This window comes from Nostoc sp. CCY 9925 (assembly GCF_963920935.1).
Classification (GTDB): domain Bacteria; phylum Cyanobacteriota; class Cyanobacteriia; order Cyanobacteriales; family Nostocaceae; genus Nostoc.
The window spans coordinates 1-56,926 of sequence record NZ_CAWUDO010000055.1; the positions used below are offsets into that span (position 1 = coordinate 1).

General features: G+C 41.0%; 60 protein-coding genes (1 of these 60 cut by a window edge). 30 read left to right on the forward strand and 30 right to left on the reverse strand.

Annotated features, from left to right (window positions below; genetic code table 11):
* Positions 1–568 precede the first annotated feature (568 nt).
* Positions 569–2,122, forward strand: coding sequence for a YcjF family protein (locus ACM0OY_RS24190; protein WP_414571375.1), 1,554 nt, complete (start codon positions 569–571; stop codon positions 2,120–2,122).
* Positions 2,123–2,332: 210 nt separating this feature from the next.
* Positions 2,333–3,316 (forward strand): polysaccharide deacetylase family protein, encoded by a 984-nt coding sequence (locus ACM0OY_RS24195; protein ID WP_414571376.1) that lies wholly within the window; start codon positions 2,333–2,335, stop codon positions 3,314–3,316.
* A 13-nt stretch (positions 3,317–3,329) separates the two neighbouring features.
* Here the strand turns inward: ACM0OY_RS24195 and ACM0OY_RS24200 are convergent, their stop codons facing one another.
* Together ACM0OY_RS24200 and ACM0OY_RS24205 are read right to left on the reverse strand one after the other, a co-directional pair.
* On the reverse strand, positions 3,330–3,734 hold the full coding sequence (locus ACM0OY_RS24200; RefSeq protein ID WP_414571377.1) for a response regulator: 405 nt from the start codon (positions 3,732–3,734) through the stop codon (positions 3,330–3,332).
* Positions 3,735–3,837: 103 nt separating this feature from the next.
* Entirely contained in the window at positions 3,838–4,242 is a 405-nt protein-coding gene (locus ACM0OY_RS24205) for a PPC domain-containing DNA-binding protein (protein WP_414571378.1), read from the reverse strand.
* A gap of 134 nt (positions 4,243–4,376) precedes the next feature.
* On the opposite strand from ACM0OY_RS24205, the gene ACM0OY_RS24210 reads away from it, so the two are divergent.
* The 3 genes from ACM0OY_RS24210 (at position 4,377) to ACM0OY_RS24220 (ending at position 8,581) form a co-directional block, all read left to right on the forward strand.
* Entirely contained in the window at positions 4,377–6,845 is a 2,469-nt protein-coding gene (locus tag ACM0OY_RS24210; protein ID WP_414571379.1) for a dynamin family protein, read from the forward strand.
* 74 nt (positions 6,846–6,919) lie between these two features.
* A complete protein-coding gene (locus ACM0OY_RS24215; RefSeq protein WP_414571380.1) occupies positions 6,920–7,549 on the forward strand; it encodes a Uma2 family endonuclease in 630 nt (209 codons plus the stop codon).
* Positions 7,550–7,552: 3 nt separating this feature from the next.
* Positions 7,553–8,581, forward strand: a complete 1,029-nt coding sequence (locus ACM0OY_RS24220) for a S66 peptidase family protein (RefSeq protein WP_414571381.1) — start codon at positions 7,553–7,555, stop codon at positions 8,579–8,581.
* A 32-nt stretch (positions 8,582–8,613) separates the two neighbouring features.
* On the opposite strand, the gene ACM0OY_RS24225 is transcribed toward ACM0OY_RS24220, so the two are convergent.
* Positions 8,614–9,582, reverse strand: a complete 969-nt coding sequence (locus ACM0OY_RS24225; protein WP_414571382.1) for a glycosyltransferase family 2 protein — start codon at positions 9,580–9,582, stop codon at positions 8,614–8,616.
* Positions 9,583–9,961: 379 nt separating this feature from the next.
* On the opposite strand from ACM0OY_RS24225, the gene ACM0OY_RS24230 reads away from it, so the two are divergent.
* Together ACM0OY_RS24230 and ACM0OY_RS24235 are read left to right on the forward strand one after the other, a co-directional pair.
* A complete protein-coding gene (locus tag ACM0OY_RS24230; protein ID WP_414571383.1) occupies positions 9,962–12,298 on the forward strand; it encodes a PhoX family protein in 2,337 nt (778 codons plus the stop codon).
* 642 nt (positions 12,299–12,940) lie between these two features.
* Positions 12,941–15,103: a PhoX family protein gene (locus ACM0OY_RS24235; RefSeq protein ID WP_414571384.1), complete on the forward strand. Its 2,163-nt coding sequence runs from the start codon at positions 12,941–12,943 to the stop codon at positions 15,101–15,103.
* Between the two features lie 106 nt (positions 15,104–15,209).
* On the opposite strand, the gene ACM0OY_RS24240 is transcribed toward ACM0OY_RS24235, so the two are convergent.
* Positions 15,210–15,755, reverse strand: a complete 546-nt coding sequence (locus ACM0OY_RS24240; RefSeq protein ID WP_414571385.1) for a PEP-CTERM sorting domain-containing protein — start codon at positions 15,753–15,755, stop codon at positions 15,210–15,212.
* A 438-nt stretch (positions 15,756–16,193) separates the two neighbouring features.
* Between ACM0OY_RS24240 and ACM0OY_RS24245 the strand changes: the two genes are divergently transcribed.
* The gene (locus tag ACM0OY_RS24245) at positions 16,194–17,396 is read left to right on the forward strand and encodes an argininosuccinate synthase (RefSeq protein WP_414571386.1); all 1,203 of its coding nucleotides are present in this window, start codon (positions 16,194–16,196) and stop codon (positions 17,394–17,396) included.
* Positions 17,397–17,478: 82 nt separating this feature from the next.
* Here the strand turns inward: ACM0OY_RS24245 and ACM0OY_RS24250 are convergent, their stop codons facing one another.
* Complete coding sequence (locus ACM0OY_RS24250; RefSeq protein ID WP_414571387.1) at positions 17,479–18,111, reverse strand: DedA family protein; 633 nt, start codon at positions 18,109–18,111, stop codon at positions 17,479–17,481.
* Positions 18,112–18,596: 485 nt separating this feature from the next.
* Between ACM0OY_RS24250 and ACM0OY_RS24255 the strand changes: the two genes are divergently transcribed.
* A complete protein-coding gene (locus ACM0OY_RS24255; protein ID WP_414571388.1) occupies positions 18,597–18,950 on the forward strand; it encodes an STAS domain-containing protein in 354 nt (117 codons plus the stop codon).
* Between the two features lie 436 nt (positions 18,951–19,386).
* On the opposite strand, the gene ACM0OY_RS24260 is transcribed toward ACM0OY_RS24255, so the two are convergent.
* Positions 19,387–19,947, reverse strand: coding sequence for an Npun_F5560 family protein (locus ACM0OY_RS24260; protein ID WP_414571389.1), 561 nt, complete (start codon positions 19,945–19,947; stop codon positions 19,387–19,389).
* Positions 19,948–20,169: 222 nt separating this feature from the next.
* A complete protein-coding gene (gene rpsF / locus ACM0OY_RS24265) occupies positions 20,170–20,514 on the reverse strand; it encodes a 30S ribosomal protein S6 (protein ID WP_414571390.1) in 345 nt (114 codons plus the stop codon).
* 407 nt (positions 20,515–20,921) lie between these two features.
* On the opposite strand from rpsF, the gene ACM0OY_RS24270 reads away from it, so the two are divergent.
* Positions 20,922–21,695: a fumarylacetoacetate hydrolase family protein gene (locus ACM0OY_RS24270; RefSeq protein WP_414571391.1), complete on the forward strand. Its 774-nt coding sequence runs from the start codon at positions 20,922–20,924 to the stop codon at positions 21,693–21,695.
* A 3-nt stretch (positions 21,696–21,698) separates the two neighbouring features.
* Here the strand turns inward: ACM0OY_RS24270 and ACM0OY_RS24275 are convergent, their stop codons facing one another.
* Both ACM0OY_RS24275 and ACM0OY_RS24280 read right to left on the reverse strand, forming a co-directional pair.
* The gene (locus tag ACM0OY_RS24275) at positions 21,699–22,178 is read right to left on the reverse strand and encodes a Tic20 family protein (RefSeq protein ID WP_414571392.1); all 480 of its coding nucleotides are present in this window, start codon (positions 22,176–22,178) and stop codon (positions 21,699–21,701) included.
* Positions 22,179–22,259: 81 nt separating this feature from the next.
* Positions 22,260–22,457, reverse strand: a complete 198-nt coding sequence (locus ACM0OY_RS24280; RefSeq protein ID WP_414571393.1) for a hypothetical protein — start codon at positions 22,455–22,457, stop codon at positions 22,260–22,262.
* A 392-nt stretch (positions 22,458–22,849) separates the two neighbouring features.
* Here ACM0OY_RS24280 and ACM0OY_RS24285 point away from each other — a divergent pair, with 392 nt between their 5' ends.
* Positions 22,850–25,930, forward strand: coding sequence for a hypothetical protein (locus ACM0OY_RS24285; protein WP_414571394.1), 3,081 nt, complete (start codon positions 22,850–22,852; stop codon positions 25,928–25,930).
* Positions 25,931–26,154: 224 nt separating this feature from the next.
* Positions 26,155–26,295, forward strand: coding sequence for a photosystem I reaction center subunit VIII (gene psaI, locus ACM0OY_RS24290; RefSeq protein ID WP_073644362.1), 141 nt, complete (start codon positions 26,155–26,157; stop codon positions 26,293–26,295).
* A 369-nt stretch (positions 26,296–26,664) separates the two neighbouring features.
* Here the strand turns inward: psaI and ACM0OY_RS24295 are convergent, their stop codons facing one another.
* The 6 genes from ACM0OY_RS24295 to ACM0OY_RS24320 form a co-directional block, all read right to left on the reverse strand.
* A complete protein-coding gene (locus tag ACM0OY_RS24295; protein WP_073644363.1) occupies positions 26,665–26,784 on the reverse strand; it encodes a photosystem II reaction center protein J in 120 nt (39 codons plus the stop codon).
* Positions 26,785–26,854: 70 nt separating this feature from the next.
* Positions 26,855–26,974 (reverse strand): photosystem II reaction center protein L, encoded by a 120-nt coding sequence (locus ACM0OY_RS24300; RefSeq protein ID WP_096533973.1) that lies wholly within the window; start codon positions 26,972–26,974, stop codon positions 26,855–26,857.
* Positions 26,975–26,983: 9 nt separating this feature from the next.
* Positions 26,984–27,121, reverse strand: coding sequence for a cytochrome b559 subunit beta (gene psbF / locus ACM0OY_RS24305; RefSeq protein WP_015115279.1), 138 nt, complete (start codon positions 27,119–27,121; stop codon positions 26,984–26,986).
* 9 nt (positions 27,122–27,130) lie between these two features.
* Positions 27,131–27,379 carry a cytochrome b559 subunit alpha gene (psbE, locus tag ACM0OY_RS24310; protein WP_322730890.1) on the reverse strand — a complete coding sequence of 83 codons (249 nt, stop codon included), beginning with the start codon at positions 27,377–27,379 and terminating at the stop codon, positions 27,131–27,133.
* A 149-nt stretch (positions 27,380–27,528) separates the two neighbouring features.
* Positions 27,529–28,548 (reverse strand): photosynthesis system II assembly factor Ycf48, encoded by a 1,020-nt coding sequence (locus ACM0OY_RS24315; protein WP_414571395.1) that lies wholly within the window; start codon positions 28,546–28,548, stop codon positions 27,529–27,531.
* 170 nt (positions 28,549–28,718) lie between these two features.
* Complete coding sequence (locus tag ACM0OY_RS24320; protein WP_414571396.1) at positions 28,719–29,054, reverse strand: rubredoxin; 336 nt, start codon at positions 29,052–29,054, stop codon at positions 28,719–28,721.
* A gap of 382 nt (positions 29,055–29,436) precedes the next feature.
* On the opposite strand from ACM0OY_RS24320, the gene ndhC reads away from it, so the two are divergent.
* Genes ndhC through ACM0OY_RS24335 form a run of 3 tightly spaced genes read left to right on the forward strand, consistent with a single transcriptional unit; the run spans position 29,437 to position 31,050 of the window.
* Positions 29,437–29,799 carry a photosynthetic/respiratory NAD(P)H-quinone oxidoreductase subunit C gene (ndhC, locus tag ACM0OY_RS24325; RefSeq protein WP_414571397.1) on the forward strand — a complete coding sequence of 121 codons (363 nt, stop codon included), beginning with the start codon at positions 29,437–29,439 and terminating at the stop codon, positions 29,797–29,799.
* The gene (gene ndhK / locus ACM0OY_RS24330; protein WP_414571398.1) at positions 29,790–30,527 is read left to right on the forward strand and encodes a photosynthetic/respiratory NAD(P)H-quinone oxidoreductase subunit K; all 738 of its coding nucleotides are present in this window, start codon (positions 29,790–29,792) and stop codon (positions 30,525–30,527) included. Before ndhC ends, ndhK begins: the two co-directional genes overlap by 10 nt.
* Positions 30,520–31,050 (forward strand): NAD(P)H-quinone oxidoreductase subunit J, encoded by a 531-nt coding sequence (locus ACM0OY_RS24335; RefSeq protein ID WP_414571399.1) that lies wholly within the window; start codon positions 30,520–30,522, stop codon positions 31,048–31,050. Before ndhK ends, ACM0OY_RS24335 begins: the two co-directional genes overlap by 8 nt.
* Positions 31,051–31,226: 176 nt before the next feature.
* On the opposite strand, the gene ACM0OY_RS24340 is transcribed toward ACM0OY_RS24335, so the two are convergent.
* From ACM0OY_RS24340 to ACM0OY_RS24355, 4 genes are all read right to left on the reverse strand, one after another.
* A complete protein-coding gene (locus tag ACM0OY_RS24340) occupies positions 31,227–31,919 on the reverse strand; it encodes a Rho termination factor N-terminal domain-containing protein (RefSeq protein ID WP_414571400.1) in 693 nt (230 codons plus the stop codon).
* A complete protein-coding gene (locus ACM0OY_RS24345) occupies positions 31,916–33,247 on the reverse strand; it encodes an AAA family ATPase (RefSeq protein ID WP_414571401.1) in 1,332 nt (443 codons plus the stop codon). The genes ACM0OY_RS24340 and ACM0OY_RS24345 overlap by 4 nt, the downstream gene beginning before the upstream one ends.
* A gap of 104 nt (positions 33,248–33,351) precedes the next feature.
* On the reverse strand, positions 33,352–33,915 hold the full coding sequence (locus tag ACM0OY_RS24350; protein ID WP_414571402.1) for a Uma2 family endonuclease: 564 nt from the start codon (positions 33,913–33,915) through the stop codon (positions 33,352–33,354).
* Positions 33,916–34,046: 131 nt separating this feature from the next.
* On the reverse strand, positions 34,047–34,415 hold the full coding sequence (locus ACM0OY_RS24355; protein ID WP_414571403.1) for a hypothetical protein: 369 nt from the start codon (positions 34,413–34,415) through the stop codon (positions 34,047–34,049).
* A 177-nt stretch (positions 34,416–34,592) separates the two neighbouring features.
* On the opposite strand from ACM0OY_RS24355, the gene ACM0OY_RS24360 reads away from it, so the two are divergent.
* From ACM0OY_RS24360 to ACM0OY_RS24375, 4 genes are all read left to right on the forward strand, one after another.
* Positions 34,593–34,859, forward strand: a complete 267-nt coding sequence (locus ACM0OY_RS24360) for a hypothetical protein (RefSeq protein ID WP_414571404.1) — start codon at positions 34,593–34,595, stop codon at positions 34,857–34,859.
* Entirely contained in the window at positions 34,856–35,734 is an 879-nt protein-coding gene (locus tag ACM0OY_RS24365; protein WP_414571405.1) for a phosphodiester glycosidase family protein, read from the forward strand. The genes ACM0OY_RS24360 and ACM0OY_RS24365 overlap by 4 nt, the downstream gene beginning before the upstream one ends.
* A 156-nt stretch (positions 35,735–35,890) precedes the next feature.
* The gene (locus ACM0OY_RS24370) at positions 35,891–36,313 is read left to right on the forward strand and encodes a hypothetical protein (protein WP_414571406.1); all 423 of its coding nucleotides are present in this window, start codon (positions 35,891–35,893) and stop codon (positions 36,311–36,313) included.
* A 299-nt stretch (positions 36,314–36,612) separates the two neighbouring features.
* Positions 36,613–36,831, forward strand: a complete 219-nt coding sequence (locus ACM0OY_RS24375) for a hypothetical protein (protein ID WP_414571407.1) — start codon at positions 36,613–36,615, stop codon at positions 36,829–36,831.
* Positions 36,832–36,870: 39 nt separating this feature from the next.
* Here the strand turns inward: ACM0OY_RS24375 and ACM0OY_RS24380 are convergent, their stop codons facing one another.
* A complete protein-coding gene (locus tag ACM0OY_RS24380) occupies positions 36,871–37,368 on the reverse strand; it encodes a DUF1499 domain-containing protein (RefSeq protein WP_414571408.1) in 498 nt (165 codons plus the stop codon).
* A 189-nt stretch (positions 37,369–37,557) separates the two neighbouring features.
* Here ACM0OY_RS24380 and ACM0OY_RS24385 point away from each other — a divergent pair, with 189 nt between their 5' ends.
* The 7 genes from ACM0OY_RS24385 (at position 37,558) to ACM0OY_RS24415 (ending at position 44,747) form a co-directional block, all read left to right on the forward strand.
* Positions 37,558–38,340, forward strand: coding sequence for a hypothetical protein (locus ACM0OY_RS24385; RefSeq protein ID WP_414571409.1), 783 nt, complete (start codon positions 37,558–37,560; stop codon positions 38,338–38,340).
* A gap of 456 nt (positions 38,341–38,796) precedes the next feature.
* Positions 38,797–39,189 carry a hypothetical protein gene (locus ACM0OY_RS24390; RefSeq protein WP_414571410.1) on the forward strand — a complete coding sequence of 131 codons (393 nt, stop codon included), beginning with the start codon at positions 38,797–38,799 and terminating at the stop codon, positions 39,187–39,189.
* Between the two features lie 117 nt (positions 39,190–39,306).
* A complete protein-coding gene (locus tag ACM0OY_RS24395; RefSeq protein ID WP_414571411.1) occupies positions 39,307–40,044 on the forward strand; it encodes a peptidoglycan-binding protein in 738 nt (245 codons plus the stop codon).
* Positions 40,045–40,133: 89 nt separating this feature from the next.
* The gene (locus tag ACM0OY_RS24400) at positions 40,134–41,339 is read left to right on the forward strand and encodes an ABC transporter substrate-binding protein (RefSeq protein ID WP_414571412.1); all 1,206 of its coding nucleotides are present in this window, start codon (positions 40,134–40,136) and stop codon (positions 41,337–41,339) included.
* Positions 41,340–41,547: 208 nt separating this feature from the next.
* Positions 41,548–42,225 (forward strand): class I SAM-dependent methyltransferase, encoded by a 678-nt coding sequence (locus ACM0OY_RS24405; protein ID WP_414571413.1) that lies wholly within the window; start codon positions 41,548–41,550, stop codon positions 42,223–42,225.
* Between the two features lie 323 nt (positions 42,226–42,548).
* The gene (locus tag ACM0OY_RS24410; protein WP_414571414.1) at positions 42,549–42,983 is read left to right on the forward strand and encodes an Hsp20/alpha crystallin family protein; all 435 of its coding nucleotides are present in this window, start codon (positions 42,549–42,551) and stop codon (positions 42,981–42,983) included.
* A gap of 504 nt (positions 42,984–43,487) precedes the next feature.
* The gene (locus tag ACM0OY_RS24415) at positions 43,488–44,747 is read left to right on the forward strand and encodes an alkaline phosphatase PhoX (RefSeq protein WP_414571415.1); all 1,260 of its coding nucleotides are present in this window, start codon (positions 43,488–43,490) and stop codon (positions 44,745–44,747) included.
* 183 nt (positions 44,748–44,930) lie between these two features.
* Here the strand turns inward: ACM0OY_RS24415 and ACM0OY_RS24420 are convergent, their stop codons facing one another.
* Both ACM0OY_RS24420 and ACM0OY_RS24425 read right to left on the reverse strand, forming a co-directional pair.
* Positions 44,931–45,290, reverse strand: coding sequence for a hypothetical protein (locus tag ACM0OY_RS24420; RefSeq protein ID WP_414571416.1), 360 nt, complete (start codon positions 45,288–45,290; stop codon positions 44,931–44,933).
* Positions 45,284–45,499 carry a calcium-binding protein gene (locus ACM0OY_RS24425; RefSeq protein ID WP_414571417.1) on the reverse strand — a complete coding sequence of 72 codons (216 nt, stop codon included), beginning with the start codon at positions 45,497–45,499 and terminating at the stop codon, positions 45,284–45,286. Before ACM0OY_RS24425 ends, ACM0OY_RS24420 begins: the two co-directional genes overlap by 7 nt.
* Before the next feature lie 338 nt (positions 45,500–45,837).
* Here ACM0OY_RS24425 and ACM0OY_RS24430 point away from each other — a divergent pair, with 338 nt between their 5' ends.
* The 4 genes from ACM0OY_RS24430 (at position 45,838) to ACM0OY_RS24445 (ending at position 49,256) form a co-directional block, all read left to right on the forward strand.
* A complete protein-coding gene (locus tag ACM0OY_RS24430) occupies positions 45,838–45,969 on the forward strand; it encodes a hypothetical protein (protein ID WP_414571418.1) in 132 nt (43 codons plus the stop codon).
* Positions 45,970–46,199: 230 nt separating this feature from the next.
* Entirely contained in the window at positions 46,200–46,808 is a 609-nt protein-coding gene (locus ACM0OY_RS24435; protein WP_414571419.1) for an rRNA large subunit pseudouridine synthase E, read from the forward strand.
* A 164-nt stretch (positions 46,809–46,972) separates the two neighbouring features.
* Positions 46,973–48,436 carry an MFS transporter gene (locus ACM0OY_RS24440; RefSeq protein ID WP_414571420.1) on the forward strand — a complete coding sequence of 488 codons (1,464 nt, stop codon included), beginning with the start codon at positions 46,973–46,975 and terminating at the stop codon, positions 48,434–48,436.
* Positions 48,437–48,506: 70 nt separating this feature from the next.
* Positions 48,507–49,256 carry an SDR family oxidoreductase gene (locus ACM0OY_RS24445; protein ID WP_414571421.1) on the forward strand — a complete coding sequence of 250 codons (750 nt, stop codon included), beginning with the start codon at positions 48,507–48,509 and terminating at the stop codon, positions 49,254–49,256.
* Positions 49,257–49,317: 61 nt separating this feature from the next.
* Here the strand turns inward: ACM0OY_RS24445 and ACM0OY_RS24450 are convergent, their stop codons facing one another.
* From ACM0OY_RS24450 to ACM0OY_RS24485, 8 genes are all read right to left on the reverse strand, one after another.
* Positions 49,318–50,229 (reverse strand): fatty acid desaturase, encoded by a 912-nt coding sequence (locus ACM0OY_RS24450; RefSeq protein WP_414571422.1) that lies wholly within the window; start codon positions 50,227–50,229, stop codon positions 49,318–49,320.
* A gap of 456 nt (positions 50,230–50,685) precedes the next feature.
* Positions 50,686–51,294 (reverse strand): TetR/AcrR family transcriptional regulator, encoded by a 609-nt coding sequence (locus ACM0OY_RS24455; RefSeq protein WP_414571423.1) that lies wholly within the window; start codon positions 51,292–51,294, stop codon positions 50,686–50,688.
* A gap of 232 nt (positions 51,295–51,526) precedes the next feature.
* A complete protein-coding gene (locus ACM0OY_RS24460; RefSeq protein WP_414571424.1) occupies positions 51,527–52,894 on the reverse strand; it encodes an NAD(P)/FAD-dependent oxidoreductase in 1,368 nt (455 codons plus the stop codon).
* A 138-nt stretch (positions 52,895–53,032) separates the two neighbouring features.
* Positions 53,033–53,272: a hypothetical protein gene (locus ACM0OY_RS24465; protein WP_414571425.1), complete on the reverse strand. Its 240-nt coding sequence runs from the start codon at positions 53,270–53,272 to the stop codon at positions 53,033–53,035.
* Between the two features lie 37 nt (positions 53,273–53,309).
* Positions 53,310–53,978, reverse strand: coding sequence for a cytochrome c oxidase subunit 3 (locus ACM0OY_RS24470; RefSeq protein ID WP_414571426.1), 669 nt, complete (start codon positions 53,976–53,978; stop codon positions 53,310–53,312).
* Between the two features lie 105 nt (positions 53,979–54,083).
* Positions 54,084–55,757, reverse strand: coding sequence for a cytochrome c oxidase subunit I (locus ACM0OY_RS24475; protein ID WP_414571427.1), 1,674 nt, complete (start codon positions 55,755–55,757; stop codon positions 54,084–54,086).
* The gene (locus tag ACM0OY_RS24480; protein ID WP_414571428.1) at positions 55,747–56,667 is read right to left on the reverse strand and encodes a cytochrome c oxidase subunit II; all 921 of its coding nucleotides are present in this window, start codon (positions 56,665–56,667) and stop codon (positions 55,747–55,749) included. The genes ACM0OY_RS24475 and ACM0OY_RS24480 overlap by 11 nt, the downstream gene beginning before the upstream one ends.
* A 25-nt stretch (positions 56,668–56,692) precedes the next feature.
* Positions 56,693–56,926, reverse strand: the 3' portion of a protein-coding gene (locus ACM0OY_RS24485) for a DUF2231 domain-containing protein (protein WP_414571429.1). Its footprint extends 387 nt past the window's final position; the window shows 234 of its 621 coding nt (coding positions 388–621); the start codon falls outside the window, past its right edge — the gene reads right to left on this strand; its stop codon occupies positions 56,693–56,695.

The window sequence follows — 56,926 nt, forward strand, 5'->3', positions numbered from 1 at the left end:
AGAAGGTCAAAATTAAGCCTCAGAAGGTCAAAGTCGAGCCTCAGAAGGTCAAAGTTGAGCCTCAGAAGGTCAAAAGTCTATTTTGCCGAGATTCCGTAGCACTGCATCACTGCATCAATAGACCTCTTGCATAAATAATTTTTTATCTCACGCAAAGGCAAGGCAGCGCGTTGCGGGGGTTCCCCCCGTTGTAGCGACTGCCGCGCAAAGACGCAAAGAAGAAGACAAAAAGAAGGACTTTTGCGAGAGGTATAAGGACCGTAGACCGGAATTCTGGCTAATTTTTAGACGTGTAGAGGAGTGGTCAGCTACAAATACCGCAAATCTGTTTTCTTCTACATCTTGTTACGATAAACCTAAGATTTTAGATGTCACTAGTGAGTTATGGAACGAAAGATTAAGTCTTAAAACCCTTCTGCCTCCTGCCTCCTGCCCTCTGCCTCCTGCCTCACAAAATCGCATTGCTCCCCCTTTAACTTTTGATTTGCTTACTACCCTGGTAAAAAATACTGAAACTATTAAGATCAGAAGCATGTGCCTACTTCATATTCACTAATCTTTGCCAGCCATGCCTCTGTCACGCATCGTAACGCTGATTGTTGGTCTAATTGTCATTTTGGGGCTAGCTTTATGGCTAATTGATTCGCTATCACGGCTTTACTGGCAATTGTCTTATTCGCCGTTGTTAGGCAATTTGCTGCTGTTGCTGCTGATTGTGCTGATTGGAGCGTTGGTTGCAGCTTTTGTTTACTATGTATTAGTGCTTCAGAATGGGGAAAAGCGATCGCGCCGCAATCGTTCCCGTGTGACTCCAGCGCAAATTCCGGCTGGCAAATCTGATGCGGCTTCTACGACTCTCCAAGCTGTCCGCCAACAGGTAGCCCAAATTCAAGATGAAGTCGCACGCCAAGCTTTATTAAGTAAATCGCGGGAGATTGAAGCCAACCTCGCACGGGGTGAAATTCAAGTGGTGGTATTCGGTACTGGGAGTGCTGGCAAAACTTCTCTGGTAAATGCCATCATGGGACGCATGGTCGGTCAGGTGGATGCACCGATGGGTACAACCCAAGTTGGCGAAACTTATTGTCTGCGGTTGAAGGGATTAGAACGCAAGATTTTAATTACGGATACGCCGGGAATTTTAGAAGCCGGTGTGGCGGGGACGGAACGCGAACAAATGGCGCGAGAACTGGCGACGGCAGCAGATTTACTGTTGTTTGTGGTGGATAATGATTTACGACGCTCGGAATATGAGCCACTACGAGGATTAGCAGAAATTGGTAAGCGATCGCTCTTGGTTCTCAACAAAACTGATTTATATACAGATGAAGATAAAGAAGCTATCCTCGCCAGGTTGCATCAGCGGGTGCGGGGATTTATTGCTACTAATGATGTAGTAGCGATCGCTGCTAATCCCCAATCTGCACAACTGGAAACTGGTGAACCCTTCCAGCCAGAACCAGATATTGTTCCTTTGCTGCGGCGCATGGCTGCTGTTTTACGCGCCGAAGGTGAAGATTTGGTAGCAGATAACATTCTTTTACAATCTCTCCGCTTGGGTGACGAGGCGCGAAAACTCATCGATGGCCAGCGCCGCCGCCAAGCTGACAAAATTGTAGAACGGTTTCAATGGATTGGTGCTGGCGTTGTCTCAGTGACGCCTATACCAGTGGTAGATTTATTAGCAACCGCCGCCGTAAATGCTCAAATGGTTGTAGAAATTGGTCGAGTCTATGGCTGTGAATTGAATATGGAACGGGGACGAGAATTAGCCCTTTCTTTAGCAAAAACCATCGCCAGTTTGGGCATTGTCAAAGGAGCAATTCAATTATTATCTACAGCTTTGCAGCTTAATGTTGCCACCTTTATTATTGGTAGGGCGATTCAAGGTGTGACCGCAGCTTATTTAACGCGAATCGCTGGTAAAAGCTTTATTGAATATTTTCGCCACGACCAAGATTGGGGCGATGGCGGAATGACAGAAGTTGTGCAGCGACAGTTTCAAATTAATCGCAGAGATGAATTTATCAAGGCTTTTATTCAGGAAGCGATCGCTAAAGTCGTGAAGCCATTACAAGATAAATCTGAAGTAGTTGAACACGATGAATCAGCCCAGGGTTAATATATTCTGTGAATAATTTACGAGGATTATCACGTCTAATCTTTCGGTCAGCGAGTTATGGAAATCTGATTGTAAAGGCTAGCGATCGCTAAAACTTACTTATATACGTTTAAATACGTTCTATGTATGATATATTAATTACCAGCAAATACAAAACGCTGATTCTAGAGTCAATCTTTATTTTGAAATTGTTAAATACTTGAACTAATAATGAAAACAAAAGGTAAAGTAAATAAGCCAATAGCTAGTCTTTCTTTAGATTTAGATAATATTTGGTCTTACCTGAAAAATCAAGGCGCTCCGGGTTGGGAGAGCTTCCCTTCTTACTTGGATATTGCAGTACCCCGTTTTCTAGAAATTCTCCAGCAATGGGATTTGAGAATCACAGTATTCATTGTCGGTCAAGATGCAGCGCTGGAAAAGAATCACAAAGCAATACAGGCGATCGCCAACGCCGGTCATGAAATCGGCAACCATTCATTCTACCACGATCCCTGGCTCCACCTGTATTCCGAGAATGAAATTGAAGAAGAGGTAGCACTGGCCGAAGAACATATCAAGCGCGTCACTTATCAACATCCCGTAGGCTTTCGGGGGCCTGGATACAGTTTTTCTCCAGCAGTGTTGAAAGTCTTAGCGCGACGCGGCTACGAATATGATGCTTCAACTTTTCCCACAATTTTGGGGCCTGTAGCACGAGCTTATTATTTGATGACTTGTAAACTGAGCAAGGAAGAACGTAAAAAACGGGAAGCTTTGTTTGGTAATTTCAAAGATGCTTTGCAACCTCTAAATCCTTACCAGTGGCACATGGGTAAGGATAGACTGACTGAAATTCCTGTTACCACCATGCCAATTTTCAAAGTGCCAATTCACTTCAGCTACATCATGTATTTAGCTAGATTTTCTAGCGGTTTAGCATTGTTTTACTTGAGAATTGCCTTGTGGCTGTGTAAACTTACACGCACCCAACCTTCTTTGCTACTCCATCCCACAGACTTTTTAAGTCAAGAAGATGTGCCAGAGTTATCATTTTTTCCTGGTATGGACGTTCCCACCTACAAAAAACTGGCATTGGTAAATAAAAGTTTAGAACTTATATCGAGTCAGTTCAATGTTTTAACTGTTGGACAACACGCCAAGTCCGTAGCAGGTGTTAGTAAACTACCTGTGCTAGTACCTCATAAGAGGTAAAAATACGATATTATTACCAATTACAAGAAGCAAACAAATCAGCAACAATCTCAACTAGTTCTTCTGGAAAGACTGGTTTAGATACATGAGTCTGAAAGCCAGCTTCTAAAGCGCGAATCCGGCTTTCACTGTCGCCATAGGCAGTTAAGGCAATAGCTGGGACTTTTCCACCCATATCTGGCTTGAGCGCACGTATTTTTCGGATCAAGGTGTAGCCATCTTCCCCAGGCATACCTATATCAGAAATTAAGATATCAGGTTGCAATTGGGATACAACTTCCAGTGCCGCGGCGGCTGATGGAACTGCTACGATGATGGCTCCATCTGCTTCCAATACTGTAGTCAGAAAAAAGCGAATATCATCATCATCTTCAACTATGAGAATATTTAAGCTATCAAGAGCCAGAGAAGGTTGCATAACAAATGATATTTGAATTTTGTCTAACAACAGTGCTGACGTAAAATATAGAACGCTTAAAGATTTTGTCTGACTGTGACAATTTTAGATTTTAGATTTTAAATTAAAAATTATTATCGCGGATAATTTCCAATTGTTGGTAACCTGTTTGTTCGTCAAAAGTTCTATTAAAGGTAAATTCCTCACTCGCACCAATTACTATTTCAGCAGTTGTGTAGATAATGCATCCAGAGTCGAGATGTCCACCGATAGTTTTGCCTTCTCGATCGGAAATAGCGATATGCAAATGCACATCTGTAGTTGCTATTGTACCATTGAGACCGATGATTTCAAATTTTTCAGTTAATACTGTACTAATGGCTTGATTAGCAAAGCGAATTTTTGCTTCTTCTAGGCTACCAATGGCACTTAATATAAACCCTGCTTTAATGTCTTCTTGTTTGACAAAATTCTTTAAGCTTTGTTTCAAATCGTCGTGGGGTTTTAATCTGATAGCAAAAACTTTCATTAGTCAAAAGTCATTAATTAGTGGTTTAAGTGATATCTAGCAACTAAATAGCATCCAAATTCTCAGGGATTTTACTGAGCCATTAAGACAACAATATAACTAATATATACAGAAGTATTATTAGGATGCTAAATATGTCAGATCTACCACTTCAGTGCAAAAATTTGAAAGAACAAGTTGAGTCTATATTACAACTTTTACAGCAAGAATCAACGCTACGTTCTCAAGATATTACTTCTGTCCAAACATCCCTAAGTAAAGCGATTTCTCCAAAGTTTGAGATTGTATTTGCAGGTGCATTTAGCGCCGGAAAATCAATGCTAATCAATGCACTCTTGGAAAGAGAATTACTGTATAGCGCAGAGGGACACGCTACAGGTACAGAATGCAAAATTGAGTATGCAGAACTAGATAAAGAACGCGTTGTTTTAACATTTTTAAGTGAAGCAGAAATTCGAGAACAAGCAGTTTTTTTATGTCAGCAACTAGGATTTAAAACAGTAGCGAATATCAACCAAGCTGATGTAACTAACTTGCTACATCAAGGTTGCGAAGCTATTATTCAGCAGGAAGGTGGTGAGAGTAAATCAGAACGTGCAAAACAGGCTAAGGCGTTAATCTTGTTGTTAGAAGGATATCTAGCAAACCGCGATCGCATCAACACTGTTAATAATGCTACATATTCAATGGAGCAATTTAACTTTTCTAATCTCAAGGAAGCTGCTGGATATGCGCGTCGTGGTAGTAATAGCGCAGTATTGAAGCGGATAGAATATTACTGCAACCATCCTTTGCTACAAGATGGAAATGTGATTATAGATACACCTGGTATTGATGCGCCAGTGGAGAAAGATGCACAGCTAACTTATGCCAAAATTCAACATCCCGATACTTCGGCGGTAGTATGCGTACTAAAACCTGCTTCCGCGGGTGACATGACAAAAGAAGAAACAGAACTTTTGGAATTAATGCGCCAAAATGCGGGAGTACGCGATCGCGTTTTCTATGTCTTCAACCGCATCGATGAGACTTGGTATAATACTCAGCTACGCCAACGATTAGATGATTTAATTAATGGACAATTTCGAGATACAAGTAGGGTTTATAAAACTAGTGGATTACTAGGATTTTATGGCAGTCAGATTAAACAAACAAGTGCAAAAGATAGATTTGGTTTAGATTCTTTTTTTGGAGAAAGCGTCAAAAGTTTAGATGGTAAAGAAGAAACACCACAGTTTGTGTATGCTTTTAATAACTATTGTGTGAATTCTGGAAAGCTGTCTTCCACGAAATTTCGTGTTTCTGTTAATGGTTTTGAAACGCCGAATCAAAATTATGTACGAATTTTGGCAGATTGGGGAAATGAATTGATAGAACAGCTAATTGAAGATAGTGGGATTGAGGAATTTCGCACTGCAATTACTCGTTATCTGACTGAAGAAAAACGTCCGCAATTATTTAAAAATCTTGCCAATGATCTGGGAGATATTTGTATAAAATTGAAAAAAAATTACCAAAGTTCCCAACGAAATTTAGATAGTCAGCCACAAGAAATTGAGACAATGAAGGCGCAAGAATTACAACGCCTAAATCAGCAACTCCAGCAAATTGGGAAAGACTTTAATCAACATATCACAGAAGAAGTTAACCTAATAATTACTAGTTCTTGTGATGCTTTTGAAACAGATTTTAAGCAATTGCAATCACGAATGATTCGCCGTCTAGATGAGTTACTAGATACTTTTTCTGTAGCTTATGCTTATCGACGTGCAACAATCAGTCACCCTCGCAATGCTACCGCACCTTTACTAGCGATTTTAGTCGAGGCATTTTATTATTTAGCAAATCAATTAGAAGATATTTTAATTGAATCTTCTCAGCAAATAGTTGCAAACTTTTTCCAGCGGTTGCTCGAAAAAATTCGCAAATCAGAATATTATCGCCAATTGTATCGCTTATTAGATAACGATGGTGGCATTGAACAAGAGATTAGAAATCTAGAAAAACGAGTTACTCAAGCAGTAGTCAGTGCAGCTAGCGTAGAGTGCGATCGCTTTGTCCGAGAAAGTCCCAGATTTTACGACGAAGGCACTTTTTCCATATATCAATTTCGCCAGACTTTATTACAAACTTCCCAAACTTACGACGCTGAAAGTATCGTCGAAGCAGAACCCGCAATTAGGCAATTATTGAAGTTAGATTTTGAGCCAAAAGTTTCTCAAACTATTCGCAAATCTTTCCGCCAAACCATCAACCAAATTTTGAAAACTCAGTTATTACCAATGGCTGAGCAACAAGCAGATGACATTTTACAGCAATATCCACAAGCACGTGCTTATTTAGAGAAAACACTCGAACAAGAAGCTGAAGCGAAAATTGCCACTAATCGGCGATTATTGAATGTTCTGGAAGCAAATGTTGAAACATATAATTCAGCAGCTTCAAGTATCAATCTTTGTTTACAGGCAATGCAATTATCCGATCATTATTTGCCTGTAATTGGCGATACTGAATTTATTTATTTTCATCCTGAGGTATTAAATACAGCTACCAATGGGTTTATGATTTCAGATGGGTTAATTGATGGGGTAAAAGAGATTTAACATAAATAAATCAGAAAAACCCAAAAATTGAGGTTAATATAACTACTGGGAACGATCGCAACGGAGGCAGGTAAATGATTCAGTCGTTACCAATTCCTATTACTGTTAGCCAGTTTCTAGACTGGTATCCTGTTAATTCAACACAGCTTCGTTACGAACTACATAATGGATTTATCAAGGTAATGCCACCGCCAACAGGGGATCATGAATTAGTGATTGCATTCTTAATCAAGCAAATTTTGCTGGAGTGCGCTCGATTTTCAATCCCCTATGACATTCCTAAAATGGGATTTGTTCAAGCATCTGAAAGTGAATCAGCTTTTTTACCTGATGTGCTGTTGTTGAATCGTTTCAACCTAGTCAACGAGCCGTTGTGGAGGACTAAATCAACACTCAGTCAATCGGCATCAATCCCATTAGTTATTGAGGTTGTCAGCACAAACTGGCGTGATGATTACTTTACCAAACTTGGCCAATATGAAGCCATTGGTATCCCAGAATATTGGATTGTAGATTACGCCGCGCTAGGTGGCAGAAAATTCATTGGTAATCCTAAACAGCCAACTATCTCCATTTACTCGTTAGTTGAGGGAGAATACCAAGTCCGGCAGTTTCGCACAAGCGATCGCATTATCTCACCCATTTTCCCAGAATTGAATTTAACTGCCGAACAAATTTTTCAAGCCGCCAGTTTTCCGGTGTAGCCGATGACTATCAACCGTCGGCAATTTCTCACGACTTGTGGACTAGCTACCTTAGTCACCCAAATACCAGCACTTACCGCTGAAGGTAAGCTATCCCTAAACACCGTCCTCAAACCCCCATGCCTCCAAGTCGGCGACACCGTAGGATTAATTGCTCCTGCGGGTATAGTTGACGCTAAAGAAATTGAAGCAGCAGAAAAATCACTTGCACAATTAGGGTTGAAAATCAAGCAAGGAAAGCATATTTTAGATCGTTATGGTTATTTAGCAGGTAAAGATGGCGATCGCGCCGATGATGTAAACTCAATGTTTAGCGATCGCTCCATCAAAGGAATAATAGCCATGCGTGGTGGTTGGGGCTGTAATCGCATTTTACCTTTACTAAATTATTCACTAATTCGCTCCTATCCCAAAATCCTCATAGGGTACAGCGATATTACTACTTTATTGTTGGCGATTAATGCTCGTAGTCGGCTGATTACTTTTCATGGCCCTGTAGCCACATCTACCTGGAATCAGTTTACAGTGGATTACTTCAAGCGCATCCTATTTAATGGTGAAGCCGTCACCATGCAAAATTCCAACACTAAGGAAGTGCGAGTGGAGACAATAGCACCAGGAAAAGCGAAGGGTAAACTTATCGGTGGAAACTTATCAGTATTGTCAGCAATGGTAGGTTCGCCTTATCTACCTTCCTGGAACAAAAGTATCTTGTTTATAGAAGAAATTGGCGAGGATGTTTATCGTGTAGATAGAATGTTAACCCAGTTAAAAACTGCTGGCATACTTAATCAAATTGCCGGCTTGATATTTGGCCAATGTACTAATTGTAGTCCTGGAGATGAACCATCATTTACCTTAATCCAAGTATTACAAGACCACATACTTCCTTTAGGAATTCCTGCTTGGTACGGTTCAATGATTGGTCATATTAAAGATAAATTTACCCTGCCAATTGGCACAGAAGTAGAGATAGATGCCGATGCTGGAAGAATACGAATGTTAGAATCGGCAGTCAATATAATATTGTAAGGGCGAACGGCCGTTCGCCCCTACTTTTTTCCTCACGATGTTTGCTGCATTTCAGAATAAGCTTGATAAACACCCTTCACGTTGTACCAGTTGAGAAAAATTCGGGCAATTTCTAAAGCTAATTGCGGTTTACCTAAGTTAATCAACCATTGCAAAAATGGAGCCATTGTCTTTTCGTTGAGTGCGCCATTGAGTGAAAGAATACCCCAAAGTAATCGATGCAGCCAAGTCATTTGAATCATCATTCGCACTTCCCATGTAGGATGTTTTTGATAAAACAAAACTCCCATGCGCCCGCGTTGGATTTCTTTGTCGATTAAACTTTTAATTTGTTCTAACTTAAACGCTGGATGCCAGTGATAGCCTACAGCCTCCGGACATTTAATTAGTGTCAAACCTAATTTTTTCAAGCGCACACCTAATTCTAAATCTTCCCAGCCATAGAGTTGAAAACTGGTGTCAAAAAGTCCTGCTTTTTCTAGCCAATGTTTAGGAATTGCTACATTACCCGTAGCAAAAAAAGCTGCTGAAAAATCTGTGACTTTGTAGGGTTCAGCCGTTGGGTTGTCGAAATTGCAAGTATTGATAACTGCGCCGTAAGTGAAAAAGCGATCGCTCCCCAATTTCTCTTTCCCCTGCACTAGTGCGCTACCATGAGCTTGCAGGAAATTCTTCAGCACTACTAGATCGCTATCAATAAAGATAATTGTGTCTCCCAGCGCCTTCTCTACCCCCAAATTCCTCGCTGCTGCTGGGCCAGCATGATCTTGCTGAAACCATCGCACATGGGGAAACTCTTCTTTGTGCGCTGTTAACCATTCCAATGTGCCATCAGTAGAACCATCATCCACCAAGACAATCTCATAATTAGTAACCGAACTTGGCTGACTTAACTCCTGCGCCTCCAAAGCACGGAGGCACTTTTCTAAAATCGGCTGGCGATTATAAGTCGGTATCACAACGCTGAAAAACACAGTCTCACCCACAACACATTTACCCATCTCCAGGATAGGACAGATGGGGCACTGACTCTGTTCCTTAAATGATCTGCTTACGTAGAATGCAAGGTTGAATAATTCTTAGTTAATTTAGATATAACCTAAACTTAACTTTAACAAACTATGGTTATTAATAAATTAATAATTTTTTCCTGTGTATAGCGGCTTGCAAATATCTAGATTACAGATATACTACACTGTTTCCTTATTCATTCAAATAAGAATCTGCATAAACAAGGAAATTCATATTTAATTTTTTTAATAAAAATAGATTATTAATTATTTCAAACACAGCGAATTTCATAAATTTAAGAGTTTCTGATGTTAATTCAGTAGAATTTGTTTCTACTCAGTTTTTCCTGCCACAGGAAAGGAAAGTTTAATGTCTAAATTCAGTCGCAGACAAATTTTAATATTTTTTGCTGGTGGTGCTGGTGCTGTTGTTTTGGGAGACAAACTCCTAAACGGTATTGCCAATAGTGCAGAAGCAAAAACCGCGCCACTCAGCTTTACACCTGTACGCCTACCACATCCTCTACCAATTTATCAACAGCAGAAAAATTTCTTGCCAACAAAAATTGGTGAAGGAGAAGTAGTTAATGCATCTGCGGATATTAAATTAACTAGCTACAACGTTCTTGATGATGTGGTAGTGCCGCCAGAGTACGAACGTTATGTAATTGTCAGTTGGGGCGATCGCGTTTTTCCTAACAAAGACGATTATTTCGGCTACAACAACGATTTTACTGCTTTTATTCCCGTTGGAAAAACTAATGATGTCGGGTATTTATGGGTGAATCATGAATACATTAGTTTTCCATTTTCTACTTTAGTAGTGGAAGATTCTTCTGATCTCAAAGGACTACCTGACGCATTTGAAAGCGTCATTGGCTGGGCTTTACCCTCTACCAGAAATATTGAAGTTGAAGGGGAATTTTTATATAACCAAGGCGGTTCAATTGTCCGCATCTCTCGCCAGAACGCAAGTAAACGTTTCGTTGTAGTCAAAAATGATAAAAATCGCCGCATTCATGGTCTTTCTGGGTTGGGAATCAATAGGCAACGCAATGATAATTACAAAAATCTCACAGCTTGGGGAAATCGCAACCACCAAAAAGGCGACCAAAATTATTTAATTGGAACTGGCCCAGCTGCAACCCAAGTTTTCAATCTTTCCTCTGATGAATTAGGTAACAAAATTATTGGTACTGCCTTTAATTGTTCTGGTGGTAAAACTCCTTGGGGAACAGTTTTATCTGGAGAAGAGAACTTCCAAAGCACCGTTACAGAAGCAGTTAAAGCTAATGGTACTCAGACCAGTTACACAGATAAAACTATCGGCAAAAATTTTGGATTAGTTGGCGAAAAATATGGTTGGATTGTAGAAATTGACCCCACAAATCCGAAATTTCGCCCCCGCAAACACACTTGGTTAGGTCGTTTCCGCCATGAAAATGTTGCGGTGCGTGTTGAAAAAGGTAAGAAATTAGTTGCATACTTAGGTGATGACAGACGTGGGGGACACACTTGGAAATTTATCAGTGCTAGTACCATCTTGTCACCAACGAGTAAAAGCAACAGTAAGTTGTGGGAAAATGGAACTTTGTACGTTGCCCGCTACAATCCAGACGGTACAGGTAAGTGGATACCGTTACTCTTAACTACTGCTACCAATCCAATTGCACCGACAGTTCTATCTTCTGTGGAATTTGCTGCTTTGCAGAAAGCCCAAAAAGAAGGCCTTTTACCGCTACCGAGACGTAAAGAGATTGCAGGTCAAAGTGAAGATGGTGGTATCTTTAAATGCGATCGCACTAATGAAGCAAAAGCATTACCTGATTATCAAAATAAGAAACTATCTGACTTTTACTCTAGCCAAGGTGCTGTACTTAGTGATGCTTTCTTAGCTGCAAACTTAGTCGGGGGAACTCCCACGGCGCGTCCAGAAGATATAGAAATCCATCCCACCACCAAAGAAGTTTTCATTGCCTATACTGACGGTGCCCCAGGTAGCGATGGTTATCCTGATTCCCGGATTTTTCAAGTTGCCAAGTTAAGTACAGATGCCAACGCAACCCAGCAATCAGGAGGACTGTACAAAATTATTGAAGATAGCGCTGATGGTACGGGTTTAACCTTCAAATGGCGGAGATTTGCCCAAGGTGGTGAAGCAGGGTCGGTGAATGGTGCTGGTTTTGCCAACGTAGATAATTTAGTTTTCGACAATCGGGCAAATGTTTGGGGTGTTACGGATATGTCTACTGGTACTCACAATGGTTTTGATGTGGGTGCTGAAGGTAAACAAACCAAAATCGATCACACAACTAGCGGCAACGTTTCTGATTTTACAGGAATATTCGGTAATAACTGGCTGTTTTTTATCCCTACCAGTGGTGCAAATGCCGGACATGTAATACCCTTTGCCCATGGCCCAGTGCGTTGTGAGATGACAGGGCCAAGTTTTGTCGGGAATACACTGATTATTTCAGTACAACATCCTGGTGAAGATTGTCCAATTAATGATGGCACAATGCTGAGTCGCAACATTGAATTACTGGATTTGAATGGTAGTACATTCAATCAAACTCGGAGTTTACCTCGTGGCAGTAGCTGGCCGAGTAATATTTCCAAAGCTGATGGTGGAAAGGACGAATCTACAGGTGTTCCTCGACCATCTGTAATTGGTATCCACCCGAAAAATTCTCGCACCAGCTTTTAAATATGATGTGCTGCCAGATCCTCGACTTCTTCAAGAAGTCGGGGATCTTAGCCCTCAAAATTAATGGGACAGACCACTAGGTAGAGAGCTTATTCTAATTCTGAATTCTTATCAAGCTAGTAATGAATTACGAAGCGGTTTTTACGACTCAAGCAAGGTGTCAGGTTAAACTAACATCTTGCTTAATTTTTGATAACTCTATTTTAGACGATGAAGGCTGTCTAATGACATTAAAGACCTCAGTTTTAATGTTTTTAGTAGTACCTATTCTACAGTTATTAGTTAATGAATTTTTGTTTTAAATATCACCATCTGTATTGATGACAAAGCTGTTAATTATGAGTGAAAAACTTATTTTTACCAGAAAAATTGTTGATAAAGCCAAATTAATCAATATATAACCTGATGTTAATACTTGGTACTTAAATTAATGACAACTGATTGTTCTAGTCTGCTTAAGCAGCATCACCTAGTTTTAATTTGTTATTAACTGCTATTCAGTGGCTGTTAACAAGATGTCAAATCTCAATAAATATCTCAGTGATGTATGTAAATATGTGGAATTTTTATTTACCAAATTACTCGTGTTATTGAGAAATGAACTGAATAGCAACCTCGTAAGCCTTAAATGGAGAACAAAGAATGAAAGGACGCTTTCACCCTAAAAACAATTTGACCCTCAACCCATCTCGTAATGAGTCAATTCGTGACGTTATTGACCGCGTTAGTCTGAGTCGGCGGCGGTTCATCATGACGGCTGTGGGTACGTCGGTGCTAACTGTTCTAGGCGATGTTTCCATCGGTGGCTTTCTGCAAAGTGTTGATGCAGCCCCGATTCCTAAGGGAACGGGATTTGGTGGCATAGGCTTCAAGAGCGTCCCACCAAATCTCCTCAACCCAGTTACAGGACTTTTAGAAAAGGATCTTGTCACTGTTCCTGAAGGTTACACAGCTAAAGTACTGATTGCTTGGGGAGATCCCATCGCTCCCGGTGGCCCGACTTGGTTAGCAGATGCCTCCCAAGATGCGGCTGCTCAAGAAAAGCAGTTTGGTATGCACAATGACGGTATGTACTACTTCCCTTTACAGCCAGGGAATGTTGTTGGTCGAACAGTAAGTTCACAAATAAGATCCTTAAGAGGCTTTTTAAACCAACCAATTAATACTGGTCTGTTGTGCGTCAACCACGAGTACACCCAGGAATCGATTTTGCATCCAGATGGTTTGGATACAGTCACAATTGCTAAAGTACGCAAGTCTCAGGCTGCTCATGGCGTGTCTGTTGTGGAAATTTCCAAAAACGGCAATGAGTGGAGTTTCAATCCCAATTCATCTTATGGTCGCCGCATTACCGGCAACACCGAAATGAGAGTTTCAGGGCCTGCGGCTGGCAATATTCTCCTGAAGTCCAAAAAGTTTAACATTACCCCAACTGGCTCTATTGACACCGGCACGCTCAACGACGGCTACACCGCTTATGGCACACTCAACAACTGTGCCAACGGCTACACACCTTGGGGAACTTACTTAACTTGTGAGGAAAATTGGAACGGCTATTTTGCCAATCCCACACAAGACGTAGTTGCAATTGAGGGCATCGAAAAGTCGGATATTCTCGCAGGACAAAATCGGTACGGCATTGGAACAGCATCTAGCTATCGCTGGCCTGAGGTCGATCCACGCTTCAATGCCAGCACCAACCCACTCGAACCCCATTTATTCGGTTGGGTGGTCGAGATCGATCCTTACAATCCCCAAAGCAAGCCAGTCAAACGCACTGCCCTTGGTCGGTTCAAGCATGAAAGCGCTCAGGTCGTTGTGGATGACAACAACCGTGTTGCTTTCTATATGGGTGACGACGAGCGCAACGAATATATCTACAAGTTCGTTTGTGCCCAACCCTTCAATCCCACAAATCGGGATGCTAACCGCAATTTGCTTGACAACGGTGTTCTGTACGTTGCTAAATTCAAAGACAACGGTACTGGTGAGTGGCTGCCTTTGGTCTATGGTCAGCGTGGTCTGACACCAGAGAACGGCTTCAAAAACCAAGCTGAAGTTTTGGTGAAGACAAGACAAGCTGGCGATCGCGTCGGCGCAACCATGATGGATCGTCCAGAGTGGGTAGCTGTACGTCCCCGCATTGGTGGATATAAAGAGATTGAAGTCTACTGCACGCTGACCAATAATAATCGTCGTGGCACAACGCCAGTTTCCTCCAACCAGCCAGATGGCTCAACAGCAGCCGGTGGTGCGCGTCCTCCTGTAGATGCTGCCAACCCACGTCCTGACAACCGCTACGGTCATATCATTCGCTGGCGCGAAGATGGACAAAGCGTTACAACAACTACCTTTAAATGGGATATTTTCTTTGAAGCTGGCGACAAAACTAGACCCGAACCAAATCTTCAGGGCAACATTAAAGGTGACGACTTAAGTTCACCAGATGGACTCTGGTTCGACGACTTCGGCCGCCTCTGGGTTCAAACCGACCACGCAGGCGATGGTGTCGGTGATTTGGTAAATATTGGTAGTAACACGATGTCGTGTGCTGACCCCAACACCAAACAAGTTAGACGCTTCTTGACTAGCCCCACGGATTGTGAGGTAACTGGTATTACCAGCACACCCGACGGTAAAGCGATGTTTATCAATATCCAACACCCAGGCGATCGCGGAGATGCCTCGAATCCCACAATCGCCAGCAATTGGCCTAATAGTCAAGGCTATGGCCCAGCAGGTCGCCCACGTTCATCAGTGGTAGTAATTACCCGCAATGACGGTGGCGTTATTGGTGGCCTTTAAAATCTAGGACTTAAAATCTAAAATTGGCGCGGTCAAGATTTGAATAAAAAAATCCCCACTGATCGGTGGGGATTTTTTTATTCAAAATTTTACTGATTGTGTAAGGTTAACCGACAATTTTTGTTGCTCTCTTCTTGCGCTGCATCCACAATCCAACAACACCAGCAACAGCTGTACCACCAGCAGCTAATGGTTCGGGTACTTTAGCGTAGCTGACAGTACCTACTTCTGTTGTATTTACCGAATCGGTAATCAGATAAAATCTATTTCCTCCCACTTCTGGAGTACTCGGATCGCTGCCAATTACAAACTGATCTGCAACAAAATAGCTCAGTCCCAGAACTTCGCCGTTATTGAAGCTAACTATAGGAAAACTGTCGAAATCAGTATCATCTACCTCTGTATAGCTAGTACCTAAGTAGTCGAATGCAACTTTTAGTCCATTCTCAACTCCCAATGTCTCAAGACCTGTATTGCTTAAGGTCGAGTCATCATACTGAAAAGAGCCAAAATATTGACCAGGATTATTGCCAGATGTTGCATTCACGGTGAAACCGTAATTAACCAAGGCAGCTTGTGTCGGTTTAGTAACAGCAGCAACTGAGATGGCAACTGCAAAAGCAGCAATACTAATATCTTTAGCCAATTTCATCAGAAAATACTCCAAAGCTCAAAAGCGAATAATTCTGTAATTTCACTTAAATAAACTTTGAACCAATGTGTATAGGTTAAGAAATAACCAACAAAAGATGATCTTCGTTAAATCTTCATTTTTGTTAACTATTTATAAAACTTATGTAAAATTATTTTAATAAATACAGCAGATTATGTTGATATTTGTAGGTGATTATCAACACTTCTTGACAGCAAACTTTTTGTAAGCAAAACTGATTTCCCATTAAAAGTATTCAGATTTTGAAAAATAGATCAAAAAATATTTGATTGCTCTATTATCAAACTCCAATCAAAATTCTGACTTCTAAATTCTGACTTCAAACTCCTGCTATCGGTTGTTGCATCAATAAAATATATCTGGATTAGTTTCGATATAATAATGACTCATTGTTTGTTTTCCTAACTGGAGAAATTAATGGGTCGCGCCAAAAAGGTTGTCCTGGCATATTCTGGCGGAGTGGATACCTCCGTTTGCATCCCCTACCTCAAACAAGAGTGGGGTGTGGAAGAGGTGATTACCCTAGCAGCAGATTTAGGTCAGGGAGATGAATTAGAGCCAGTCAGAGAAAAAGCTCTGAAATCGGGTGCAAGTGAATCCCTAGTAGCAGATGTTAAAGACAGCTTTGTTAAAGATTACGCCTTTGGAGCAATTCAAGCCAACGCCCTTTATGAAAATCGTTATCCGCTAGGAACAGCCCTTGCTCGTCCGTTGATTGCCAAGGTATTAGTAGAAACAGCCGAAAAATATGGTGCTGATGCGATCGCTCATGGTTGTACTGGCAAAGGTAACGATCAAGTCCGCTTTGATGTCTCTGTTACCGCCCTCAATCCCAACCTGAAGATCCTCGCACCAGCCAGAGAATGGGGAATGAGCCGCGAACAAACCATCGCTTATGGTGAAAAGTTTGGTATTCCCTCACCAGTCAAAAAATCTTCTCCCTACAGCATTGATAAGAATTTGCTCGGCCGTAGCATTGAAGCTGGTTTACTCGAAGATCCCTCATTCGAGCCACCAGAAGAAATCTATGAAATGACCAAAGCGATCGCCAACACCCCGAACGAGCCAGAGTACATCGAAATTGGTTTCTATCGTGGTATTCCCACCACCCTCAACGGTATAGCCAAAAAGCCAGTTGAGCTAATTGAACAACTCAATCAGCTTGTGGGAAATCACGGTGTTGGGCGGATTGATATGATCGAAAACCGTCTAGTGGGCATAAAATCGCGGGAGATTTACGAATCACCCGCGATGTTAGTCCTAATTCAGGCACATAGAGATTTAGAAAGCTTGACTCTCACGGCAGATGTCACCCATTACAAACGTGGGATTGAAGAAACTTATAGTCAAATCGTTTACAACGGTCTCTGGTACAGTCCACTTAAAGCTGCACTAGACGCTTTTATTCAAAAGACACAAGAGCAAGTATCTGGAACTGTGCGGGTGAAGTTATTTAAGGGTAATGCCACCATCGTTGGACGCTCTAGCGATAATTCCCTCTATACTCCTGATCTGGCAACCTACGGAGCGGAAGACCAATTCGATCACAAAGCTGCTGAGGGCTTTATCTACGTTTGGGGGCTACCAACTCGCATTTGGTCGCAGTTAACTAGGGGTTAGGAGTTAGGAGTTAGGAGTTAAAAATGCAAAATACAAGAAGTGAAAGTTAAAACAAATAACTTTTTACTCTACTCCTAACTCCTCACTCTTCACTCCCCACTTCTTTAACTTGACGTGACTCCAGCCACACGGGCACAAAAATTAAAGCAGCTAAGATCAGTAATGCTGCGATCGCAAATTTACTCACCCAAGCAACCAATTGCTCTAGGGAAATAACTTTGCCGGCAAAAAAAGCTAATGTCACTATCAAACTAGCCCAAGCAACTGCTCCTAACAAGTTGTATAAAAAGAATTTTCTAAAGGGCATTTCGGCTACACCTGCTAATGGTGCAGCAAAAACCCGCAATAATGCTAGAAAACGTCCAACAAATACAGCTTTTGCACTATTTTGACTAAATTGTTCTTTAATGCTCAGCAGTCGCACTTCGGAAATCCGAAATATGCTACCAACCTTTACCAAGAAAGGCCAACCGCTAACTCTACCAACCCAATAGCCACAAACTCCGCCAATTACAGCACCCATAATTGCGTCACCGAGAACCAGCCAGAAATTCAGCTCGTCGCTACCAGCTAGAAATCCGCCTACTAGGGTCACGGTTTCGCCAGGAACAGGAATGCCTAAATTTTCTAGCAAAATTCCCAAAAAAATTGCCCAATAGCCGTAGTTGTGGGCGACTTCTTGGATGTTTTCTAGTGAAATGAACTCTAAAGACATCCCGCACCGCCGTCTTTACAAATTTTTACTTTTAATATATTTTTGCTTGTTTTTGACTAGGGTGTCAATCAAACGGGTATATGGATTTATTAACTCATCTTATCTGAGATAATCCATATATTATGATCTATGATGATTATTAAGTTTTGACTATTAATTATAAGCTTTTTAGCATTGAATACCACAAAGCTATACTTCTGTAACAGAAATAAAAATAATTTATAAAAAATTTATAAATGTCTGGTTAAATTATGAAAATTGTGTAAAAGATACGGTTGATACCGAATTTGTTAGGCGCTTATGCCTATATTGGTGAAAGTTATTACAAATTATACGACATGAATACTGAAGAAAACTCTGTCAACTTCACAGCTGGAATTACCTAAATATCTGGGTAAAACAGTAATTTTGATGTTGAAAGAGAAGACGTAATTTATGTCTTTTTTCGGTTTCTTGTCAAGTGTTCCAACTACCCTGTTAAATTCATGACTCTCACACAAGAACTTCAAGTAATTTTATTCAAACCCCAAGCAAGCATCGATTTGCAAGGTGGCATGGCTTTGAGTGAACAAATGGCTGGAGTCGTACCCCAACCTCATCAACTCTGGGTTATAGATCTAGCAGAAGTTAACTTTATGGACAGTTCTGGCTTAGTTCCTCTAGTAAAAGGGTTGAAGGCTGCACGTCAAAGAGGTTGTCGTTTAGTTCTATGCAACGTGCAAACTCCTGTAAGATTAATTTTGGAACTCACACAGTTAGATTCAGTGTTTGAGATCTTTGACACTTACGAAGACATATTTACCACCGTTAAAGATGATAATCTGGCGCTAGTAGGCTGATATATAAATCTACCTTAGGAAGGATGGTGGAGTCAAGCAATTTTGCATTTATTTAAACTTTTTGTGTACCCTCACATCGTCAAAGATAAAAGTCTGGTGCTAGCAGGCTGATTTCCTACTTTACCTACAGAACAATGTTGAGGAAAATTCATAGCTTCCCAGCTATCAATCTAGTACGGGAAATGACCAAAATCGGTCAAAACAGATGCAATTGTTTCTCAGACTCCCCAGCCTCTTGAAAACAAGGCTTTTCAAACTACTTTCAGACGATGTTTGAAAAGTATACCCTCATATCGAGATTCCTCACGAAGGAGCATAAAAAAGGGGAAATAAGCTAATCTAAAATCCTCCTAGTCCTCCTTTTGAAGGAGGAGGATAGGGTAAATCTAAAGTAAAGTTTTTGATACATCAGCTACTACTTTTCAAACATCCTCTTTTAAGCATTTTGGGGAGTTGAAATTTGAGGTTGTTCGGATGCAGGACGAGGAAAATTTGGCAAATCAATGCCGCTGTGACTGGCACTGCGCGTTTTGATTGCTAAACGGTAACTTACACTTTGTAGTTCCGCCTGTAGTTGGCGGTTTTCTCGTTGTAGCATTGCGACTTTTTCTCTGACTGGCGTCATGCGCTGCTCAAACTTACGACGGTAAATTTGAGGCAACTCTTGTACTACTTGCTCCAGCATCCGAGTGCGATCGGTCAATTCTTGGACTGACTGTCGCAATTGGTAAATTTCGGAGTCACGAGTTGTAATTTGCTCCTGGTAGAATGCTACCTGCTGCTCAACAGCTTGGAGTTGTTCTTGCAAAGCTTGAAACTGCGTGGTATCGCGCTCAAGCTCCGGCTGCTGGGGCATAAAATTAGTATTACCCTTTACTAGTCGGAAAAGTTCTTGAGATAGCTGTTGCACTAATTGATCGCGGAGTTGCAACTCTTGGCGTAGTTGCGATACTTCCGTAGAGAGAACTTGAATGTTTGATGTATTAGATTGACTCACAGTAGCTTACCGCTCCCATTCAGAATCTTGTCCACTCTTAGGTATAACTGCGGGAGTACTACCTTTGGCAAGTATTTGTTAATTTAACATTACTAACCAAGTTACTGGTAAATAAAAAAACAAAATTTTATTTAAGGGCATTGGCAAAAATAAGGGGCAAAGGAGAAGTACTGTAAATCTTTCCCCTCTGCCCTCATCAGTTCAGTTCCCCATCCTTATTCCCTACGCAGTCGCAGTTGCAGTTGCAGTTGCAGCCACTTTCGCAGTTTTAGCCTCTTCGAGTTCCTGCTTAATTGTGAGATAGCGAATCACTTCTTCACTCAAGCGCATGGCGCGTTCAACGGGAGCGATCGCAGTTGCAGGTGCAGTGTAGTTTAATTGGATGTAGATACCATCACGGTGTCTTTTGATTTCATAAGCCAGACGACGCTTACCACGATTTTGAATTTGGATATCCTCAGCGCCTTGGTCGCGAAGCAAATTCTGATATTTAGTAATTGCTTGCTCTACTTGTTCGTCTCCCAAGTCAGGACGCAGGATGTACATTGTTTCGTAACTTGTAGTCATATTTTTTAGTCTCCTTATGGACAAAAAATGGCTGCTAGTGCCGATTTATACTTAATTTTATTCAAATACTAGTATTCATCAACATCTGAAGCAACAAGGAACTATAATCTTACCAGTTTTCAATTTGAATCATTAGCCAATCCGCCGAACTTTGGATTTCATTTCTTGGATGTCCCTATTGAAATACTAGGTCAGGAGGCGACCCCAGATTTCTTTAGCAAGTAAGAATCCAGCTTTTGGTGTTCGCCAGCAAATTGATTCAGCTATCAGCTTAGCCTTTTTCAAAGGGCATCTATAGCGATCGCTTGTTTGCTCAAGGCTCAATCGGTTCGCCAAAAAGCTAACTGAGGATTGCTACTACCCGCTTACAGGTTTTAATACAAGACAAAAGGATATCGATCAAGGTTATGGCGCAGCGCTATGTACGAATTCAAAATCAAGAAGGACAGATTTACTATGGGTTACTACAACCATCCTTCAACGTCCAGGTGCTAGATGCTCCGCCCTGGTTACAAGGGCAACCCACTGATTTGACTTTGACGCCAGAAAATTACCAAATTTTGGCTCCCTGCGCTCCATCGAAAATTGTGGCGGTAGGGAAGAATTACGCCGATCATGCTGCGGAAATGGGAACTCCAGTGCCTTCTGAGCCACTAATTTTTCTCAAGCCACCCACGTCGATTATTCCGTCTGAGACCGAAATTAAATATCCTTCCCAGTCGCAACGAGTAGATTACGAAGGAGAGTTAGCATTAGTGATTGGCGATCGCGTTTCTGACTGTACACCAGAAATAGCCCAAACTAAAATTTGGGGCTACACCATCGCTAATGATGTGACAGCACGGGATTTACAAAAACAAGATGGTCAATGGACGCGAGCCAAAGGTTTTGATACTTTCTGTCCTTTGGGGCCTTGGATTGTGCGGGAATTAAATCCAGGAGCGAGATTGCAGACTTTTCTGAATGATGACGCCAACCCAGTCCAATCTGCCTGTATCGATCAGATGGTATTTCCGCCGGATGTTTTAGTTTCTTATATCAGTCAGGTGATGACGCTACTACCGGGGGATGTCGTGCTTACAGGAACACCAGAGGGTGTTAGTCAATTACAACTGGGCGATCGCGTCCGTGTAGAAATTGAAGGTATTGGCCGCCTGGAAAACACCGTAGCGACCCGTTAACAACTAGCGGACTTGCATGTACACCGCATCAGAAATCGCTGGAATTTCTGCATAACGCCCAATTAAAGACTGGATGGTTGAATATCCAACTGCTACCACTACACCTAAAAAGATAGTGTTAGCTACTGTTTCTATTGCAAAGCTAGTACCAGGAACCTGGCCTAAAATTCGCACCAGTATGGAACACAAAAATATAACTATATCCAGAAGAATTGCCTGCATTGTGTTGAAACGAATGAAGTGACTGATTTTTTCGTTTCTTACCACAAGTAGGAACAAGGCAAAGAACACGATTAGTTGTCCAAGTTGTCCTAAACTACCGTAAATTATTAGCACTGGTTGGAGCGGTAAAAGCAGGACTTGTAGTACTGGAAACTGAGTGAACAAAAACCTGCCAAAGACTAAACCATCAATTAGGGGCAGTAAGTAAGGCAAGCAAGCAAAAATCCGATCTGGAACCGTTGTAGACCCGCGCCAAGTCATTATGCATTCTCCTATGGTTATATTTCAACAGTTACTTGACCTTAGGATAACGCAGTTACTTGGTCTTGCTGGTAAATTCAGTTATTCTATATGGGCGATGCGAAAGCCCATTAAACATTCATATTGGTCTGGCTGCTGTTGAGTAAGTTTGCGAATGGCTTGACCACAACGCAGTTGACCCGCACGCCAACGGGGTTGGCCGCTCCCATCAGCGAGTAAACAAGACTGGCAAACTTGCTCAGGGGCAAGGATTTGCTCGTCCATTAAAATGACTAGCATCTAATCCCTCCTGTAAATTTTCATTGTCACCTACATTTCACTCCAGGGAGGACACTGGTTGTAGCGGTCTAAAAGGACAGCGTGTTGTCAGCTATGATGATTGGCGATCGAAGAGCATAGTTACGAGCCACATCCTACCTGTTTGTTAGTAAAAACGTGCGTGTCACAATTAGTGAATCTTAATTTATTGTATGTTCTGTTCTGCTGGAGATTGGGTGATTGACTAAAAAAAGCCCGATACCGAGGTATTGACTTTGCGAAAGTTTAAGTATATGAAACTAAGTTAACTTAATAGCCTTTTTAAGGATGCAATTACAAATTACTGAGGTAAACTTGCAAGCAAGCTAATACACAATATACTGGGCGGCTTGTCGGTCTGGGCATCACTCACAATGGAACACTGGCAATTTCTGATACAGAAGCAAGGCGATCGCTCGTGGCATATCCTGGAATCGCCAAATTTACAAATTTTGGAAGGGCAGTATAGAGTTCTGGCTCGTTCTAGCCTGCGGAATATAGATGTGGAAGTGCGCGTAACTCACTTTTCAATACAGGAAGCTACACCAAAACGCCGAATTTTCAAGCGTTCGCGTCGCACTAATCCAGAAGGCTTAATGGCGGTAATTCCTTTTACTTACTTTGAGCCTGGAGTTTGGGAACTGCGCTGTTCGGGCGATTTGATGTCGGATATGCTCGGTAAATCTTGGCAATACAGCGTCCAACTGCAAATCCTGTCCCAGCCAGGGGAACAGAGGGCCGAGGGAGATGAGGGAGGCAAAGGGGAAATTGCAGTAAGTCTTTTTCCTCTGTCCTTCATCCCCTCTAGTCCCCATCCTCTTCCGGATGCCTCATACGTTGTGGAAAAACTAGATCGGGCGATCGCCATCTCCACAGAACTGCGAATTCCTACAGATAGCAGCGCTGACAAGATTGTTGTGCCAGATGCAACTAAAGAAGAAGATATAGCTAGCAGTATTGACACTGCTGTTGTCTCATATGCAATCAAAGAAGAAGATACAGCTAGCAGTATTGACACGACTAGTGTGCCAGATGTAACCAAAGAAGATACAGCTAGTAGTATTGACACGACTGGTGTGCCAGATGTAACCGAAGAAGATATAGCTAGCAGTATTGACACGACTGGTGTGCCAGATGTAACCGAAGAAGATATAGCTAGCAGTGCTGATAGCGCTGTTGTCTCAGATACAAGCAAAAAAGAGGATACAGCGATCGATCAGCCGATCAGTCCTGTATGGCTCAAAGGTGAGACGGTAGAACAGATTTTACAAAATTTAATAGAATTAGCTTTACCAACTGCTGAACCGCTATCTGAAGATGAAAAGGATATAGATTCTTCAAAAACACAACAGCTATCGCCATTATTGCTGACTTTAAATCGGGATACTTACATTGCTTGTTGGGGACAAGCTCTAACAATTAATGGGCACGTAGAACTTAAGGAAAAGACGAATCTAGAACTGGCTGAAAGATTATCGCCAAAAAGCATTCGTGGTCTAGAACTAAAAATTGAACTGCGATCGCCCTTAGAATCGCAAATCCTGACCCAGGTACGGCGACCTTTACCAGATCAAGATCTGCCTTTCACTATTAATACCTCAATTGATATTCCTGCTGACTGTGAATCCAAGCTAATTTTGGCAGATATCAGTTTGTATGGTAGATTTACTGAAATTAGTGAAGTTACACTGTTAGCCGCCCAGTCCTTCACGATTACAGCAGATGTAACAGAATTACTCACAATCACAGCCGCAGCAAAATCTAGTACATCCTCAAATGAGGTGATAGCACTATCGGCCTCCTCTGCCAGTTTGCCAGAGCCACAGGCAACTATTAAGCTCGATTTAAAACTATTGAATCTGGTCAAACTCCGAACAACAGACCAGCCTTCAGTAGTCAACCCATCCCCAAACACACCGCTACCACCGCAAATTAACCTACAAGATCTGCGAGAGGCCACCCTGCGGACATCTCAGCTGAAAAATTCAGCTAATTCGCCTCAATTACCAAAACTGCCCCCCATTCAAAGTGATGCCAATACCCCCGCAGATGTTGTCGCCGAATCTCCCACACAGAACGAGCTTTTAGAAAAGGATGCTACCATAGCTGCCATCAACTTGGAGCAGTTAGTGATCCGGCAACGTCGAATACCAATACTCGACACGACTCTTCCATACTTGAAACGGCTACAAACTGTGTCAAGTGCTACAGAAGAAGTAAAAGATAATGCCCTAGATATATCGGAAATTCAAGCGGCTGAGGGCATACCGCAGTTGGACACAATTATCACTGAAGATCAAAACACAACTAAAGTACTAGCTCAACCAAATTTAGAAGTCCAAGAAGAATCTGTTACTCAAGTACTAGCTCAGCCAAATTTAGAATTCCAAGAAGAATCTGTTGCTCAAGTACTAGCTCAGCCAAATTCAGAATTCCAAGAAGAATCTGTTGCTCAAGTACTAGCTCAGCCAAATTTAGAATTCCAAGAAGAATCTGTTGCTCAAGTACTAGCTCAGCCAAATTTAGAATTTCAAGAAGAATCTGTTGCTCAAGTACTAGCTCAGCCAAATTCAGAATTCATTAAAGCAAAACTTTACTCATCTCCCTTGCTCAGGAAGTGGATGCAGAGCCAAGGATACTCTTTGCCAGAATCCATAAATGAGCTGCCGTCCCAAGGCTACGATAATTATCTTCCAGCCCAGCAGACGCCGCTTTCTTTTAGTGCAGAAACTCCCAATGACGATATTGATTTGGTTGATGCCAACTTGCTGTTGAGCCTAGATGCGAACACAGAAATACTGGAAGACACAGACACAGTAGAAAAAGCAGACCTAGTTATACAGGAAAATACGGTAGTAGAAAAAATATTAGAAGAGCCGACATTTTCACCACCTTTGTTGTCACAAATACCGCCTCCTCCTCCCCCAATCAACAGAAATACAGCGTCAGCTTGGTTGGCGCAAGAAATTGTTGTAGATGATACATATAGTGAATTAGAAGCCCATGCAACCGAGATTTATGCCTTGGAAGAAGAGGAACAAGCAGCATCAAATTTATCTCGTCTCCTACCTATAACTACGGTAGATATTGAGCCTTTGCCAATTCCACAACTGCATGTACCAGAGGGCGAACTCATAGCTGGCAAGTCTGTGATAGTACGCGTAGTGATGCCTGAAGTACCTCGACAAGTTGCTATCAAGTTATGGGTTGAAGATTGTCAGACTCGTTGGTTATTAGACGGGCCCCATTTACTGACAAATTTAATACCTAACACCTCGGGAGGCTTAGAAGTGATGACGCAATTAAATATTCCCTTTGGATGCTTGGAAATTCGCTTAGAAGCGATCGCTCTCGATCGGACAACTCAACAAGAGAGTCACAAAGTCACAATAGTGCGAACTGTCATCCCTCCAGACTTGCCCAATTTAGAACTAGATGAACTACTGGGTATTTAACTTAGGGATGAGCGCCACCAAGAGGACGCGGTGACACGAGGAGGAGATGCGGATAAATTCTCAAATCCCCTCTGCGCGTCCCCGTGTCTCTGTGTCCCCGCGTCCCCTTGTCTCGACATCTCACAATATCTGCTGTGTTAAAAATCTTTAGAATTTAAAAAATCTGGCGCACTTTGCAGTAAGCTCATCTTGAATTGTAGTGTGATTTAACAGGAACTTTTACTATGGCATTTGAATTTTTGCCTACGATTTTGGCTAGTACTTCCTACTTGCCTGCTATCTTCGTTCCGATCATTGGTTGGGTTTTACCAGGTGTGGTATTCGCATTTCTATTTTTATACATAGAAAGCGAAGATATTGCTTAATTAGTTTATGACTAATTGGTAATTGGTAATAGATTACTTCCCTTTTTACCAATTACCTAAATTATTACAGCAGAATTCAAAACTCAGAATTCAGAATGGGCTACGCCCCGCTACGCTAACAGAAGTAAAACATTCAGGTATGGGGTCAATCTAAAATCGTTCGACTGAGCGTAGCCGTACTCCTACGGAGAAGCAAGCTACGCGTAGCGTTCCGCAGGAAAGTCTAAAATCCAAAATTGATTGATTGACCTTCGTTGAAATCTGCTGTAACAATACCGCCTATCTCAAAGAGACAGGCGGCTTTTTTATGCTGATTTCTCAACAAATGCTAGAAAATTCAGACTTTATAGTATTGGCTTCAAACTAGTTTTAGATTGAAGAACCTAGTCCAGCGTAGGCACCATAAAAGAAAATGCCTAAGACTGTAATTACACCTAATCCTGCGACCGTAGCGACGACCCACAGGGGAATTCTCCCACTTCCAGACACAGCTTCTCTCCTCCCTTAACAACAAATCAACACACGTTCAATAAACAAAGATTAACAAGAGTTGTTCTAGTTAGTTAAAGAAGTAACTAGAAAACAGAATTCCCAGAACAAAAATTAGTAGTAGTCCCAGGTATAGCGAAGTCCGGTTTAATTCAACCGGTTGGTTATTCGGATTGGGCGATCTTTCCATAACTTGCTCCTAGCGTTGAATAAATTGCATTGCGGCGATCGCGCCCAAAAAGAATACAGTTGGCACACCTAAGGTGTGAACTGCCAGCCATCTAACGGTAAAAATTGGATAGGTAACTGGTTGATTGATGTTATTGCCGCTAGTCATGATCTCAAACTACTTTCCAATAAATTGTTCAACTTGTTTTTTCGCTTCAAAACGGTTCTTCACAATTGGTACTTCCTGCCGCACTGGTGTGAAATATTCATTGGGGCGGGGTGTACCAAAAGCATCATAAGCCAGTCCGGTGCTGACAAATAACCAACCAGCAATAAACAATGCGGGAATGGTGATGCTATGAATTACCCAGTAACGAACGCTGGTAATGATGTCCGAAAACGGACGTTCTCCAGTGGTACCTGACATTTAGATCCCTACCTTCATAAAGAATGTATTGAGTTTATTATCCTACAAAGTTTAGAAAGAGTTACAAGTTGCAACGTTCTTCTCAGAAATAGATATTGGGGACTGGGTATTGGGTGTTATGAAAACTCTTCCCCAGTCCCCAGCCCCCATTAAGCTGCTTCTGCGGAAGTTGTTTCAGGGTTTGGTAGGTATTTGAGCAAGACGCCGCGATCGCCAATAACAAATCCCTGTTCTGGTTGGAAGAAAACAATTTTATACAAATTAGCAGCTACTTCTTCTACCTCACGGTCTTTTTGCCAGGTTTTGCCGCCGTCGGTACTTTGTAGTAAGTTACCGCTACCGCCACCTATCCAAATTTCATCGGGTGTGCGGTATGCCAAATCCAGTAAACCCCAACTAGTCGATAACTCTGGAAATTCTGCTTTTTGCCACTCCTCAGGTTTAGTTGGTTCGCTAAACTGGATTTGACCTCCTCTGGCTAGCATCCACAACTGACCACTGTCAGCAAAACCCATATTTTCTACCCGGCGAGAACTATTGCGGTTGTGGGGAACCCAAGCATTTTGCCCTGGTTCCCAAGTTGAGTAGAAATTACCTTTTGCGGAAACGGCAACATATTTGCCATCGGCAGAACGTTCTAAGTTACGCACTACACCAACTGCTGATTCCACTTGGGCTTTCCAGTTTTTGCCGCCGTCTGTGGTCTGATAGATGGCTCCCACATCAGTAGCCAACTCGGCTGTGTTATCTGCTAGTGCTTTAACTGCGATCGGGTTACCCGGTAGCTTTTCGCTCAGAGAAATCCGCGACCAAGAAGCACCTTCATCAGTGGTATGAATTAAAAATCCAGGTTCTCCGGCAATCCAACCTTCTTTACCCAGAAAACTTACTGAGTTAAAGCGATACTTTTGTTCATCTAATTGTAGTGATATTGGTTTCCAACTATCACCTCCGTCATTAGTTTCCAACAGAGTCGCACTGCTACCTACTAAGTAGCCGTGCTGAGGATTATTAGTAAAAGCAATATCCAGCAACTTCGCATCTGTTGGCACAGAAATGATTTTCCAAGGGTTGTAGCTAACAGAGGGAATTTTGCTACAACCTATACACATCAGGACTACGAGTAATAAGGCAAATATTCGTTGCCAACTTTTCAAAATTGAATGCATCAGTATCTCTTAGATTGGTTCTAAATTTGTGTAGGGGTTTTCTAAAAGGTTTACCTTAAGGGCTATAGTCGCTCTACAGACTCGGTAAAACAGAATGAAAGCTTTAGTTAATACTCAGCACTCGTGTACAGACGCGATTAATCGTGTCTCTCAGCACTCTCAAGCGGGTCTTATTGTAAGCCGTAGAGACTGACAAAAAATAAAAAAGCAAGAGCCAGAGCGCCAAAAATTAGGATATTCTTTTGGCCTGGCGTCAGTTGGTTAACACCAAAACCGTAACCGAGATTTGCTTTGAAGCCCGATGCAGTACCCGCAGGACCGATGTTAGCAAAAGCAGTTTTCTTTGCAGTACAAACTGGACAACGCCAATTTATGGGCAGTTCTGCAAAGGGTATTCCTAATGGAATATCATGTTTGTCGTCTCCCTTCTCAGGTTCATAAATATAACCGCAGGCGCGACACTCATAGCGGTCTAACACTGAAGTCTCAACAGCTGGTTCGCTCATGGCTAAGGCCTCGCAGAGGAGAAATCTTAAATATACGTTAAAAATTATGACATAACTGTTAGACTTTTCTATCAATACCAAAAACGAATCAAATACCTGAAGTGCATTTGTTTCGTAGATTTCAGAAAAATCAAACAGATATAATGTAAAAGAAAGTAACGTAAATCAAGGGATTGGGTACTGGGAATTAGGTATTGGGGACTGGGCATGGGGCATTGGGAAGAGGTAGAGGAGTAGAGGGGCAGACGGGAAAACTTGCTGCAACTTCTCCCCTGCTTCCCCACTCCCCAGCGATGCACTGAGCTTGTCTAAGTGTCCCTAGTCCCCAATCCCCAGTGCCTAATCCCAACCTAAAATACTCCATAAGCGGTAGATACTCATTGTGTTTGTCCTCAGCGGTTACGAGTACCTTCTAGGCTTCTTAATAGTCTGTAGCCTAGTTCCTGCCTTAGCGCTCTCAGCATCCAAGCTCCTACGACCCAGCGGTTACAGCCCTGAACGGCGTACCACTTACGAATCTGGCATGGAACCCATCGGGGGAGCCTGGATTCAGTTCAATATCCGCTACTACATGTTTGCTCTGGTCTTCGTGGTTTTTGACGTGGAGACTGTATTCTTGTATCCTTGGGCGGTAGCTTTCCACCGTCTGGGGCTATTGGCATTTATTGAAGCGCTAATCTTTATTGCAATTCTTGTAGTCGCTTTAGTTTACGCATGGCGTAAAGGAGCTTTGGAATGGTCTTGAATTCTAACTTAATAACCCAGGACAAAGAACGAATCATCAACCCGATTGAGCGTCCGACAATCACTCAAGACCTTTCAGAAAACGTGATTTTGACCACGGTTGATGACCTCTACAACTGGGCGCGGCTTTCTAGTTTGTGGCCGCTGTTGTTTGGTACTGCTTGCTGCTTTATTGAGTTTGCAGCTTTAATTGGGTCACGATTTGATTTTGACCGTTTTGGGTTAATTCCTCGTTCTAGCCCCCGCCAAGCTGATTTAATCATTACGGCAGGGACAATTACTATGAAGATGGCACCCCAATTGGTGCGTCTTTATGAACAAATGCCTGAGCCGAAGTATGTAATCGCGATGGGTGCTTGCACGATTACTGGCGGGATGTTCAGTGTTGATTCTCCAACAGCAGTGCGCGGAGTTGATAAACTGATTCCTGTGGATGTGTATTTGCCTGGTTGTCCTCCTCGTCCGGAAGCAATTATCGACGCGATTATTAAGTTGCGGAAGAAAATCGCTAATGATTCGATGCAAGAGCGGGATAAAATTAAGCAAACTCACCGCTATTACAGCACGACTCATAATCTCAAGCCAGTGGAAGAAATCTTAACTGGTAAGTATATGCAGTCAGAAACTCGCTTTACACCACCGAAAGAATTGGCAGAAGCGATCGGTATGCCAGTACCACCTGCATTGCTGACAGCGAAGAAAGAAAAGGAGGAACAACCCCGTGGCTGAAGAAGAATCTAAACCAGTACCAGCAGCTAAAGAAGAGTCTTTGGTAGAAGCTGGTAAAGTTTCCCAGTGGTTGACGGAAAATGGTTTTGGCCATGAGTTTTTGGCACCAGACAAAAATGGGGTGGAGATAATTAAGGTGGAGCCAGATTTCTTGCTCCCCACCGCTACAGCCCTCTATGCTTATGGGTTTAATTATCTCCAGTTTCAAGGTGGTGTTGACCTTGGTCCAGGACAGGAATTAGTGAGTGTGTATCACTTGATTAAAGTGGGTGATAATAGCGATCGCCCTGAAGAAGTCCGGTTAAAGGTGTTCCTACCACGAGAAAATCCCGTGGTGCCTTCAGTGTATTGGATTTGGAAGACCGCTGATTGGCAAGAGCGCGAGTCTTACGATATGCTCGGCATTATCTATGAAGGACACCCAAATCTCAAGCGAATTTTGATGCCGGAAGATTGGGTAGGTTGGCCTTTGCGGAAAGATTACGTCTCGCCTGATTTCTACGAGTTGCAAGACGCTTATTAATTAAGTAGTGCTGAGTTTCAGCAGTGATTAACCCCTTTCCGGTGGCGGAGAGGGGTAATGTTTTTTTAACGCAAAGGGGCGCAAAGGAAAGCGCAGAGGTTCGCAGAGGAGGGAAAGATGCGATGTCGCAAAGGCTCAACGTACGCGGAATCATTGATTAGTGTGTTGTCTTGTTGCTACTTTGAAGGCTTACTCAATGCTTTAACAAGATCGTCTTTTTTCATTTTAGTGATGCCAGTAATTCCTTGTTTCTTCGCCATGACTTTTAGATCAGCCGTTGTCATTGTTTGCAGAATACCAATGTCAGTAATTGTCTCTGGCATTGGTTGAGGAGTTAGATAAAAAACTTGATTTAAAGCATCAAGTTTTTTACCTTTGGTAATGCCACACTTCAGATCAACAATTGGATCTAATGTCTTCCAATATTGACGAGGAGCTTCATCAATTCGGTTTGTAGCTATAGCAGGTTTAAGTGCTTTGAGAACACTATCTGGTTGCTTGACTAAGTACTCTAATGCTGCTTTAATTTCATCCCTAGTAGCTTTAGAGAGATTGATTTTTGGAATTTCTTCTCCTGCCAGTACTTTTGTGACTTCAACTGTCTCATTACTACCATCGGTAATAATGCACCAAACGCGATCTAAGCGAGCGGCTTCTGCAATTGCATAAATGAAAGAGTTAGCAATTACTTGATACTTATCTTTGCCAGTTTCTTTCACAATCACTGGAATCCAATTTCTTCCCCCCTTTTGGTTGAGCAAATGAGCTGAAGCTTTAATTAAGAATTCAGGTGCATCAGTTCCTTCACCAGGATCAATTTCATCCAAATATAAATGCATTAAATTTCCAATATCGCTGAGGCTACTCATTGTAAAAAATACTCCTTTGCTAGATTTTTATAATATTCATGAGCAGATCGATCTCGATAAACCGCAGGAATACGCGAGAAAGCTGAACCAGCTATGTTAGCGTAGCTTGGAACCTCATGAATACGAAGGTCTCTGTTGGCATTGGTATACTTGGGATAGAAGTAGGACAGTAAATCAAATCCCTCTTTCTTAGCAGTTTTAAGAATATTATTAATTTCTTGTTGAGCAACTGCCAACTGAGGTGGTGTCATCTTTTCCCCATTGAAAAAAATTGGCAATGGAATTGGGCTACCATCAGCTTTTTCAGATTGGACTTGAGGAATAAATTTCTTGATTGCTATTGCTGCATTTTCTAAAGAGAAAAGATTGTTATGCTTTGTGGGAATGAGAACGACATCAGCCGCATATACAGCTAACTGGCTAAACACCCGCCAGTTGGGTGGCGCATCTATCAAAATATAGTCGTATTCTTGTCTTGAGAATTCTAGCTTCTGATAAAGAGTGTGAGATTTTAAGTGATTACGCAACAGATTTTCAGGTGCATCTGTTAGTTCTCTATCGGCAGGAATAACATCAAATCTAAGTTCTAAATTAAGCTTCTTTAGAGGAAATTTATATGGGTGTAGAGTACTTTGAAGTTCTATACCCCGTTCCCTAAGAGCCTCAAATACACTACCTTTGCTTAGTGGAAGACCTAAAGAACTCGTTAAATCTTGTTGGTTTGGATCGAAATCGATCGCTAAAACCTTTTTCCCTAAAAAAGTTAAGATAGCTGCCAAATTGACGGTAGTTGTCGTTTTACCTACGCCACCTTTGTTGTTATAAACTGCGATGGTTAAGGCTTTAGCCGGATTTTCAATTTTTTTCCGAATTGAAGCGACTATATTATCAATATTATCTGCATCAAGTGGAAGACACCGTGTTGCAGGATAAATCACTTTTCCATGCTTGCAAAACAGTTGAATATGGCAAGAATTAGTAATAATTCCCCACTGTACGGTTTGACAATTAGGTGCAAGTAGATAACGCTTCAGTTGATTAACCGTTTTTTGATACTGTGCAGCATCTTCAGATAAGTTAATATCCCTCCCTTTCAACTCCACTAGAAGGTATGGATTAGATTTTGTATGTAAAAACATATCATCTTCAATGGTTTTTCTGGCTGCTTTATCAACAGCTCCCTCGCCAGTATTATATTCAGGATGAATTTCTTCAGATTCAAATCCTAATGCTCTCAGCAAGTGAGAGGCGAAAAGATGATCTACAACAGGTTCTGATGCATTTTCGGGCAGGCTTTGTAGGGCTGCTCGAAGACTAATAATTGTCATGCTCATAGTGTGGGGTGACTTCCAGCAATGTCTAAGTCTAGTGTTCCCACTTCAGGACAATTATTTATTGTGTTTGTCTATCATTTATCGAAAAAGTTACAAAATTACTCTAATAACCAACCAAAAACGGATGCCACGCTCAGATTTAGCTCATTAGCAAAAGATGGAACTGGAAGTGTTTGTTCTGGTTCATCAAACGCCTCTGGTTGCTGTTTTGGAAGATAAACAAATATTGTTCGCTCATTTGGGTCAATTAACCAACCCATTTGAGTGCCAAAATTGAGGCAACGCAAAATATTTTTGGTCACTTTTGTTTGACTTTGGTCTGGTGAGAGAATCTCAATTGTCCAGTCAGGAGCTATTAAAAAGGTATTAGCAATTTCGCCTTTTTCGTCACGCGGAATTCTTGCCCAAGTAAACACAGACACATCTGGAACTATTGAGCGTCCATCAAATGTGCAACGTAACTCTGAAAATGCTCGTGCAATCTTTTGAGGTTTAAGAATTACGTTGACGGTAGTACAAAACTCGGTTTGAATTGTGCTGTGCTTACCCTGTGGCATTGGTTTCTGGATAATTTGCCCATCAATATATTCGCTAGCCGGTTCTGTTTCTGGTAGCTTGAGAAACTCCTCTAAAGTTATCGATTTAGATGGGGTCTGTACCATTAGGGTTTTATTGCAAAAAGGAGTTTGATTAGTTTTATCTCAATTTTAATGCACAGCTACCGAATAAAAATAAATGGTGCGATCGCGCTTTGCGACAACGCACCCTAGACAGAAACGGCGAGTCAAGACAATTATTCCACAGCCTTCACTGTTGGGTTGACTGCTGGGCGTCCTTTTTTGCGATCCGATCTGCGCGTTCCACCAGCCATCTCATATTCATCACTATTTTTGCCATAGCGAGATGCGACATTCAGTAGCATCTGCTCAGAATAAGTGTTCAACTCACGTTCTGCTTCTACTAATGCATTCTGTGTCTTGTGTACTATTGTTTGTGCTTGATTATAAGCGGCTAGCTTCTCTCGTAACTCAATGACTTTAGTGTTGTAAGTAGTAATTGAAAACCCATTACCAAAATCCAATTCAGAGTTAATTGTTTGCATTCCTTCAATCCGTCGTTCAGCTTTAGTCAGTGCAATGGAATTTCGTTTTTTTTGCGTCATCTAGTTTTCCTTTTTGAATTAATTTATAAATAACGTTGATGGCACTAAACACTGAGTTATTTATATATCATTAGAATACGCAATGAACAGATGTACCAGCCACAGTAAAGTTACAGAATTTTCAGAGCATTGGATGGGATTGGTTAAGCGGACAGATACGAGTATATTTGCGGAAATTTGTTAAGAAAAGCTGGTTTAAAAGTTGCAAAAGCTAGTTTAGAAGTCGCAAAAGCTAGTTTAGAAGTCGCAAAAGCTGGTTTAAAAGTCGCAAAAGCTGGTTTAAAAGTTGCAAAAGCTGGTTTAGAAGTCGCAAAAGCTGGTTTAAAAGTCGCAAAAGCTGGTTTAAAAGTCACAAAAGCTGCTTTTCAAGCGAGGAAACTTAATCACGTTTATAAGCTAGCATCCATAAAGAATATGCCAGGTATGTTTGGGAGTAAAAAGTGAGGAAAATTTGGCTACTGGGTTTGACATTAGTTACTTTGGCGATGGTGTTGTGGTTTAATATGCGTTCTTTACCAACATCAATACCAACCGTTGCAACTTTACCAGCAAAACCTATCCGCTATGAACAGCGCACCTTGCCCCAAAGCATAGCGAATATTCTATTTATTCCAGCCAATAGCCGATTTTTGGTAACTCCTGCGTTATCACAAAAAGTAGACACTGTAGAAAAATTTGCCCAAAAGTATAAAGCGATCGCCATCTTCAATGCAGGCTTTTTTGACCCAGCCAACCAAAAAACTACATCCTATGTCATCATACAAGGAAAATTAGTCGCTGACCCCAAGCAAAACGAGCGCTTAGTAAACAATCCCAACTTAAAATCTTACTTGGGTCAAATTTTGAATCGCACAGAATTCCGTCGCTATCTATGCGGACAAACTGTTAAATATGATATTACTTTGCACAATCAATCAGCACCAGCAGGTTGTCAATTGGTCGATGCTATGGGTGCTGGGCCGCAACTATTACCAGAACTCACCTTAGCAGAAGAAGGTTTTGTCGATAATACTAATAAACGAGATGCACTCGGTAGCAATCAACGCAATGCTAGAACTGCTGTAGGAATTACACATGATGGCAGTATTGTTTTAGTCATGGTGGCTCAAAACCCCTCAATTGGCGGTAACTCTGGAATTCCCTTACCAGCGCTGGCAGATTTGATGAAAACCCTTGGTGTAGAAAAAGCGATGAATTTAGATGGTGGGAGTTCGTCTTCGCTTTACTACAAGGGTAAAACCTTTTACGGAAAAATTGATTTAGAGGGAAATTCCATTAAGCGACCTGTGAAATCAGTTTTATTGGTTCGGGAAAACTAACAAAACCAGGTTGCGCTAAATCTCAAATAAAGACGTTTTATATTATACAACGTATAATATAAACCTGGCTAAGAGTGGGAACAGAAAGTAGAAAAGACTGTTAAGAGTTTTCTATTCCCTGTTCCCTTTTTCGATGAGTAAGTGAGTCAAGGTTATATGAAACTAATTAAGAAATTTTTAGCATTCTGTTTTCTTTTATTTGGCATTCCATTGTCTGCGGTGATGCTCTGGGATATTATTAACCCCAAAACTACCAATAAAGACAAACAAGATGCTGTAGCAGCTTTAGCTATTTTCACTGTTCCCTCAACAATGATCGGAGGTTGGTTGAGTTGGTCTTTAGTGCAGCAAAACAAAAAAGAAAAAGCGTTACTTCTTGAATCGGAACAAAAACGTCTTCAGTTGGTGTTTTTAGAATTAGTTGAGAGCAATTCTGGAACGATAACGGTATTGCAAATGGCGAAAAATTCTGAGATATCAACCGAGAAGGCTAAAGAATATCTAGATGAGAAAGCTAAGGAACTCAATGCTTCTTTTGAAGTTAGTGAAAATGGAAATATTTTGTATCGTTTCTCGTAAAATTTATAACTTTCCAATCAACAATCGATGATAGCAATCAGATTTGATTTTGAGAAAAATACCGGACACTTAAAGGCAAGAGGCAATTAATCTTTCTTTATTGGCTATTGGGCATTGGTGATTTAATGTATCAAAACAATTGTGCATGATATCAAAATCCTTGTAGAGAAGTTGCATTGCAACGTCTCTACATCTATCTGGATTCATACTTGCGGAAGATGTAATCTTCACCAAGATAATTGTCATTATGGCAATAGGGTAATGTACAAGCGCTCTTTGTAGCACTCTGGAATAGTTGTATGGATACTTACACCAAAAAAACAACTTTTAATACATTTGTTTCTGAGATGACTGATGAAGATTGGTTTAGCTTAGGAAAATCTGATGCTTGGGCTGGACGGTCTAAAATGTCACCAGAACAAGATTCTCAAGCGGCGAGTATGTATGACTTAGGTTACAGCGAAGGCAAAACTCAACGTCCACCAACTCAAACAATAAAACAGAATTCTGAATTCTGAATTCAGAATTCAGAATACTCCAATTAGAAATCGCTAAAATCAAATATTTAAATCGCGCAGAGCTAAACGAATTTGTTCTATACGTCTGCGGTTAACGCCGAGATCGGACTCTCCGACACGAGATGCCGATCGCACATGAATTACTGATTCATTGGGAGGGAAATAAAACTCTACATCATCGATAAATTGAAAGATGCGGCTTTTAGAAAGAGCGTGGATGTAGTTATCTGTTTGTTCGATAACCTTTGTGCGGGGAACAACGGTGAGAACTTTGAGTAAAATTTCTTTTGCTGCATCGCGGTTTATTTGATAAGCGATCGCGTCAATAGCATGTTTAGAATCTCCGTTTTGACTGACAACACAGTTGTTTGAAGCCGGACAAGCACTAAGATGACCGTTATCAACTCCCAAGCTAGAAGCAGCCCAGGTAGCGCTAGCAGGAAGTAAAGTTAGGAGTATTGTAAGAGTGACACTCCACAGGAGTCGGTGGGCGTAGGCGTAACCCAACCCAGGCATCGCTGTTAGCAGACGAAACATGATAAATTTACTCTTGAAGGTTTGACTCAATTATTTTCGGTCATTTTGGGGCAGTTCAGCGATCGGCATTCCTTTTGCTACCAAGAAGAAGACTTTTCAAACAACCTCTTAAGGACTTCCTAGAGAAAAAGCTTAGCTAATAAATTATTTACTGTTCTAACAAATTAACCTTGTTAAGTTACTCAGCAGGTGCAGTTCTCACCTGATGTTGTGACACCCAACAGGAGTATAGAAACTTTGCTCAGGCTTTCTTCAGAATCTCCTCTATTTATTGTATTAATCATTATTAGTTTTTTAGTAGTAACTTTTTCAACTTGGTTATCATCTCAACCATTTACTTTCAGACCTTTTGGGCTGAGTGATATTATACAACTACTGACACTGCTATTATTTATTTCTTTGTTGGTCGAACGTTCTTTAGAAGTTTTTATAACTACCTGGCGAAGCTCATTTATCGAAGAATTGGATATTGAAATTCAGCGACAAAAAATTGTGATTGACGAAAAATTAAAACTAGTCAATGAGCAAAATAAACCAAGTAATATTGCTAACTTTAAATCTAACCAAACCAGTATTCTCCCGCCTGAAGGAATGAGCTTAGAACAACAAATTATCCAAAATTTTATCCAGAGCCAAGAAGAAGTATTATTAGTAGTCAAACCAGAACTTGATGATTTAAACGTAAAAGAACGCCAAAGAGCAGCCTATAAAGCTGATACACGAACAATCGCACTATGGACATCGCTTTTATTCGGTCTTTTAATCAGCGCAATTGGTATTCGTTCAATCGAACCATTGGTAATTATCGATTCAAATAATCAAATACAGCTAGTTATTTTCCGTTCTTTAGATGCCTTATTAACAGGAGGTTTAATTGCAGGAGGTAGCGAGGGAATTCATCAGATAATACAGGTTTTCATCAACTTTATGGAAGCTACATCTAAACAAATCAAAGACAAAGGATTGTCGTAAAAGTCACGTCACTTCTCTAGGAGACGCAACGCGTAGCTTGCTTCCCCGCAGGGGTATGCTCCGAATTCAAATTAAAATTTTCTCAATTTGAATGCCGATTAGCTTAAATTGAGGCACTTGTATCATGAGTCTGTTTCGCTCACTGGCAGTAGAGGGAAAGACTTGTTGCAAGGAGTTCAATAGACCTCTTGCAAAAGTCCCTAACACCCCACCCCCAACCCCTAAGAGCAAGTTCTTAGGGGAGCGTTTGCTGTCTTCGCGGGGTGGGGTTCTTTATTTTTGATTTATGCAAGGAATTCAATTATTCAGGCAAGTTTTTTCCCTATTCCTCATTGCCTAGCCTCTCGTAGAGAAGGGCTAAGTCATAAAAAATATAATTATCTGTGGATTATCCTGAACACTATATGGTTTTAATAGAGCAAACTAGCTCTATAACCCTTGAATAGGACTCAATTTATGCTTCGTAAAAGACAAGTATCTCGTGTTTTAGAAAAGGCTGAGTTAAGAGCTGCTGGATTAAAGGAAATCGATCCAAATTTAGATTTAGGAAATGGTTGTAGCTTAAAAAACTTAACAGAACTAATTGAAAAATTACGCAGCGAAATGGATTCCTATAACAAGGCTTTAGAGCTGATTGATGCTTTGCGAATTGAGATTAAAGAGTCAGAACAAAAATTAAATGAGATAAGTGAGAGAATGTTGATGGGAGTGGCTTTAAAGTACGGCAAAGACAGCTACCAATATATGATGGCGGGAGGTGTCCGTACAAGCGATCGCATCCGCAAAAGCAGGCAAACTCGGAGACGTAACGCACTGAAAAAATCAGCCGAGGGTACTCAAACCGCTTAGTATTACTAATATTGCTTTGAATAAAACAATTTGTGGGGCGCATAGCTATGCACCCCTAATTTTTTTTGTAAAATACAATACATAAACTTGAATTTAGTAGTAAAGGAACCAGAAAGCATGGCCGTTTATAGCCCTCAAGTCATCCGCCATATATTAATTGGGCTGGGATATTTAGCTCCTGAGATCGATCCTAACCCCGATCCTCAATTTGCTCCTTGGAAGCGGAATAACAACTCCTTAACAGACGATCCTACTGAAGAAGCCATTAAAAAGTTTCAAAAACAGTACCCACAAAAACTTGTAGTTAATGGTAACGCTGATTCCGAGACTAGAGAAGTCATGGAGGATATAATCAAAGGGCTTCAGAATCGATTGAAGTTTCACGGTTTTGCCACCAATGTTGAAATTCCTTCAGATAAGCCTTTTTATGGGCCAGCCACTTATAAAGCCGTAAAGAAATTTCAAAAATCTCAAGGTCTAACTGAAAATGGTATTGCTAGTGTTGAACAGCGTCAAATTCTCCAGCAACCGACTCTGACGCCAAATAAGCCCCAGCCTCAAACTCAAATCAAACTGATAGAATTGTGTTTGCAATTCCAAAAGAATCCTCAAAATCCTTCTTATATTGCAGCACTAAATAACTTACAACAAAATCTCCCTAAGGATGTTTTACACAAGGTTACTAACAAATGGAGGGGGACAAACGATCAAAATCCTGAACTTGTAAAGCTGACAAATTTATTCACTTATTATGATGACAACAATCTCAATCATCGTGATGCATTAAATCACTTACAAAGTCAGATAACTCCAGCCATCTATAAAGAATTTATCACTCTCTGGAATAAGAAGTAAACAAATAATATGGTGCGTTAGGCTCAAACCATAGCGCACCGTAATGAATTGATAAATTGATTCTAAAAAAAAATAATATTTAGGCGTTTATGAAAAATGCGATCGCTCCTCAAACTGCATTCTTATTTATATGCTCCATATTGCTCGTAGCTTGTAGCAAAAGTGATAATCTTAATCCAAAAACAAATACATCTAATGCTATTCCCATAGGAATCGCCTTTGCCCAAACAAGCAATGTGGCATTACTTGGTCAAGAGGGAACCGATGGAGTAAAAATTGCCGAAAAGTATTTTAATCACACAGGAGGCATCAATGGTAAACCAATTAAATTAGTATTTCAAGATACTGGTGGCGATGAAGCTGGAGCCATTAATGCTTTTCAAACTTTAATTAATCAAAATAAAGTAGTTGGCATAATTGGCCCTACTTTATCACAACAAGCTTTTAGCGCCAACCCCATAGCAGATCGCAATCGAGTTCCAGTGATTGGAGCATCAAATACTGCTCAAGGCATTCCTGAAATTGGTGATTATGTTGCTCGTGTTTCTTCATCTGTAGCTGTGGTTGCTCCTTATTCCCTGAAAGCTGCACTCAAACAAAATCCTCAAATCAAAAGAGTAGCCGTATTCTACGCTCAAAATGATGCTTTCAATAAATCAGAAACGGAAATTTTTCAAAAAACAGTTAAAAATTTAGGATTGAATTTAGTTACAGTCCAAAAATTTCAAACTACAGATACAGACTTTCAAGCTCAAGCCAGCGATGCTATTAATTTAAAACCAGATTTAGTAATTATATCGGGGTTAGCAGTAGATGGAGGTAATTTAGTTAAACAATTACGAGAACTTGGTTATAAAGGATTAATTATTGGTGGGAATGGTTTTAACACATCGCATATATTTTCTGTGTGTAGAGCGCTTTGTGATGGCGTGATTGTTGCTCAAGCTTATAGTCCTGTATATCCTAGTGAGATGAACGCGGTATTTCGCAAAGCTTATATTGAACAATATCAAAGAGAACCACCCCAAGTTAGCGCTCAAGCTTTTGCAGCGATGCAGGTATATATAGAAGCTCTGCAATCTTTAGATAAAAAAAGCGAAATTAACAAATTAACTTTGCCACAGTTACGTACACAACTGAATCAGGAGCTATTAAAAGGAAAATATCAAACTCCTCTTGGTGAAATTGCTTTTACACCAACAGGTGATGTCATTCAAAAAGAGTTTTATGTTGCACAATTAAAAATGGAAGCAAACGGTATTAAAGGTAAATTTTCATTCTTAAACATAAAATAAATAATGAATGTCAATGTACAATAGACTTCTTGGGTAAATACTTGTTTGCATCACGCAAAGACGCAAAGAAGGAATTTAAAAGAATGGCTTTTGCAAAAAGTCTAATTTATAATTCAGAATCAATTAGGCAAGCACTACCAAGAATTAGAATCACTAAATCAAAGATAGATTTAATGTGAGCTATTCCCAATCCAAAATCTTATAAGCTATGGACAAAAACGAACAAGAAATTCTCCATTCATGGGCAGTAAACGCCCAACCCTGGACGCGTGTAGTTCGCGACCAACTTCTTGAAAGCCGCGCTTTAGTCACAGACAAAGCAATTGTAGAAGCCGTAGTTGAACTTGAACCGCGAACCTTTTTAGACATCGGATGTGGCGAAGGGTGGTTGTGCCGTGAACTGTTCCGTCGCGGGTTTGATGGCTGGGGAGTTGATGGCATTGCCGAACTTGTCGAATCAGCGCGATGCCTTGGTGATGTCCGCTTTGTCGTGTCTTCCTACTCGGATCTTCCGTCACAAAAATTTGGCAGCATTAACCAGTTTGACTGCTTCATCTGCAATTTTTCACTGCTTGGAGAACGCAGCCTCGGCGAGATAGCCCAGGCTAGTAATAGTTTGTTAGCTGATAAGGGAAAAATAATCATTCAAACACTTCATCCTCTGATGGCTTGCGGTGACTTTCCATACTCTAATGGATGGCGCGAGACTTCTTGGCAAGGAATCGCTTTAGAGTCGTTTGCTGCTGCTCCTTGGTACTTTAGAACAATCGAATCATGGATTTGTGAGTTTCATCTAAAAAATTACCGTTTGTTGAAGTTAATCGAACCCTGTCACCCAAAGACTAAAAAACCAGTCTCAATTTTATTCATCTTTGAGCGAGAATAATATAGCGATCGCCTTTAATTTTTGAACTTATTTCTGTGAGTAGTGACTGGATAATTAGCCTTTTTTTATTTACGGATTTTGTTCAACAAGAAAACCTTATAATCTCAAAAATTAAAGTAGATTCTGGTTTACCGAACCAATAATTTTTCGGTTTTCTCTACATGATAATCTCCCTAGCTTCGCTGACGGTAATCATCATTAATTAGACGTGAAAACCGAATTTACAAGGTTGTTAATTTTCAATAACATGGCAATTAAAGGAAGGATTTAAATCTTCATTGAGTTCGGGTAAAAACTACTATTACTACAAGGAATAAGCTGATATGCTAGTTCGTTACAGCCCCTGGCAAGAATTGAATACTCTAGAACGTCACCTCAACGGTTTACTTGGAGATACTAAAGTACCATCTGCACGGTTTGAAAAAGCCTTAATTAGAGTTCCCGCCGCTGAATTGCAAGAAACTAAGGATGCAATTCATCTTAAGCTAGAATTACCAGGAATCTCAGCTAAAGACCTCGATATTCAAGTCACTCAAGATGCTGTGCATATTAGTGGCGAACGTAAGTCTGAAACTAAAACTGAAGAAAAAGGTACTACTAAGAGTGAATTTTATTACGGTAAATTCCAACGTGTAATTCCTCTATCTACTAGGGTTCAAAATACCAATGTGACCGCCGAATACAAAGACGGCATTTTGAATTTGACACTACCTAAAACTGAGCAAGAAAAGAACAAAGTTGTCAAAGTGAATCTATAAACGGTTGCCAATGGGTTGTAAATAAAACTACTCTACCTCCTTTCAGAGATTGAAATAGCTAAAAGCCCAGTTATGATAGTGACTGGGCTTTTTTATTTAAGCTATATGAAGGCAATTTCCTAAAGCTTACTTGATAGCGATCGCCTTCTACTTTCCAATAAGTACAAGATTAGGTTATACGTTCATCTATTGGATAACATAGTTTTTATTTTATTTTCATAAAGCTATTTTAATCTTCTCTTAACATAAACAACTTAAGTTATCTCCAGAATGCCTATGGATGAGAGCTTGCCTCTAAATAAATGTAAAGGAAGTCAAATCAGGCGCTCTGTTTATTTATGCAAAAAAGCCATTAGAAATTTGTATGTTTTTTCTCTTAATTTAATGCCTTAAATAATCTTTTTTTAACCTCTTATTAATTTGAAAAAACCTGCTCCTCCTAGATAATTGAGGCTGGCTATTTGCAACAAATTAAGCCTTGTCCAAAACATTAGGGGGTCTACATTGAATCTATCGAGACGTCAGTTTTTTACCTTGGCAGGGGCATCGGCTACAGGTGCTGTCCTTCTATCTCCTTTGCAAGCATTCTACGCTAAACCCGCGATCGCTGCTGGCCCCTACGGCAATTTAGTCCCCGACCCCAACGGAGTATTAGATTTGCCAGCTGGATTCACTTATCGCAGACTGTCCGAAACAGGTCAAACGATGAATGATGGTTACCGAGTACCCGGTGGTCACGATGGTATGGGTGCTTTTACAGGAGCTAATGGCAATACGATTCTAATTCGCAACCACGAACTCACTCCTTCTTCTAGCAATGGTTTGAACGCTCCTACTGGCAGCAAATATAACTCAAATGCAAGGGGCGGTTGCACTAAATTAGTTGTTAGTTCTTCCCGCACCCTGGTAGAACATCGGGGAGTCCTGGCAGGGACTATTCGCAATTGTGCCGGTGGTTCTACCCCTTCAGGATCTTGGCTAAGCTGTGAGGAAACCTTTGAAACCAATAACGGCAAGAAGCATGGTTATGTGTTTGAAGTTCGCAGTAATGCAACAACTTTTGTTACCCCCGTCCCACTAACCGCAATGGGGCGTTTTAATCACGAGGCTGCTGCTGTAGATCCCAACACAGGGTATATCTACATGACAGAAGATCAAGGAAATGGACTGTTCTACCGCTTCATTCCTAACCAAAGCAACAACCTGAGTGCTGGTGGCTCGTTATACGCCTTAAAGATTACAGGGTCATCTGGAATTAACACAGCTACAGGTTTCCCAAAAAATACACCTAGAGCAGTGGAATGGGTACAGATTAATACTCCCGATCCCGCCACTGATACCGTCAGAACAGAAGGGTATAACAAAGGTGCTGCCAGATTTTCAGGTGGGGAAGGCATCTTTTATGGGAGCGGTTATGTCTACTTCACTTGCAAGAGTGGGGGTAGTTCTGGAGATGGGCAGATCTGGCGTTATTCGCCCACTAACAATACCGTTGAACTCTATATTGAGCCTAACAATTCTGGCGTCTTAGACAATCCAGACAATATTGTGGTTTTTCCCAACCGGGACATCTTCCTCTGTGAAGATGGGGATGGAACGGATTATATTCTGGGCATTACTCCCAGTGGCAGTCTTTACAAGTTTGGCAAGAATGCCCTCAATACATCAGAGTTCGCCGGGGTCTGCTTCTCCCCGGATGGCCAGACGATGTTTGTCAACGTACAGAGTCCTGGAATTACCTTTGCTATCTGGGGACCCTGGTAATATAGATATTTGCAATCAAGCGATCGCATCACAAAAACAATCTGGAAAATGCGATCGCTCTATAAGCTAATGAGCATTTAAGTTGCATAAAACCAGGGATAGAGCCGCTTACTACAAGCGAATCACTCTGGAAAAATGAATGACGATTAGCTTATCTGCAATGCCTAGATTTGCTATTACAATTTAGGCAACAACAACGAAATTAGCTTCAGTTAGTGGAACACCACTATATAATTGTGCGAATTGTACTTGACTAAATGCAGCTCCGTTACCATCTTGGTCAAAGAACAAGACACCTGCACTGCTGTAGTAGATAAATCGCTGAGTGTCTGTTGTCGCGGCTGAACCGATGGTAAACTGACTAGCCAAAAGTGTACCTGCTACTAACCCGCCACCAAAACTAGCAGCCGATACCTGAATATGCTCAACACTCGCGTCAAAGTCAGCAACATAATCAATGCCTTGATTGTATGCATTAAAGCCAAAGGTATCAATGCCATCAGACCCGTGCAGAATGTCATGGCCTTTGCCTCCAATTAGCAATCTTCACTGACAATATCCCCAGGGCTATCAACGATGTAAGTATCGTTACCCGCTCCACCTTTCAATGTATCGTTACCAGTGCCACCATCTAGTGTGTCGTTACCTGCTTCACCACTGAGGAAGTCATCGCCCTCGTAGCCATAGATGATGTCACCGCTTGTGGTGCCGTTGAGGACATCATTAACACCAGTACCCTTGATAGTTGCCATAAGTTATACCTACTGAAATTAATTGTTTTAGAAACTTGAGATATTAACCTACTGGTATTACTGTTTTCAGGCACAGAAAATTAGCCGAAAATTATAGTTTTCAGTATAATATATTGCATATTTAGTAAAACTAGTTTCTCCCTGAAATCACGCTTTTAATATGTTTAAAAGCAGCTATTGACTAGTATGCTTACACAGTTGATTGGGTTAATTTAATCACTATAATCTTTGTTCAGTTGGGTGTCACTACTTGAAGTGTAATTTGTTTGACTTTGCCTTACTTGTATATTTATATATTTTTAAATAAAAATACTGGGTACTATAGAGTGAGGTTTGATGTGGATTTTACTGAGAGTAGTGATCGCTATCCTCAAGGCAATATCTGGGTATGGCTACACCTACACACTACTGATATCCTTGTTATAGAGACTTTTAACGCTAAATATATGTATGGAGCGATCGCCTTTTAGAAACCTGACCCATACTTGTTATTAAACATCAAGTGCAAAACTACTAGTATTTTAAATTACGATTTAATTATTCAGTGGGCATCGACTGAAAAGTAAAAGTTATTATCAGTTAAAGCTTTGGATGCATCAGGATATAGAAGTGGGCGAGATAAGGGGACAAAATGATAACTTGCGACAAGTCTTTCCCCCTGTCCTCTTTTTCATGCCCAATGACAAATGACTAATGACCAATGACAAATCACCATCGATATATTATTTTTTACAAACCCTATGGCGTTCTCAGCCAATTTACCAAAGAGACTCCCACACATAGCACTCTCAAAGATTATATTGATGTACCTGATGTGTATGCTGTGGGACGCTTAGATTGGGACAGTGAAGGTTTGCTGCTGTTAACCAACGATGGGCAATTGCAACATCGCCTTGCCCATCCGCGTTTTGCTCATAAACGCACTTATTGGGTACAAGTAGAACGAATTCCCGATGCAGAGGCGATAAAAAGGTTGCAAACAGGTGTGGAAATTCAAGATTACCGCACTCAACCAGCAGAAGTTAGGCTGTTACCAGAAGAACCACAGCTACCTGAACGCAACCCACCGATTAGATTTCGCAAAAATGTACCAACAGCTTGGCTGGAAATGACCTTGACTGAGGGAAAAAACCGCCAAGTGCGGCGCATGACTGCCGCTGTGGGGTTTCCGACTTTGCGATTGGTCAGAGTCAGCATCAGCCACATACAATTAAATGACCTGCAACCGGGTCAATGGCGCGACCTGACTGCATCTGAACTGGAATCTCTGCATAATTTCAGTAAATCAAAAAGTTTTCCCCGAAGATAAAAGATCAACTGCAAAAGGCAATAAGGTAAAATACGGTAAATTGATAAACTTACCGTATTTTATGAATAGTAGTTTATTAAGCTTGACAGTAATGGTAGCAACTTACAATTAATATACGTATGCAAACTATTCATAACCGTAAAGTTAAAGGCGGAGACTAAACGTTGGCAAAATTGCAAGCACAACCTCTGGCTTTGTCAGGTTCTCAAAAAAATTGGGTTTTAGTTGGTGTGGGGCTTGGGGTGTTCATGTCTACCTTGGATGTGGGTATTATCAATGTTGCTTTACCCACATTGGTAGAAACCTTTGACACCACTTTTCCCATAACTCAATGGGCTGTATTGAGTTACCAGTTAGTCAGTTCCGGTTTAGTGTTGGGAGCAACGCGGCTGGGGGATATGTGGGGTAAGAAGTCCTTATATCAAGGTGGACTTGTTTTGTTCACTTTCAGTTCGCTGTTGTGTGGTCTTGCACCTGGTATCGAGTGGTTAATCGGCTTTCGCGCACTTCAAGGATTAGGTGCTGTGTTCATCTCTGGGCTTGGTTTGGCAATTATCACAGAAGTTTTTCCTTCTTCCGAACGAGGTCGAGCGGTGGGCATTATCGGTAGTGTGGTGTCATTGGGTATTGCTTTTGGCCCTTCGGCTGGCGGACTACTGCTGGGTTGGTCAGGTTGGCATAGTATATTCTTAATCAATGTACCACTGGGGATCGTAGCTAGTTTCTTAGTAGCTCGCGTAGTGCCACCTTCTGTAGGTATTGAGGGGAAACAGAAATTTGACCCTTTTGGAGCAATATTAGCTTTATTTACTTTGGGTAGTTTTGGGCTAGGTATGACAGTAGGTCAAAGCCAAGGCTTTAGTAGTATCAATGCATTGATATTACTAGCGATCGCCGCTCTTAGTTTGACAATTTTTTTGGTAGTTGAAAGAGTCATAGAGCAGCCACTACTAGAACTGCACTTGTTTGGCAATCTTCAGTTGAGTATGAGTTTGCTCAGTGGTTGGCTAGCGTTCATCGTTATTGGAGGTTCGCTACTAATCGTCCCATTCTTTTTAGAGGGAGTAAAGCAATATCCCACAGTAAAAGTAGGGTTGCTACTTGCAGTATCGCCTGTACTGAGTGGGTTCATTGCCCCCTTGGCTGGAACACTTGCAGACCGCTTTGGTGCTCAACTGATTAGCTCAATTGGCTTGGGGTTGATGATTGGCGGCTGTTTAGGGATTAGCACCTTTAATGCAGAACTTACTGAGTTAGGCTACGTGTCCCGTTATTTTATTTACGGTATTGGACTGGGTTTATTCCAATCCCCCAACAACAGCGCCGTTATGGGAACAGTACCTCGCGAACGGCTAGGGATTGCCTCTGGGTTGCTGTCTTTGTCACGCACTTCAGGTAATACCGTAGGAGTTTCTCTATTTGGGGCAGTATTTGGAGGGTTAATCGCTACTATGGCTGGGGGTGCAGATGTGTCCGTTGCTCCTCCTGAAGCGATGGTTGTTGGCTTCCAAGGAACTTTTCGTTTTGCAGCTTTAATACTATGTGGTGCAGCAATGGCATCTGTTTTGAGGTTGAGGAAGGGGGGATGGCTTCGCCAAGGGGAAGGGGAAAAGGAGAAAAGGAATTAAACAAAGTTCTTACCCTTTTCTCTACCCGAAGAGTTTTGACTAATGACTAATGACAAAGGACAAATAACAAATGACAGGTAAATTACAAGGCAAAGTAGCAATTATTACTGGAGCTTCATCTGGAATTGGAGAAGCAACAGCGATCGCCTTAGCAGCAGAAGGGGCAAAAGTAGTCCTGGCTGCTAGGCGTGGTGAGCTTCTTGAGGCATTAGCACAACGCATCGAAGCTAGTGGTGGTGATGCTCTGCCCGCTGTCACTGATATTACTGATGAAACTCAGGTAAATAACTTAGTGAGCAAGGTGAATGCAGAGTTAGGTCGGATAGATATTGTAGTTAATAATGCTGGTATTGCCTTGCTCGGTACTATTGAAACAGGAAATCCGGCAGACTGGCGGCGGTCTTTTGATATTAATGTTTTAGGATTGCTGTATGTTACTCACGCAGCTTTACCCATTTTAAAACAGCAACAATCGGGGCATATAGTTAACATTTCCTCGGTTGCTGGCCGGACAGCACGGGCTGGTGTAGGTGTTTACAACGCTACTAAATGGGGTGTAAATGCTCTGTCGGAAGCATTGCGTCAAGAAGTCTACAAGGATAATATTCGCATTACCATCATCGAACCTGGCTTAGTTGACACAGGTATTGATGACCATATTACCGATCCGGTTAGCAAACAACGTATCCAAGAACGGCGCAAATCAATCACACCTCTACAAAGCGAAGATGTTGCTGCTGCGATCGTTTATGCTGTTAGTCAACCACCACACGTTAATGTCAATGAAATCCTTATCCGGCCAACTGGACAAGACAACTAACACAAATAACTAACAACGAAGTTAGGGTAGCACTGCTGTGCCACCCTAGCCACGTATTCAATTATTCACGATTAACAACTAGGCATTTACCTGTAAGCATATCTTTGAGGATTACTAAATATTCACTCAATGAAATATACACTGTTTTGTCTGGTAGAACATTTGTTTGAGGAAATGGTCGAGTGTAAATATTAGACATGGAGTGATGTAATGAATGTTCTAAACAATGGTTATGGGTAATAAACAGAAAAAATCTTTCTAAGATACCAGAAGGTTTCAAGTTTCTAGTTTGTAAATTACGTTCTTTTAGGTCTGCCTCCACAATTAGATTTCCATGCTCTATCAATTCACAATGATGAACCATAAAAGATCCCATCCAACAGGTAATAAAATAAGAAATTACAATTTTGTCTGTAGTTACTCCTAATAGTAAATGCGAAGTATACCCAACTCCGCCCCAAATAATAATCCGCATCAAAATAGAAATTATTAATTTTTTAAAGCAATACTGCTGTTTAAGTTTTGGATGTCGCGATATTTGGAAACTTGCTACGATTAAAACAAACATGTTTCCAAAACATATTTCCAAAAAGTTATAAATAATTCGCAATGATTTATTCTTAATTTCTCCTAAAGGATGAAACTCTATATCTTTGTAAGTATTCACTTGAGAATGATGATAAGGATGTACTATGTCAAAAGTTTGTGGGTCGAGAAAAATTATCCAAGATAATATTAAGTAAAAAAGCTTATTGTCGATATGTGGCAAATATTCATGCCAACATTCATGCATAAACTGTGCTAATAAACAAAGAATATAAACTCCTGGAAAAAGCATAAACAACAGTGAGAAAATATTTAAATAAGCATAGATGTAAGGCAAAAAAAATAGATACATCAGCCAGATAAGTATTGTAGATACGAGCTTTATAGGCTGTTTTTCTACTATTTCAATAGTAGTAATAGTTGTCATATAATTCCTCACAATAGTTATTGAAACAACAATTAAGACATCATTAAATAGAAGTATTTTCGGTTTCATCCGTTCATTAGATATTAACCAAAAAATCAAAAAATCAGCTATATACATTCAACACTACCTGAAGATTATTAGACATAATACTTAATTCTTCAGTGATAAAATATCAGGTTTAATTTTGACAAAACCTCAGTTGTTCTAGACATAATCCTGAAGTAATGTATGATAAATAATGTTATATTAAATACTTGTATATCTCTCTAAATCCCACTTCCTCATGGAGGCTTTGAGAATATAATGTTATTCCCACCTTGTTTTAGCAGAGCTAATTTAATTCACAAGGTAAAAATTTTGTCAATATGTGTAATCAGCATCAGGCGATCGCCTTTGCTGTTTCTCTACTAGGATCGAGATTGTAGATTATTTATCGCCAACGTGATACAAGCTGTATTAGAGGGTAGTGATGCTGATACCACGCACAAAAATATCTACACAAGTTTCAATATACTCCTCACAGTTATAGTTGCCTTGGTTGAATTTTGCAGTACGACATAGCATTCCAGCTAACAGCATTCCTGTAAACATATCGACTGCTGGAAATGGATCGACATCTGCTTTAACCATGCCTCGTCTTTGACCAGATTGCAAGTAAGCTACCAGTTTTTCCCTTAATGGCTTGGCAGCTTCTTCAATTACTTGTCTGGCGGCCTCAGGGTGACGCTTGGCTTCTCCAATGAAGGTGCGAATTAAGTCTTCATGTGCCTCTAACATAGTATTGTAAAGCTGGGCATACTGTTTTAAATCAATTTTCAAATCCTGTGTCCATGCTTGCGGGTGTGCAAGAGCTTCTATCTGGAGTGCGAAAACATTTTCGATTACTGCTCCCAAAAGTTGTTCTTTGCTAGTAAAGTGGCGAAATAAAGTCACTTCATTCACGCCAGCAACACGAGCTATTTCACGGGTAGTTGCTCCTTGAACCCCTAAAATAGCAAATACTTGCGAGGCTGCTTCAATTAAACGTTTACGGGTAAGGAGTGACGAACGGATGGCTTTATTCATTTATGCTGGCAAGTACTCACTGATATCACTAGGTTATGTTGAAAAGGATAATTCATAATGCAATTCCTAAAATTTATAACAGTTTTGAATCGCCTGAAGTACCGCAACTACTAAGGCTAAACTGACGAATAACTGTTACGAGTACGCGTATTCATCAATAAATTATCATTTTCATTATAATTAAATATCAGCCTGCCAGAAAAACTCTTCTCCACTCCTCACTTCCTACTTACTATTCCTTTTTCTCCTTTTCTCCTAACATTCTCATTAATTTTCTTGCAACTAAAACACTAACGACTCCTGCACCAACTAACTCTACTGCCTGTACTACCTTTTTACCCATATCGTCAGGACCGAGGTGGTGATGAAAAATCTCTTCATCCAGCCATTCACTTGTAGCTTTAAAGTCATGAATTGGGGTTGGTAATAGTGTTAAATAAGTCGCTTGACGAATTAAGTGTGCAGGTTCGCCTGCAACTTCAAAAACATTGAATAAGTTGGCGGCAGCATCATTTAGCCCTAACTTTAAGAGGGTTCCTCGGATATTAACCTTCTTATTTTTAGGGTCTTCTCCTATTGCGATCGCTTTCAAATTATTGGCAATATTAGCTCCTTGTTGATAAGCTACTTGGGCTGTTGGTGGCAGCGAATTATCCTGAACAGCTGCACAGTCACCGCCTGCAAAAACTTCTGGGAAATCGAGTAATTGCATAGTAGAAGTAACTAGGAGACGATTGTGAGGATCTCGATGTTCTTGAGGAATTGGTAAGTTTTTAATTAGTGGATGGACGGAAGTACCAGCTGTCCAGATTGTAGTGTATGTTAGCAGGGTGTTTACTCGGTCGTTACTCTTATATTCAACTACGTTGGAGTGAACAGCAGTGGCTTCTGCTCCCGCGATAATTTCAATTGATGCAGTACGTTTTTGTAATTCTTTTTCAGCAATTGGGCGTAATGGATCGTTAATATCGCCATCCAGAATTTTTTGCCCATGATTGAGTATCATCACACGAATTTCAGTTGAATTACCGCCTAAAGCGCCGTACCAATGTGGGAGAAAATCTGCTAAAGTAGCTGCCATTTCCACACCAGAAGCACCACCACCAACTATAACTACTGTTAATAGTTTTTGACGCTGTTCTGCATCTTCAGTTTTAACTGCTTTTTGTAAACATTCACGTAAATGACGGTCGAGAGCGATCGCATCTGCTTGTGTCCAGAAAGGAAAGGCGTTTTCTTTGGCTCCTTCAACACCATGATAGCCAGTAACACTACCTAAAGCTAATACTAAGTTACTGTATTTGTAGGAGTTTCCTGAAGATAATTGGACTTGTTGTTGATGCAAATCTATCGACTGCACTGTATCTTGAACAAAGATAACACCGCTACCCCGAAGTAATTCCGAAAAACGCGGTACTACTTGAAAGGTATCCATTTCGCCATCAAAATATTCATACAGTAATGGCTTAAAGCAAAAACGCTCATCTTTATCAATCAAAATTACAGAGCGAGGATAATGTTCGTGAGCTAGGTTTAATGCTGTAAATAGTCCGGTAAAACCACCGCCGACAATTACAGTTTGATAAACTGGACTGTTCATAAATTGGGGACTAGGGACTGTGGATTGGGGAGATGAGGGAGCAGGGAAAGTAGGGGAGGCAGGGGGAGAAATAACTAATGACCAATGACCAATGACCAATGACCAATGAATAATGACTAATGACCAATGACTAATTTGCTATACAAATAAAAAGAAAGCAATGAGAATGGCACTAAGAACAATAGCGAATACAATAGCGTATTCGACTCTGCGGCTAAAAAATCCCACAGCGGCAACTAGAGCGATCGCTAGCCCAATAATGCCAACATACTGTTCTTTTTGTAAGTTACGTGCAATCAGTGGATCTTTGTTTGTACCAGGTGCTGGAGCTTCTTGAATTGCTCTTGGAGAGGGTAATTCTTGTGCTAATAACTTCATAAATTTACTCCTGAAAAGTTTTGATTTTTGAATATTTTTATGCTCGCCACAAATAGAGGAGTGAGAATAAAAAGACCCAAATTACATCAACAAAATGCCAAAACAAGGTAGTTGCACTCACACCGAAGTGACCTTTGTTGTAATTATCCCGAATAAATGAGCGAATAAGCATAATTATCTGGAGAATTACACCAGTAAGAACGTGGAGACCGTGGAAACCTGTTAATAGGTAAAATGTTGAACCAACTAGTCCTGTGCTTAAACCAAAATCGAGTTTGCTCCACTCAATTCCTTGACTAACTAAGAAGTAGGTTCCCATTGCGATCGCCATCAACCAAAGCCAGCGAAATGTGATTAAACTGCCACGCTTGAGAGCATTTTCGGCTGGTTGAATCACAAAGCTGCTAGAGAGCAAAACCACTGTATTAATAATCACAAAATTAGACAATTCCACTCCTGAAACACCAGGGGGCAGCCAATTTTTTGAGTGCGTCAATCTCAAAGCCACATACGTAAATATGAAACTCAAAAAAACTAAGCTTTCTGATAGCAGGAATACACTAAACCCGAACATCCCTTTGCCATGATGGTCTTCAACATTTCCGCCCCCACTTGGCAAAAAACGTTGCAACCAATTTGGTAAATATCGCCGCCACCGTTCAAAACGGATGGGACTTTCATCTATATAAATGATACGACGGGTCATAAATTAGTCATTGGTCATTGGTCATTGGTCATTAGTCATTAGTCATTAGTCATTGGACTTTGGGCATTAGTTATTTTCCCCTCAGCCCCGCGTCTGGCCATCGCCTCATCTGTGTTGTACTGATTCGCCGTTGTCAGAATTTTCAATCACAGAGTATTTAGGATCGCCATAGTCGTAAGGGGGTCTTTTCACAACCGGAATCTTCTCAAAGTTATCTCGCGGTGGCGGTGAGGTGGTTGTCCATTCTAATCCAGTGGCGTGCCAAGGATTATTTACTGCTTTGGGCCCGTGTAGGCAGGAAGCTAGCATGTTAGCGATAAAGGGCAATATGGATACTCCTAGCAAAAAGCTTCCTAGACTAGCGAGAACATTCCATCCTTGATACTGTGGGTCGTAGGAGGAGATGCGACGCAACATTCCCTGTAAACCCAGTGGGTGCATAGGGAAGAAAGTCAGGTTGGCACCGATAAAGGTTAACAAGAAATGCAACTTACCCCAGCCTTCAGCATACATCCGTCCACTAATCTTGGGAAACCAAAAGTAAATGGCTGCGAAAATTGCCATTGTGATGGTGTTGAAGACAATGTAGTGAAAGTGACCTACCACAAAATAAGTGTTGTTGACATGAATATCGAAAGGTGTGGCGGCAAGCATCACACCAGTAACACCACCAAAAATAAACATTGCTGCACCGCCCATTGCAAACAGCATTGGTGTCTCCAGGTGTAGTTTACTTTTCCAAACTGTGGCAGTCCAGCCAAATGCTTTAACACCAGTGGGTATAGCTACCAACATTGAAGTCACCATAAAAGTCATCCGCATCCAACCAGGGGTAGCACTGGTGAACATGTGATGCACCCAAACAAAAATGCTTACTAAAGCAATGCCTACAGAAGCAAGTGCTAATGAACGATAGCCAAATAAAGGATTCCGGGAAAAGGCGGGCAAAACCTCTGCAAAAATCCCAAAGGCTGGCAGTGCCATGATGTAAACTGCTGGATGGGAGTAGAACCAGAAAAGATGTTGATAAATTATCGGGTCGCCATTTTCTAAAGGTTTGAAAAATTGTGTTCCGAAAGCCAGGTCAAATAATAGTAATACCAATGCACCTGTCAAAAAAGGCAGGTTAATTAGCTGCAATAACTGGGCGCTAAGGACTGACCAAATAAACACAGGCATCCGGAAAAATGTCATTCCTGGCGCCCGCATCCAAAAAATTGTAGTAATAAAATTGACTGCTCCCATAATGGAAGAAATGCCAATCAGTACCAAACTTACAATCCAAAATAATTCACCGTTAATCGGTTGGTCGGGGGGATATTGCAGACTAACGGGTGGATAAGACCACCAACCAGCTTTTGCGGGGCCGTTGGGTAGCAAAAAGCTAGACACTAAAAAAATACCTGCTGGTGGAATAATCCAAAAAGAAATCGCGTTGAGTAAAGGAAACGCCATATCCCGCGCTCCAATCATCAGGGGTACTAAGTAATTAGAAATACCTGCATTAAACGGGATAATCCACAAGAAAATCATGATTGTCCCGTGCATAGAAAATAAGCTGTTGTAGAGGGGGCGATCGACTACATTTAATTCAGGTGTAAGCAGTTCGGCACGAATAAGCATTGCCAACAACCCGCCAATCAGGAAGAAAATGAAGGTCGTGACTATATACTGAACACCGATAACTTTATGGTCGGTGCTAAAGCTGAAGTATTGTCGCCAATTATCAGCAGCCTCGTTTGGGAAATTTCCCGAGTTAGGAATATTATCATGTGTCATTACTGACTTTCCTTTGATTAGCAATGCCAGATTGAGTGGGTGCGACAGTGTACCAGCTGGTTTTAAATAATGTCTTCGGCGGTTGGCTATATTCAGCAACAGCCTGATTTTTTATCATCATTGGTTCACTGGTTACTTGAGTTAGCCATTGGTTATATTTTTCCATCGATTCGACATAGACATCCGCATCCATCAAAGCAAAATAAGTACCGCTAAATTGAGAATCTTTTAGTTTATATTTGCCAACACGAATGGGTGTAACTACAAGGTCAATTTCTCGTCCAGGAATGATATCCTGTTTTAAGCGAAATTCTGGGACGTAGAACCCATGAATTACCTCCTGGGCGTGCATATTTAGACGAGTACGGCGATTAACTGCAAGATGTAATTCATTACTATTAATATTATTTGGATAGCGAAAAGACCAATCCCATTGCTTTACGAAAACATCAATTGTTTCGTCAGCTAGTTTGGGAGTATCCTTAACTTCTGCGGCATAGGCTGTTTCAGATTCTAGAGGAGTATGCAAATGGACAATTTGCCTTAAACCTAAAATATCTAATTGCTGATAAATGTTGAAACCTTGAAAAGCTATCCACATTACTAACAAAGTTGGCGTTACCGTCCAGAGGATTTCTAGCCTCACATCGCCTCTAGACGGATGCCCTTCAGTGTAATCTTCCTTGGGTGTGCGAAAAAAGAGTATTGAATAAATCATCATACCAACAAGGCCAAGGAAAATGAACGATCCAACTGATACTAAAAAGCTAAACAAACTATCTACTTTTTGTGCTTCTGCTGTTGCTTCAGCAGGCATCCAATAATATGCTTGCTGCCCAATCAAATTACTGACTACGAGCAATACTGCTATAGAAACAACTATTAGTAAATATTCTAAAAATATCACCATATAATTTGATAAATTATAGTTGAATTCATTGATATAAAATTGGCAGAAGTAGCAAATTGGGATTTTTATCCTGTTGGATTAACTTGGCCGCAGTCACATGAATTCCGAACTGTTCCCCTAGTTGTGCCCCTAAAGTTCCGTGGACATACAAAATACCGAACATTGCAATACCTACTAACAAGTAACTCCACTGCACTTGTCGAGAAGCATCGTTGCGCCAGCGATCGCGTTGCAAACCTCTCCATACAGCCATAGCTAC

Bases quoted from the DNA above. Each gene is read 5' to 3' on its own strand.
- ACM0OY_RS24425 (WP_414571417.1), bottom strand. From the start codon at position 45,499: ATGGCAACTATCAAGGGTACTGGTGTTAATGATGTCCTCAACGGCACC.
- ACM0OY_RS24220 (WP_414571381.1), top strand. From the start codon at position 7,553: ATGACTATCAACCGTCGGCAATTTCTCACGACTTGTGGACTAGCTACC.
- ACM0OY_RS24240 (WP_414571385.1), bottom strand. From the start codon at position 15,755: ATGAAATTGGCTAAAGATATTAGTATTGCTGCTTTTGCAGTTGCCATC.
- ACM0OY_RS24390 (WP_414571410.1), top strand. From the start codon at position 38,797: ATGCTTCGTAAAAGACAAGTATCTCGTGTTTTAGAAAAGGCTGAGTTA.
- ACM0OY_RS24255 (WP_414571388.1), top strand. From the start codon at position 18,597: ATGACTCTCACACAAGAACTTCAAGTAATTTTATTCAAACCCCAAGCA.
- ACM0OY_RS24200 (WP_414571377.1), bottom strand. From the start codon at position 3,734: ATGCAACCTTCTCTGGCTCTTGATAGCTTAAATATTCTCATAGTTGAA.
- ACM0OY_RS24470 (WP_414571426.1), bottom strand. From the start codon at position 53,978: ATGACCCGTCGTATCATTTATATAGATGAAAGTCCCATCCGTTTTGAA.
- ACM0OY_RS24320 (WP_414571396.1), bottom strand. From the start codon at position 29,054: ATGAGCGAACCAGCTGTTGAGACTTCAGTGTTAGACCGCTATGAGTGT.
- ACM0OY_RS24275 (WP_414571392.1), bottom strand. From the start codon at position 22,178: ATGACTTGGCGCGGGTCTACAACGGTTCCAGATCGGATTTTTGCTTGC.
- ACM0OY_RS24315 (WP_414571395.1), bottom strand. From the start codon at position 28,548: ATGCATTCAATTTTGAAAAGTTGGCAACGAATATTTGCCTTATTACTC.
- ACM0OY_RS24405 (WP_414571413.1), top strand. From the start codon at position 41,548: ATGGACAAAAACGAACAAGAAATTCTCCATTCATGGGCAGTAAACGCC.
- ACM0OY_RS24350 (WP_414571402.1), bottom strand. From the start codon at position 33,915: ATGGTACAGACCCCATCTAAATCGATAACTTTAGAGGAGTTTCTCAAG.
- ACM0OY_RS24205 (WP_414571378.1), bottom strand. From the start codon at position 4,242: ATGAAAGTTTTTGCTATCAGATTAAAACCCCACGACGATTTGAAACAA.
- ACM0OY_RS24410 (WP_414571414.1), top strand. From the start codon at position 42,549: ATGCTAGTTCGTTACAGCCCCTGGCAAGAATTGAATACTCTAGAACGT.
- ACM0OY_RS24460 (WP_414571424.1), bottom strand. From the start codon at position 52,894: ATGAACAGTCCAGTTTATCAAACTGTAATTGTCGGCGGTGGTTTTACC.
- ACM0OY_RS24195 (WP_414571376.1), top strand. From the start codon at position 2,333: ATGAAAACAAAAGGTAAAGTAAATAAGCCAATAGCTAGTCTTTCTTTA.
- ACM0OY_RS24380 (WP_414571408.1), bottom strand. From the start codon at position 37,368: ATGTTTCGTCTGCTAACAGCGATGCCTGGGTTGGGTTACGCCTACGCC.
- psbE (WP_322730890.1), bottom strand. From the start codon at position 27,379: ATGTCAGGTACCACTGGAGAACGTCCGTTTTCGGACATCATTACCAGC.
- ACM0OY_RS24450 (WP_414571422.1), bottom strand. From the start codon at position 50,229: ATGACAACTATTACTACTATTGAAATAGTAGAAAAACAGCCTATAAAG.
- ACM0OY_RS24340 (WP_414571400.1), bottom strand. From the start codon at position 31,919: ATGAGTAGCCTCAGCGATATTGGAAATTTAATGCATTTATATTTGGAT.
- ACM0OY_RS24300 (WP_096533973.1), bottom strand. From the start codon at position 26,974: ATGGAAAGATCGCCCAATCCGAATAACCAACCGGTTGAATTAAACCGG.
- ACM0OY_RS24345 (WP_414571401.1), bottom strand. From the start codon at position 33,247: ATGACAATTATTAGTCTTCGAGCAGCCCTACAAAGCCTGCCCGAAAAT.
- ACM0OY_RS24285 (WP_414571394.1), top strand. From the start codon at position 22,850: ATGGAACACTGGCAATTTCTGATACAGAAGCAAGGCGATCGCTCGTGG.
- ACM0OY_RS24475 (WP_414571427.1), bottom strand. From the start codon at position 55,757: ATGACACATGATAATATTCCTAACTCGGGAAATTTCCCAAACGAGGCT.
- ACM0OY_RS24355 (WP_414571403.1), bottom strand. From the start codon at position 34,415: ATGACGCAAAAAAAACGAAATTCCATTGCACTGACTAAAGCTGAACGA.
- ACM0OY_RS24455 (WP_414571423.1), bottom strand. From the start codon at position 51,294: ATGAATAAAGCCATCCGTTCGTCACTCCTTACCCGTAAACGTTTAATT.
- ACM0OY_RS24250 (WP_414571387.1), bottom strand. From the start codon at position 18,111: ATGTCTTTAGAGTTCATTTCACTAGAAAACATCCAAGAAGTCGCCCAC.
- psbF (WP_015115279.1), bottom strand. From the start codon at position 27,121: ATGACTAGCGGCAATAACATCAATCAACCAGTTACCTATCCAATTTTT.
- ACM0OY_RS24465 (WP_414571425.1), bottom strand. From the start codon at position 53,272: ATGAAGTTATTAGCACAAGAATTACCCTCTCCAAGAGCAATTCAAGAA.
- ACM0OY_RS24480 (WP_414571428.1), bottom strand. From the start codon at position 56,667: ATGGTGATATTTTTAGAATATTTACTAATAGTTGTTTCTATAGCAGTA.
- ACM0OY_RS24230 (WP_414571383.1), top strand. From the start codon at position 9,962: ATGTCTAAATTCAGTCGCAGACAAATTTTAATATTTTTTGCTGGTGGT.
- ACM0OY_RS24435 (WP_414571419.1), top strand. From the start codon at position 46,200: ATGACAAATCACCATCGATATATTATTTTTTACAAACCCTATGGCGTT.
- ACM0OY_RS24210 (WP_414571379.1), top strand. From the start codon at position 4,377: ATGTCAGATCTACCACTTCAGTGCAAAAATTTGAAAGAACAAGTTGAG.
- ndhK (WP_414571398.1), top strand. From the start codon at position 29,790: ATGGTCTTGAATTCTAACTTAATAACCCAGGACAAAGAACGAATCATC.
- ACM0OY_RS24225 (WP_414571382.1), bottom strand. From the start codon at position 9,582: ATGGGTAAATGTGTTGTGGGTGAGACTGTGTTTTTCAGCGTTGTGATA.
- ACM0OY_RS24235 (WP_414571384.1), top strand. From the start codon at position 12,941: ATGAAAGGACGCTTTCACCCTAAAAACAATTTGACCCTCAACCCATCT.
- ACM0OY_RS24280 (WP_414571393.1), bottom strand. From the start codon at position 22,457: ATGCTAGTCATTTTAATGGACGAGCAAATCCTTGCCCCTGAGCAAGTT.
- ACM0OY_RS24375 (WP_414571407.1), top strand. From the start codon at position 36,613: ATGGATACTTACACCAAAAAAACAACTTTTAATACATTTGTTTCTGAG.
- rpsF (WP_414571390.1), bottom strand. From the start codon at position 20,514: ATGACTACAAGTTACGAAACAATGTACATCCTGCGTCCTGACTTGGGA.
- ACM0OY_RS24400 (WP_414571412.1), top strand. From the start codon at position 40,134: ATGAAAAATGCGATCGCTCCTCAAACTGCATTCTTATTTATATGCTCC.
- ACM0OY_RS24190 (WP_414571375.1), top strand. From the start codon at position 569: ATGCCTCTGTCACGCATCGTAACGCTGATTGTTGGTCTAATTGTCATT.
- psaI (WP_073644362.1), top strand. From the start codon at position 26,155: ATGGCATTTGAATTTTTGCCTACGATTTTGGCTAGTACTTCCTACTTG.
- ACM0OY_RS24395 (WP_414571411.1), top strand. From the start codon at position 39,307: ATGGCCGTTTATAGCCCTCAAGTCATCCGCCATATATTAATTGGGCTG.
- ACM0OY_RS24445 (WP_414571421.1), top strand. From the start codon at position 48,507: ATGACAGGTAAATTACAAGGCAAAGTAGCAATTATTACTGGAGCTTCA.
- ACM0OY_RS24215 (WP_414571380.1), top strand. From the start codon at position 6,920: ATGATTCAGTCGTTACCAATTCCTATTACTGTTAGCCAGTTTCTAGAC.
- ACM0OY_RS24370 (WP_414571406.1), top strand. From the start codon at position 35,891: ATGAAACTAATTAAGAAATTTTTAGCATTCTGTTTTCTTTTATTTGGC.
- ACM0OY_RS24245 (WP_414571386.1), top strand. From the start codon at position 16,194: ATGGGTCGCGCCAAAAAGGTTGTCCTGGCATATTCTGGCGGAGTGGAT.
- ACM0OY_RS24270 (WP_414571391.1), top strand. From the start codon at position 20,922: ATGGCGCAGCGCTATGTACGAATTCAAAATCAAGAAGGACAGATTTAC.